The 54431-nt window shown below is 69.3% G+C and carries 55 protein-coding genes (1 of these 55 running past the window's edge); 31 read left to right on the top strand and 24 right to left on the bottom strand.

Annotated features, from left to right (window positions below; genetic code table 11):
* Together AB4Z01_RS16165 and AB4Z01_RS16160 are read right to left on the bottom strand one after the other, a co-directional pair.
* A protein-coding gene (locus AB4Z01_RS16165) for a PhoX family protein (protein ID WP_441695341.1) crosses the window boundary here: on the bottom strand, window positions 1-1534 show its 5' portion. Its footprint begins 434 nt before the window's first position; only the first 1534 of its 1968 coding nucleotides appear in the window; the start codon lies at window positions 1532-1534; its stop codon lies off the left edge, out of view.
* Window positions 1535-1630: 96 nt separating this feature from the next.
* On the bottom strand, window positions 1631-2365 hold the full coding sequence (locus AB4Z01_RS16160; protein WP_441695338.1) for an NAD-dependent deacylase: 735 nt from the start codon (window positions 2363-2365) through the stop codon (window positions 1631-1633).
* A gap of 75 nt (window positions 2366-2440) precedes the next feature.
* Here AB4Z01_RS16160 and AB4Z01_RS16155 point away from each other — a divergent pair, with 75 nt between their 5' ends.
* Genes AB4Z01_RS16155 through AB4Z01_RS16145 form a run of 3 tightly spaced genes read left to right on the top strand, consistent with a single transcriptional unit; the run spans window position 2441 to window position 5256 of the window.
* Window positions 2441-3322 (top strand): EcsC family protein, encoded by an 882-nt coding sequence (locus tag AB4Z01_RS16155; protein ID WP_441695335.1) that lies wholly within the window; start codon window positions 2441-2443, stop codon window positions 3320-3322.
* A 51-nt stretch (window positions 3323-3373) separates the two neighbouring features.
* Complete coding sequence (locus tag AB4Z01_RS16150; protein WP_441695334.1) at window positions 3374-4405, top strand: isopenicillin N synthase family dioxygenase; 1032 nt, start codon at window positions 3374-3376, stop codon at window positions 4403-4405.
* A gap of 32 nt (window positions 4406-4437) precedes the next feature.
* Window positions 4438-5256: a MetQ/NlpA family ABC transporter substrate-binding protein gene (locus AB4Z01_RS16145; RefSeq protein WP_441695331.1), complete on the top strand. Its 819-nt coding sequence runs from the start codon at window positions 4438-4440 to the stop codon at window positions 5254-5256.
* Here AB4Z01_RS16145 and AB4Z01_RS16140 read toward each other — a convergent pair.
* Window positions 5237-6154, bottom strand: coding sequence for a LysR family transcriptional regulator (locus AB4Z01_RS16140; protein ID WP_441695329.1), 918 nt, complete (start codon window positions 6152-6154; stop codon window positions 5237-5239). The two genes, AB4Z01_RS16145 and AB4Z01_RS16140, sit on opposite strands and share 20 nt — an antisense overlap.
* 126 nt (window positions 6155-6280) lie before the next feature.
* Here AB4Z01_RS16140 and AB4Z01_RS16135 point away from each other — a divergent pair, with 126 nt between their 5' ends.
* Together AB4Z01_RS16135 and AB4Z01_RS16130 are read left to right on the top strand one after the other, a co-directional pair.
* Complete coding sequence (locus AB4Z01_RS16135; RefSeq protein WP_441695326.1) at window positions 6281-7270, top strand: aldo/keto reductase; 990 nt, start codon at window positions 6281-6283, stop codon at window positions 7268-7270.
* Window positions 7271-7318: 48 nt separating this feature from the next.
* Window positions 7319-7783 carry a low molecular weight protein-tyrosine-phosphatase gene (locus AB4Z01_RS16130; protein ID WP_441695324.1) on the top strand — a complete coding sequence of 155 codons (465 nt, stop codon included), beginning with the start codon at window positions 7319-7321 and terminating at the stop codon, window positions 7781-7783.
* Here the strand turns inward: AB4Z01_RS16130 and AB4Z01_RS16125 are convergent.
* On the bottom strand, window positions 7780-9339 hold the full coding sequence (locus AB4Z01_RS16125) for an MFS transporter (RefSeq protein ID WP_441695321.1): 1560 nt from the start codon (window positions 9337-9339) through the stop codon (window positions 7780-7782). The two genes, AB4Z01_RS16130 and AB4Z01_RS16125, sit on opposite strands and share 4 nt — an antisense overlap.
* A 173-nt stretch (window positions 9340-9512) precedes the next feature.
* Here AB4Z01_RS16125 and AB4Z01_RS16120 point away from each other — a divergent pair, with 173 nt between their 5' ends.
* Window positions 9513-10388: a LysR substrate-binding domain-containing protein gene (locus tag AB4Z01_RS16120; protein ID WP_441695318.1), complete on the top strand. Its 876-nt coding sequence runs from the start codon at window positions 9513-9515 to the stop codon at window positions 10386-10388.
* A gap of 9 nt (window positions 10389-10397) precedes the next feature.
* Here the strand turns inward: AB4Z01_RS16120 and AB4Z01_RS16115 are convergent, their stop codons facing one another.
* From AB4Z01_RS16115 to AB4Z01_RS16095, 5 genes are all read right to left on the bottom strand, one after another.
* Entirely contained in the window at window positions 10398-11273 is an 876-nt protein-coding gene (locus tag AB4Z01_RS16115; protein WP_441695316.1) for a carbohydrate ABC transporter permease, read from the bottom strand.
* Window positions 11270-12160 (bottom strand): carbohydrate ABC transporter permease, encoded by an 891-nt coding sequence (locus AB4Z01_RS16110; RefSeq protein WP_441695313.1) that lies wholly within the window; start codon window positions 12158-12160, stop codon window positions 11270-11272. The genes AB4Z01_RS16115 and AB4Z01_RS16110 overlap by 4 nt, the downstream gene beginning before the upstream one ends.
* Before the next feature lie 152 nt (window positions 12161-12312).
* A complete protein-coding gene (locus AB4Z01_RS16105; protein ID WP_441695310.1) occupies window positions 12313-13587 on the bottom strand; it encodes an ABC transporter substrate-binding protein in 1275 nt (424 codons plus the stop codon).
* A 61-nt stretch (window positions 13588-13648) separates the two neighbouring features.
* Window positions 13649-14581, bottom strand: coding sequence for a carbohydrate kinase family protein (locus AB4Z01_RS16100; protein WP_441695307.1), 933 nt, complete (start codon window positions 14579-14581; stop codon window positions 13649-13651).
* Window positions 14578-15963 carry a family 4 glycosyl hydrolase gene (locus AB4Z01_RS16095; RefSeq protein WP_441695305.1) on the bottom strand — a complete coding sequence of 462 codons (1386 nt, stop codon included), beginning with the start codon at window positions 15961-15963 and terminating at the stop codon, window positions 14578-14580. Before AB4Z01_RS16095 ends, AB4Z01_RS16100 begins: the two co-directional genes overlap by 4 nt.
* 129 nt (window positions 15964-16092) lie before the next feature.
* Here AB4Z01_RS16095 and AB4Z01_RS16090 point away from each other — a divergent pair, with 129 nt between their 5' ends.
* The 3 genes from AB4Z01_RS16090 to AB4Z01_RS16080 all read left to right on the top strand — a co-directional run bounded on the left by AB4Z01_RS16090 (window position 16093) and on the right by AB4Z01_RS16080 (window position 19318).
* On the top strand, window positions 16093-16863 hold the full coding sequence (locus AB4Z01_RS16090) for a GntR family transcriptional regulator (protein ID WP_441695303.1): 771 nt from the start codon (window positions 16093-16095) through the stop codon (window positions 16861-16863).
* Window positions 16864-16984: 121 nt separating this feature from the next.
* Complete coding sequence (locus tag AB4Z01_RS16085) at window positions 16985-18760, top strand: peroxidase family protein (protein ID WP_441695301.1); 1776 nt, start codon at window positions 16985-16987, stop codon at window positions 18758-18760.
* A 138-nt stretch (window positions 18761-18898) separates the two neighbouring features.
* Window positions 18899-19318 carry a hypothetical protein gene (locus tag AB4Z01_RS16080; RefSeq protein ID WP_441695298.1) on the top strand — a complete coding sequence of 140 codons (420 nt, stop codon included), beginning with the start codon at window positions 18899-18901 and terminating at the stop codon, window positions 19316-19318.
* On the opposite strand, the gene AB4Z01_RS16075 is transcribed toward AB4Z01_RS16080, so the two are convergent.
* Both AB4Z01_RS16075 and AB4Z01_RS16070 read right to left on the bottom strand, forming a co-directional pair.
* Window positions 19306-21294: a BTAD domain-containing putative transcriptional regulator gene (locus AB4Z01_RS16075; RefSeq protein ID WP_441695296.1), complete on the bottom strand. Its 1989-nt coding sequence runs from the start codon at window positions 21292-21294 to the stop codon at window positions 19306-19308. The two genes, AB4Z01_RS16080 and AB4Z01_RS16075, sit on opposite strands and share 13 nt — an antisense overlap.
* 128 nt (window positions 21295-21422) lie before the next feature.
* Entirely contained in the window at window positions 21423-22739 is a 1317-nt protein-coding gene (locus AB4Z01_RS16070; RefSeq protein ID WP_441695294.1) for a YcaO-like family protein, read from the bottom strand.
* A gap of 75 nt (window positions 22740-22814) precedes the next feature.
* On the opposite strand from AB4Z01_RS16070, the gene AB4Z01_RS16065 reads away from it, so the two are divergent.
* The 8 genes from AB4Z01_RS16065 to AB4Z01_RS16030 all read left to right on the top strand — a co-directional run bounded on the left by AB4Z01_RS16065 (window position 22815) and on the right by AB4Z01_RS16030 (window position 32107).
* Window positions 22815-23684, top strand: a complete 870-nt coding sequence (locus AB4Z01_RS16065; RefSeq protein ID WP_441695291.1) for a fructosamine kinase family protein — start codon at window positions 22815-22817, stop codon at window positions 23682-23684.
* A gap of 189 nt (window positions 23685-23873) precedes the next feature.
* Entirely contained in the window at window positions 23874-24794 is a 921-nt protein-coding gene (locus tag AB4Z01_RS16060; protein WP_429224528.1) for an ABC transporter permease subunit, read from the top strand.
* Between the two features lie 4 nt (window positions 24795-24798).
* Entirely contained in the window at window positions 24799-26319 is a 1521-nt protein-coding gene (gene livM, locus AB4Z01_RS16055) for a high-affinity branched-chain amino acid ABC transporter permease LivM (protein ID WP_441695287.1), read from the top strand.
* 29 nt (window positions 26320-26348) lie between these two features.
* Window positions 26349-27170, top strand: coding sequence for an ABC transporter ATP-binding protein (locus AB4Z01_RS16050; RefSeq protein WP_441695388.1), 822 nt, complete (start codon window positions 26349-26351; stop codon window positions 27168-27170).
* Complete coding sequence (locus AB4Z01_RS16045; protein WP_441695385.1) at window positions 27170-27880, top strand: ABC transporter ATP-binding protein; 711 nt, start codon at window positions 27170-27172, stop codon at window positions 27878-27880. Before AB4Z01_RS16050 ends, AB4Z01_RS16045 begins: the two co-directional genes overlap by 1 nt.
* Window positions 27881-27890: 10 nt before the next feature.
* Window positions 27891-28247 carry a DUF6867 family protein gene (locus tag AB4Z01_RS16040; RefSeq protein ID WP_441695284.1) on the top strand — a complete coding sequence of 119 codons (357 nt, stop codon included), beginning with the start codon at window positions 27891-27893 and terminating at the stop codon, window positions 28245-28247.
* 80 nt (window positions 28248-28327) lie between these two features.
* Window positions 28328-29464 carry a branched-chain amino acid ABC transporter substrate-binding protein gene (locus AB4Z01_RS16035; RefSeq protein ID WP_441695283.1) on the top strand — a complete coding sequence of 379 codons (1137 nt, stop codon included), beginning with the start codon at window positions 28328-28330 and terminating at the stop codon, window positions 29462-29464.
* A 162-nt stretch (window positions 29465-29626) separates the two neighbouring features.
* Window positions 29627-32107, top strand: a complete 2481-nt coding sequence (locus tag AB4Z01_RS16030) for a glycogen/starch/alpha-glucan phosphorylase (protein WP_441695280.1) — start codon at window positions 29627-29629, stop codon at window positions 32105-32107.
* A 261-nt stretch (window positions 32108-32368) separates the two neighbouring features.
* Here the strand turns inward: AB4Z01_RS16030 and AB4Z01_RS16025 are convergent, their stop codons facing one another.
* The 3 genes from AB4Z01_RS16025 to AB4Z01_RS16015 are packed head-to-tail and all read right to left on the bottom strand — an operon-like array spanning window position 32369 to window position 35908.
* Window positions 32369-33271 carry a carbohydrate ABC transporter permease gene (locus tag AB4Z01_RS16025; protein ID WP_441695277.1) on the bottom strand — a complete coding sequence of 301 codons (903 nt, stop codon included), beginning with the start codon at window positions 33269-33271 and terminating at the stop codon, window positions 32369-32371.
* Window positions 33258-34205, bottom strand: a complete 948-nt coding sequence (locus AB4Z01_RS16020) for a carbohydrate ABC transporter permease (RefSeq protein WP_441695275.1) — start codon at window positions 34203-34205, stop codon at window positions 33258-33260. Before AB4Z01_RS16020 ends, AB4Z01_RS16025 begins: the two co-directional genes overlap by 14 nt.
* A 50-nt stretch (window positions 34206-34255) precedes the next feature.
* Window positions 34256-35908 (bottom strand): extracellular solute-binding protein, encoded by a 1653-nt coding sequence (locus AB4Z01_RS16015; RefSeq protein WP_441695272.1) that lies wholly within the window; start codon window positions 35906-35908, stop codon window positions 34256-34258.
* A 212-nt stretch (window positions 35909-36120) separates the two neighbouring features.
* Here AB4Z01_RS16015 and AB4Z01_RS16010 point away from each other — a divergent pair, with 212 nt between their 5' ends.
* Together AB4Z01_RS16010 and AB4Z01_RS16005 are read left to right on the top strand one after the other, a co-directional pair.
* The gene (locus AB4Z01_RS16010) at window positions 36121-37938 is read left to right on the top strand and encodes an extracellular solute-binding protein (protein WP_441695269.1); all 1818 of its coding nucleotides are present in this window, start codon (window positions 36121-36123) and stop codon (window positions 37936-37938) included.
* A 134-nt stretch (window positions 37939-38072) separates the two neighbouring features.
* Window positions 38073-38390: a hypothetical protein gene (locus tag AB4Z01_RS16005; protein ID WP_441695266.1), complete on the top strand. Its 318-nt coding sequence runs from the start codon at window positions 38073-38075 to the stop codon at window positions 38388-38390.
* A 51-nt stretch (window positions 38391-38441) separates the two neighbouring features.
* Here AB4Z01_RS16005 and AB4Z01_RS16000 read toward each other — a convergent pair whose 3' ends face one another.
* Together AB4Z01_RS16000 and fumC are read right to left on the bottom strand one after the other, a co-directional pair.
* A complete protein-coding gene (locus AB4Z01_RS16000; protein WP_186002796.1) occupies window positions 38442-38663 on the bottom strand; it encodes a ribbon-helix-helix domain-containing protein in 222 nt (73 codons plus the stop codon).
* 20 nt (window positions 38664-38683) lie between these two features.
* On the bottom strand, window positions 38684-40087 hold the full coding sequence (gene fumC / locus AB4Z01_RS15995) for a class II fumarate hydratase (RefSeq protein WP_441695263.1): 1404 nt from the start codon (window positions 40085-40087) through the stop codon (window positions 38684-38686).
* Between the two features lie 176 nt (window positions 40088-40263).
* On the opposite strand from fumC, the gene AB4Z01_RS15990 reads away from it, so the two are divergent.
* The 5 genes from AB4Z01_RS15990 (at window position 40264) to AB4Z01_RS15970 (ending at window position 43505) form a co-directional block, all read left to right on the top strand.
* Window positions 40264-41325: an SDR family oxidoreductase gene (locus tag AB4Z01_RS15990; RefSeq protein ID WP_441695260.1), complete on the top strand. Its 1062-nt coding sequence runs from the start codon at window positions 40264-40266 to the stop codon at window positions 41323-41325.
* Between the two features lie 110 nt (window positions 41326-41435).
* Window positions 41436-42071, top strand: a complete 636-nt coding sequence (nthA, locus tag AB4Z01_RS15985; RefSeq protein WP_441695258.1) for a nitrile hydratase subunit alpha — start codon at window positions 41436-41438, stop codon at window positions 42069-42071.
* A complete protein-coding gene (gene nthB, locus AB4Z01_RS15980; protein WP_441695257.1) occupies window positions 42068-42727 on the top strand; it encodes a nitrile hydratase subunit beta in 660 nt (219 codons plus the stop codon). Before nthA ends, nthB begins: the two co-directional genes overlap by 4 nt.
* Window positions 42714-43097, top strand: coding sequence for a nitrile hydratase accessory protein (locus tag AB4Z01_RS15975; RefSeq protein ID WP_441695254.1), 384 nt, complete (start codon window positions 42714-42716; stop codon window positions 43095-43097). The genes nthB and AB4Z01_RS15975 overlap by 14 nt, the downstream gene beginning before the upstream one ends.
* 21 nt (window positions 43098-43118) lie before the next feature.
* On the top strand, window positions 43119-43505 hold the full coding sequence (locus AB4Z01_RS15970) for a RidA family protein (RefSeq protein WP_441695251.1): 387 nt from the start codon (window positions 43119-43121) through the stop codon (window positions 43503-43505).
* Here AB4Z01_RS15970 and AB4Z01_RS15965 read toward each other — a convergent pair.
* A complete protein-coding gene (locus tag AB4Z01_RS15965) occupies window positions 43502-44050 on the bottom strand; it encodes an HD domain-containing protein (protein ID WP_441695249.1) in 549 nt (182 codons plus the stop codon). The genes AB4Z01_RS15970 and AB4Z01_RS15965 overlap by 4 nt on opposite strands.
* Window positions 44047-45201 (bottom strand): 2-trimethylaminoethylphosphonate dioxygenase, encoded by a 1155-nt coding sequence (gene tmpA, locus AB4Z01_RS15960; protein WP_441695247.1) that lies wholly within the window; start codon window positions 45199-45201, stop codon window positions 44047-44049. The genes AB4Z01_RS15965 and tmpA overlap by 4 nt, the downstream gene beginning before the upstream one ends.
* Window positions 45202-45294: 93 nt before the next feature.
* On the opposite strand from tmpA, the gene AB4Z01_RS15955 reads away from it, so the two are divergent.
* The 4 genes from AB4Z01_RS15955 (at window position 45295) to AB4Z01_RS15940 (ending at window position 47511) form a co-directional block, all read left to right on the top strand.
* Entirely contained in the window at window positions 45295-46161 is an 867-nt protein-coding gene (locus AB4Z01_RS15955) for a LysR substrate-binding domain-containing protein (RefSeq protein WP_441695246.1), read from the top strand.
* 16 nt (window positions 46162-46177) lie between these two features.
* Window positions 46178-46735 carry a dihydrofolate reductase family protein gene (locus tag AB4Z01_RS15950; protein WP_441695243.1) on the top strand — a complete coding sequence of 186 codons (558 nt, stop codon included), beginning with the start codon at window positions 46178-46180 and terminating at the stop codon, window positions 46733-46735.
* Between the two features lie 114 nt (window positions 46736-46849).
* On the top strand, window positions 46850-47221 hold the full coding sequence (locus AB4Z01_RS15945; RefSeq protein ID WP_441695240.1) for a type II toxin-antitoxin system RelE/ParE family toxin: 372 nt from the start codon (window positions 46850-46852) through the stop codon (window positions 47219-47221).
* Window positions 47221-47511, top strand: a complete 291-nt coding sequence (locus AB4Z01_RS15940) for a helix-turn-helix domain-containing protein (RefSeq protein ID WP_441695237.1) — start codon at window positions 47221-47223, stop codon at window positions 47509-47511. Before AB4Z01_RS15945 ends, AB4Z01_RS15940 begins: the two co-directional genes overlap by 1 nt.
* A 12-nt stretch (window positions 47512-47523) precedes the next feature.
* Here the strand turns inward: AB4Z01_RS15940 and AB4Z01_RS15935 are convergent, their stop codons facing one another.
* Genes AB4Z01_RS15935 through AB4Z01_RS15925 form a run of 3 tightly spaced genes read right to left on the bottom strand, consistent with a single transcriptional unit; the run spans window position 47524 to window position 49346 of the window.
* On the bottom strand, window positions 47524-48627 hold the full coding sequence (locus AB4Z01_RS15935; protein ID WP_441695234.1) for a 5-(carboxyamino)imidazole ribonucleotide synthase: 1104 nt from the start codon (window positions 48625-48627) through the stop codon (window positions 47524-47526).
* Window positions 48624-49124 (bottom strand): 5-(carboxyamino)imidazole ribonucleotide mutase, encoded by a 501-nt coding sequence (gene purE / locus AB4Z01_RS15930; RefSeq protein WP_441695231.1) that lies wholly within the window; start codon window positions 49122-49124, stop codon window positions 48624-48626. The genes AB4Z01_RS15935 and purE overlap by 4 nt, the downstream gene beginning before the upstream one ends.
* A 21-nt stretch (window positions 49125-49145) precedes the next feature.
* The gene (locus AB4Z01_RS15925) at window positions 49146-49346 is read right to left on the bottom strand and encodes a YdcH family protein (RefSeq protein WP_342241837.1); all 201 of its coding nucleotides are present in this window, start codon (window positions 49344-49346) and stop codon (window positions 49146-49148) included.
* A gap of 185 nt (window positions 49347-49531) precedes the next feature.
* Here AB4Z01_RS15925 and AB4Z01_RS15920 point away from each other — a divergent pair, with 185 nt between their 5' ends.
* Window positions 49532-50614, top strand: a complete 1083-nt coding sequence (locus tag AB4Z01_RS15920) for an ATP-dependent 6-phosphofructokinase (protein ID WP_441695228.1) — start codon at window positions 49532-49534, stop codon at window positions 50612-50614.
* On the opposite strand, the gene AB4Z01_RS15915 is transcribed toward AB4Z01_RS15920, so the two are convergent.
* Window positions 50574-51545 (bottom strand): LysR family transcriptional regulator, encoded by a 972-nt coding sequence (locus AB4Z01_RS15915; protein ID WP_441695226.1) that lies wholly within the window; start codon window positions 51543-51545, stop codon window positions 50574-50576. The two genes, AB4Z01_RS15920 and AB4Z01_RS15915, sit on opposite strands and share 41 nt — an antisense overlap.
* Before the next feature lie 92 nt (window positions 51546-51637).
* Here AB4Z01_RS15915 and AB4Z01_RS15910 point away from each other — a divergent pair, with 92 nt between their 5' ends.
* The gene (locus AB4Z01_RS15910; RefSeq protein ID WP_441695223.1) at window positions 51638-52294 is read left to right on the top strand and encodes a DsbA family protein; all 657 of its coding nucleotides are present in this window, start codon (window positions 51638-51640) and stop codon (window positions 52292-52294) included.
* Window positions 52295-52327: 33 nt separating this feature from the next.
* The gene (locus AB4Z01_RS15905) at window positions 52328-53224 is read left to right on the top strand and encodes an MBL fold metallo-hydrolase (RefSeq protein ID WP_441695220.1); all 897 of its coding nucleotides are present in this window, start codon (window positions 52328-52330) and stop codon (window positions 53222-53224) included.
* Window positions 53225-53240: 16 nt separating this feature from the next.
* On the opposite strand, the gene AB4Z01_RS15900 is transcribed toward AB4Z01_RS15905, so the two are convergent.
* Both AB4Z01_RS15900 and AB4Z01_RS15895 read right to left on the bottom strand, forming a co-directional pair.
* A complete protein-coding gene (locus AB4Z01_RS15900; RefSeq protein ID WP_441695217.1) occupies window positions 53241-53969 on the bottom strand; it encodes an MOSC domain-containing protein in 729 nt (242 codons plus the stop codon).
* Between the two features lie 45 nt (window positions 53970-54014).
* Window positions 54015-54431: DUF3734 domain-containing protein (locus AB4Z01_RS15895; RefSeq protein ID WP_441695214.1), on the bottom strand; the 417-nt coding region annotated here is incomplete at its 5' end.

Below are 54431 nucleotides of genomic sequence, written 5' to 3'. Positions count from 1 at the left end.
CGTAGCGGGCCGCGGCATGGTCGACCCGGCCGGAGGCCTCGGGCGGCACCAGCTCCAGCACATGGCCCTCGGGATTCGGCGCCCGCGGGTTGGCCACGTTGATCTGCCCCACCTCGCTATCCTCGTTCTCGGTCAGGGCGACGTAGATCTTCCCGGTGACCGGGTTGACGGTGAAGCCCTCCGGCGAATCCATCGGCGTGGCCCCGGCCAGGTCGGCGGCCAGGCGGGTCTTGATGGCCACGTCGCCCTGGCTGGCGAAGCCGTTCTCGGCGGTCAGCTTGCCCTCACCCTGCACCAGCGGCAGCCAGTCCAGCGTGTGGTCGGGGTTGAACCGGGCGACATACAGCGTGCCCTCGTCCAGCAGGTCGCGGTTGGCGGCGCGGTCCTGCGGGTTCCAGGGCTTGGCGGTGACGAATTTGTACAGGTAGTCGAAGTCGTGGTCGTCGGCCATGTAGACCACCACGCGGCCGTCCGGCGCGACGACGCAGCCGGCATTCTCATGCGCCATGCGGCCCAGCGCGGTGCGCTTCACCGGCTGCGCCCCGGGGTCGTAGGGGTCGATCTCCACCACCCAGTCGAAGCGGTGTGCCTCGTTCGGCTCGCGCTCATAGTGGAAGCGGTCATGGAACCGGCCCCAGCCATAGCCGTCCTCGGCCTCGTCGGCGCCGTAGCGGGCCAGCAGCGCCGCATGCTCGCTCTTGGCCGGGTCGCCGCCGAACCAGCCGTCGAAGCCCTCCTCGCAGGACAGCACGGTGCCCCAGGGCGTCATGCCGCCATTGCAGTTGTCGAAGGTGCCCAGGACCGTGCGCCCCTCCGGGTCCGCGGCGGTGCGCATCAGCGGATGCCTCGCGGCGGGGCCGGAGATGCGAATCGGTGTCGCCGGCGTGATCCGGCGGGCGTAGCGGCTGCCGGGCACCACCTGCCAGCCCGCGCCGTCGTCCCGCACCTCGATCACCGAGCATCCGATCGCGGCCATGGTGACCGCCACCTGGGCCTCGGTCAGCTTGCCGCCAGCGTCGTCCTCGGTCAGGCCGGGCCACATCAGCTGCGGGTTCGGGTACTCGTGGTTGACGAACAGCAGCCCGTGGTCGGCCCCCCCCGACCCGATCGGCAGCGGCAAATAGACCAGCAGGTCGTTGTTCATGCCGAACTGCCGCTCCGCCGCCGCCGCGGTCATGGCGGCGGGGTCGAATTCCGGCGCGTCCGGCAGCAGCTTGTCGCCCCAGCGGATCAGAACCTTGCGGTCGTAGCCCGCGGCGATGTGGTCGCGGTCGTCCATCACCCGTGCCAGCTCGGGGAAGCTCGCGGTGCTTTCGGCCGCTTCGGCGCGCCCGCCGGGCAGGGCCAGGGCGGCGACCGCGGCCGCGGAGCCGAACAGCAGGCCGCGGCGCGACAGGCTGGCCCGCAYCAGGGCGGACAGCGGCGGCGCCTCGACCGCGGCGGTGCGCCGGACGACCCGGCCCTTGTCGGTCGTGGCATAGCGGCCGGCGGGCAGGCCGGCGAGGCGGCGCCGGGCGCGGAGGCGCTTGGTCATGGCAGGATCCTGGCTGGAGCGGACGCGGGATCCTCCGCCGGCTCGGCGATGGCCGGGTGACGGCGCGATGAAGTTTTGGTGACGGCGCGGTGTCCGTCAGCGCTTCGGGAACTCGCCCGCCAGCAGCGCCTCGACCAGCTCCGGCACCAGCCGCGTCGCCGGGTCCTGGCGGCGGATGTGGAACAGTCCGGAGGCCTCGCCCGGCTCCAGGTTCAGCTCGACCGTCAGGGCCCCGGCGTCCAGCGCCTGGTGGACGAAGGCGGCGGCCGGGTAGACGGTGCCGGAGGTGCCGATCGACACGAACAGCCGGCAGCCGGCCAGCGCCGCCTCGATCTCCTCCATCGCCAGCGGCATCTCACCGAACCAGACCACATCGGGCCGCATGCCGCCGGCCTCGCCGCAGCCGGGGCAGGGGGTGTCGACCGCCAGGTCGCCGGGCCAGGCGTGGCCGGCGCCGCAGGACAGGCAGCGGGCGCGGTTCAGCTGGCCATGCATGTGGATCAGCCGGCGGCTGCCGCCGCGCTCGTGCAGATCGTCGACATTCTGGGTGACCAGCAGCACCGGGCCCGGCCAGTCGCGCTCCAGCCGGGCCAGCGCCGCATGCGCCGCATTGGGCTGCACCGCCGGGTCGGCCAGGGTGCGGCGGCGCGCGTTGTAGAAGCCGTGCACCCGGTCCGGGTCGCGCTCGAACGCCTCGGGCGTGGCCACATCCTCGAGCCGTACGCGGGTCCACACCCCGCCGGCGTCGCGGAAGGTGTCGAGGCCGCTCTCCTTCGAGATGCCGGCCCCGGTCAGGATCACGATCGGATCGCCGGGCTCGATTCGCTGCATATGGGGATGATGATGGCGGAGGCGCCATGGCTCAACGGCCCTTGTCGACGCGCCGCGACCCCCAATGTCTTGGGTATGACCGACGCTGCGGCACTGCCCGTCCCGCTGTTCCTGCCGCCGGGCGCCATGGCCGAGCTGGCCGCGGCGAAGGCGGTGCTCGACCATGAGTCGCTGGTGGCCCGTCTGTCGGCCTTGGCGGGGACGCCGGTCGAAGCGCTGAAGCGCAACCTGCCGGCCGAGGTGCAATCCGTGCTGGACGGCGCCATCCGCCGCGCCCTCGCCGTCGCTCTGAGGGCGGCGCTGCGCAGCGGCCGCCGGGTGCGGCGCCGGCGGGAGACCTGGCTGCATCGCGGCCTGGCCGCTGCCAGCGGCGCCGCGGGCGGCAGCTTCGGCCTGCCGAGCACGCTGGCGGAGCTGCCGGTCTCCACGGCTCTGCTGCTGCGCCAGATCGCGGCCGAGGCGAAGGCGGCGGGGGAGGACCCGGCGGCGCCGGAGACCGCGATCGAATGCCTGAAGGTCTTCGCCATGGGCCGGCCCGACCCGGCCGATGATGCGGTCGAGACCGGCTATCTCGCCACCCGGATCGCGCTGGCCCGGGTGGTGCCGGACGCGGCCGCCAAGGTGGTGCCGCGGCTGGTCGCCGCGGTCGCCGCCCGGTTCAGCGGGACGGTGCTGCTGAAGCTGTCGGCCCAGGCGGCCCCGGTGCTGGGCGCGGCCGCCGGCGCCGCGGTCAACCTGACCTTCCTGGAGCATTTCCGGCGTCTGGCGCGGGCCCATTTCACCGTCCGGCGGCTGGAACGAACCCATGGCGCCGCCGCGGTGCGGCTGGCCTATGAGAGCCTCCGGCCGATGCCGCCCCCGGACCTGCCGGAGAGGCGCAGCCTCCGCCTGATCCGACGAGCCAATAACAGCATTGAAAAATTGTTATATAAATCTAGACGCAACAAAGATATGTGAATTATCAGGTCGCGCGCGATCGCGCGCCGTTCTTTTTTGCCCGAGGCTGCCATGACCACCGCCACCCTCGCCTTGCCGCTGCTCGACCTGTCCCGGCTCGATGCCGGCCAAGCGGCGCGTCAGGACTTCCTGGACCAACTGCGTGCGGCGGCGCGGGACGTCGGCTTCTTCTATCTCAGCGGGCATGGCGTGCCGGAATCGCTGGTGGCGCAGGTAAAGGTCGAGGCGCGCCGCTTCTTTGCGCTGCCGGAGGCCGACAAGCTGGCGATCGAGATGGTGCATTCGCCGCACTTCCGCGGCTATACCCGGGCGGCGTGGGAGCGGACTCGCGGCGAGCCGGACTGGCGCGAGCAGTTCGACATCGGGGCCGAGCGGGCGGTGATTCCGCAGGGGCCGGGCGTGCCGCCCTGGCTGCGGCTGCAGGGCCCGAATCAGTGGCCGGCGGCACAGCCGGAGCTGAAGACCACGCTGCTGCGCTGGCAGGCGGAGCTGACCCGGGTGGCGATCCGCCTGCTCGGGGCCTTCGCCGCGTCGCTCGGGCAGCCCGAGGGCGCGCTGGAGCCGATCTATGGCGACACGCCGAACCAGCACATCAAGATCATCCGCTACCCCGGCCGCGAGGCCACCGGCAGCAGCCAGGGCGTCGGCGCGCACAAGGATTCGGGGTTCCTGACCCTGCTGCTGCAGGACACCCAGCGCGGCCTGCAGGTCGAGGGCGAGGACGGGCGCTGGATCGACGCCGAGCCGGTGCCCGGCACCTTCGTGGTCAATATCGGCGAGCTGCTGGAGCTGGCGACCAACGGCTATCTCCGCGCCACGGTGCACCGAGTGATCACGCCGCCGGCCGGCACCGACCGGCTGTCGGTCGCCTTCTTCCTCGGCGCCCGGCTCGACGCCACGGTGCCGCTGCTCGACCTGCCGCCGGCCCTGGCGGCGGAGGCGCGCGGCCCGGCCAGCGACCCGCAGAACCCGCTGTTCCACGATGTCGGCCCGAACTACCTGAAGGGCCGGCTGCGCTCGCACCCCGACGTGGCGCAGCGCCATTACGCCGACGTCCTGGCGGCCCAAGCCGCCACCGCCTGAACACGCCGCGCCACCTAACCCACAGGTCCATCATGATCCGTATCTTGACCGCCCGCCTGGCGCGGGCGGCGATCGCTGCCGCCTTGCCCTTCRCCTTCGCCGGCGCCGCTTTGGCGCAGGACGCGCCGCTGAAGGTCGCGGCCGACGCCGTGCCGCATGCCGAAATCCTGGCCTTCGTGCAGAGCCAGGCGCCCGACCTGAAGCTCGACATCGTCGAGCTGTCGACCGCGGTGAACCCGAACGAGCTGCTGGCGCATGGCGATGTCGACGCCAACTACTTCCAGCACCTGCCCTATCTGCGCTCGCAGGAGCAGGCGCTGGGCCAGACCTTCGCCGTCGCCGCCACCGTGCATATCGAGCCGCTGGGCGTCTATTCGCGCAAGGTGAAGAGCTTCGCCGAGGTGCAGGACGGCGGCACCGTGGCGGTGCCGAACAACGTCACCAATCTCAGCCGCGCCCTCTACCTGCTGCAGGACCAGAAGCTGATTCGGCTGAAGGATGGCTTCGCCGAGCCGGACAAGCAGCTGGCGACGCCGAACGACATCGCCGAGAATCCGAAGCACCTGAAGGTGCTGGAGGTCGAATCGGCGCTGCTGCCGCGGGCCCTGGACGACGTCGACCTGGCGGTGATCAACGGCAATTACGCGCTCGAGGCCGGCCTCACCCCGGCGAAGGACGCGCTGGGGCTGGAGAAGGCCGAGAACAACCCCTATGCCAACATCCTGGTGACCACGCCGAAGCTGGCGGACGATCCGCGGATCAAGCGGCTGGCCGAAATCCTGACCTCGCCGGCGGTCGCGAAGTTCATCCGCGAGCGTTACCAGGGGTCGGTCATTCCGGTGAACGGCTGACGGTCAGGTTGTCGGCGCGAACGAAATCGACGAAGGCGCGCAGCGTCGCAGGCATCTGGCGCTGGCGCGGATAGTACAGGAAGAAGCCCGGAAAGGGCGGCGACCAGTCCTGCAGCAGCGGGACCAGCCGCCCCTCCGCCAGCTCGGCCGTGACCATCCCCTCGAACACATAGGCCAAGCCGGTGCCGTCCAGCGCCGAGCGGATCAGGAGCCGCTGGTCGTTGTTGACGATCAGCGGCCCGTTCGGGCTGACCGTCAGCTCCCGGCCGTCCTTCTCGAACTCCCACGCATAGACCACGCCGCTCGGAAAGCGGTAGCCGAGGCAGGCATGCTCGGTCAGGTCGCGCGGCGTCTCCGGCCGCGGCCGCCGCGCCAGATAGGAGGGGGCGGCGACCAGGACCAGCCGCTGCTCGCCGCCGAAGCGCACCGCCACCATGTCGCGCTCCAACTGCTCGCCCAGGCGGACGCCGGCATCGAAGCCGCCGGCGACGATGTCGATCAGGGCGCTGGTGACGGCGACCTCCAGCCGGATCTCGGAATAGGTCTCTAGGAACCGCGCCACCATCGGCGCCAGGATCAGCTCCGCCGCCGGAATCGAGGCGGTGATCTTCAGCGAGCCGGCGGGCTGGTGCCGGAACTGGTCGATCTCCCCGACGGCGCCTTCGATGTCGCGGAAGGCGGGCTCCAGTCTTGCCAGCAGCCGCTCGCCCGCCTCGGTCGGGGTGACGCTGCGGGTGGTGCGGTTCAAGAGGCGTACGCCCAACCGCTCCTCCAGCCCCCGGATGGCATGGCTGAGGGCGGAGGCCGACAGGGCCAGCTCGATCGCCGCCTTGCGGAAGCTGCGATGCCGCGCCACCGCGGCGAACGCGGCCAGATCGGGGAGGTCGGGGCGAAGCATTGCTGAACCCGATTCATCAGCTCGTGCGCATATCTACGGCTTATCGCATGATCTCCCAACCCCCATTCTCCTGGCGTGCCGCAGCGGTCCGCGCGACCGGCGGCTTCGGAAGCCAAGGAGAAGACCATGGACAGACGCTCTCTCGGCCAGGACGGCACCACCGTCTCCGCCATCGGCCTCGGCTGCATGGGCATGTCCGAATTCTACGGCCCGCGCGACGATGCGCAGTCGCTCGACACCCTCGCCGCGGCGCTGGAGCATGGCATCGACTTCCTCGACACCGCCGACATGTACGGCTCTGGCCATAATGAGGAGTTGGTCGGCCGCTTCCTCAAGGGCCGGCGCGACCAGGTGGTGCTGGCCACCAAATTCGGCATCGTGCGGGAGCCCGGCGTCGCCGGGCGGCGGGTCGACAACTCGCCGGCCTATATCCGGGCCGCGGCCGAGGCCTCGCTGCGGCGCCTCGGCACCGAAATCATCGACCTCTACTACATGCACCGCCGCAACCCCGACGTGCCGGTCGAGGAGTCGGTCGGCGCCATGGCSGGGCTGGTGCAGGCCGGCAAGGTSCGGCAGATCGGCTTGTCCGAGGTGTCGGCCGAGACTTTGCGCCGGGCCCATGCGGTGCATCCGATCGCGGCGGTGCAGAGCGAGTATTCGCTGTGGACCCGCGATCCGGAGCGGAACGGGGTGCTCGAGGCCTGCCGCGAACTGGGGGCCACTTTTGTCCCCTATTCGCCGCTCGGCCGCGCCTTCCTGGCCGGTGCGGTGACCGACACCTCGTCTCTGGCTGCGGACGATTACCGCCGCGTCAATCCGCGCTTCGCTGAAGACGCGCTGGCGCAGAACCGGCGCCTGGCCGAGGCGCTGGGCGACTTCGCCTCGGATCTGGGCGCCAAGCCGGCCCAGGTGGCGCTGGCCTGGCTGCTGGCCAGGCAGGACAATATCGTGCCGATCCCGGGCACCAAACGCCGCGCCTATCTGGCCGAGAATGCGGCGGCCGCATCGATCCGGCTGACGGCGGAACAGGTGGCGGCGCTGGACGCCCTGTTTGCACCCGACGCCATCGCCGGCGCGCGCTACAGCGAAGAGGGGATGAAGGACGTCGCTCTCTGAACCATCGGACGCCTTGCCGCCTGGGTGCGTCCCGACTATCCAGGCGGCATGCGCATCCTGTTCGTCTGCACCGGCAACATCTGCCGCTCGCCGACCGCCGAGGCGGTGATGCGGGCCAGGCTCGCTGCCGCGGGGCTCGATCACGCGGTCGATAGCGCCGGCACCCAGGGCTTCCATGCCGGCGAACCGCCGCACGCCCCGGCGATCCGGGCCGCCGCTGCGCGAGGCTACGACCTGCTGCCGCTGCGCGCCCGCAAGCTGGAGCGGGCGGATTTCCGCCGCTTCGACCTGCTGCTGGCGATGGATCGCGGCCATCTCGACCGGATGCGGCGCCTGGCCGTCGCCGGCCCCGGCCGGATCGGCCTGTTCCTCGACCACGCGCCGGGGCTGCAGGGCCGGGACGTGCCCGACCCTTATTACGGTGGCAGCGCCGATTTCGAGCATGTGCTGGACCTGGTCGAGGCCGGCTGCGACGGTCTGCTCGCGGCACTGCGCGACGGAAGGTTGGGCTAATCCGCCACGGCGCAGGCCGCCGACCGGCCGGCCTGCACCGCAACGGTCCGGCCCGGGCCGAAGATCGCGAAGCTAACCACGGCCAGCACCCAGGCGCCGACGCCGCCGTAGAGCATGACCCAGCCGAAACCCTCGACCAGCGCCGTGTGGACGGCCACCCCCGAAGGATCCAGCGTCGCCAGTGCCGGATAGGTCTGCGGCAGCGCGGCGAGGTTGCCGGCGGCGACGGACGCGGCCAGCGCCTGAATCTGCGCCGCGCCGAAGGCGCCGGACAGGGCGTCCGGCAGGGACCAGCGGATGCCCTCAACCAGGATCAGCCCCATCACCGCGATGTTGATCGCCAGCGTGATCAGCCGGGCGCTGATGTCGATGCCCGACGCCATGCCTGCCCGGTTGGCCGGGACCGAGCCGGTGGTGGTGTTGGTCACCGACGTGTTGGTCAGGCCGAGCCCGATCCCGGCCAGCAGCGCACCGGGCAGCACCGTCAGCCAGCCGGCGTGCTCGACCCCAGCGCCCAGCCGCATCAGCAGGAAGCCCGTCCCCATCACCGCCATGCCGAGCGGGATCACCAGGCGCGGGCCGCCGCGCTGCAGCAGCCGGTCGGCCAGCGGCGGCATCACCAGGAACGGGATGGTGTAGGCCAGCAGCAGGAACCCGACCGTCCGGCTGTCGAGGCCCAGCCCGCCCTGGAAGTAGATCGGCAGGTAGATCATGAACGGCCAATAGCACCAGTTCATGCCGATGCAGCCGATGATCGCGCCGCTGAACCGGCGGATCCGGAACACCGAGAAGTCGAACATCGGATGCGGGTTGACCCGCTCCGCCACCACGAAGCCGGCGGAGGCGGCGACGGTCAGGACCGCCAGGCCGATCGCGGTCGCGCGGTCCAGCTCTGCCCCCTGGGTGATCAGGAAGGCCAGGCCGAACACCGCCAGCGTCAGGGTGACGATGCCGGCGACGTCCAGCCTCTGGGCGTGCGGGTCGCGCGATTCGCGGATGCCGATCAGGGCCGGGATCAGCGCCAGCACGGTCAGCGGCACATGAATCAGGAACACCCAGTGCCAGCTCGCCCAGTTGGCGATCAGCCCGCCGATGATCGGGCCGAAGCCGAGGCCGATGCCGCTGATCACGCCCCAGGCGGTGAAGGCGCGGCCGCGCTCGCGCTCGTCCTGGAACTGGTGCGAGATGATCGCGATCACGCAGGTGAACATGGCGCCGCCGGCCAAGCCCTGCAGGAAGCGGACGGCGATCAGCAACGACACGTCGTCGGCCAGGCCGCACATCAGCGAGGTGGCGCCGAAGGCGACGGTGGTGACGGTGAAGACGCGCTTGCGGCCATAGCGGTCGGCCAGGGTGCCGGTGGCCATCAGAACCGTGGTGCAGGCGATGGTGTAGGCGTTCATGATCCATTGCAGCCCGCGGAAATCGGCGGGCAGCGCCGTTTCCAGCGTCGGCAGGATCACCGGCACGCTGGAGATCTCGAGGCCGAACATCAGCGACGCCAGGCAGACGCCGACCAGCGCGGCCAGGTTCCGGGCAGATGGTGAAAGAGCCATGATCCTTCTTTCGAAGCGACAGGCCGCGCCGCCGCGCAAGGCTTGCGCGGACCGCGGCGCGGCGGGAGTCGGTGGGGTGCTCGATCGGGCTGCCTGACTCTGGCCAATCCGCTTTCATGATGGAAATGATTTAATTTTGTGGCGTCCATTTTCCGCCATCATATATTGGGCCTATGGACTTCGACCCCGCCCTGCTGCGTGCCTTCGTTGCCGTTCATGAGTCCGGCGGCTTCACCCGTGCGGCCGAACGGCTGCACCTGACCCAGTCGGCGGTCAGCCACCAGATCCGGCGGCTGGAGGAGCAGGTGGGCCGGCCGCTGCTGCTCCGGACCACGCGCAAGCTGCTGCTGACCGAGGACGGCCAGGAGTTCCTGCGCCATGCCGAGCAGATCCTGCAGGCGCAGGACATGCTGACCCGGCGCTTCCTGCCCTCATCGGTCTCCGGCGTCGTCCGCTTCGGCGTGCCGGAGAATTTTTTAGGCGACCGGTTGCCAGTGCTGCTGCGCCGCTATGCCCGTGATTACCCACAGGTGCGGCTCGAAGTGGCGGTCAGCGTCTGCCTCGACCTGCGGGCCAAGGTCGAGGCCGGCGAGCTCGACCTCGCCGTGGTGATGTCCCTGCCGGGCGAAACCGGCGGTACGGTGCTGCGGCGGACGCAATTCGTCTGGGCCGCGGCCGAGGGCTTCGACTGGACGCCGGGGACATCGCTGCCGCTCGCCCTCGCCCCGCCGCCCTGTCCGTGCCGCGCCATCGCCGTCGACGCCATCAGCGCGTCGGATGTCGAATGGCATGTCGGCTTCACCTCGGGCAACCAGCACGGGCTGCGGGCGGCGGTGCTGGCGGGGCTGGCCGTCTCGATGATCGCCCGCGACGAGATCGAGCCGGGGATGAAGATCCTCGATGGCCGCCACGGCCTGCCGCCGCTGCCGGAGGTGGAGTTCGCCCTGATCTGGCGGCCCGGCACCACCTTGCCCTGCGCCCGCGAGCTCGGCCGGCTGATCGTGGAATCGGCGGAGGCTGCTCCGGCGCTCCTCGCCCGGGCGGTCTAGGCGCGCTCCCTAACCCTTGATCGCCCCCGCGGTCAGGCCGGCGACGATCTTGCGCTGGAACACCAGCACCAGGACGATCAGCGGCAGGGTCACCACCACCGAGGCCGCCATGATCGGGCCGAAGGGGTATTCGTAGCGGCTGCCGCCGGAGATGGTGGCGATCGCCACCGGCACGGTGCGGTTCTCGTCCGACAGGATGAAGGTCAAAGCGAACAGGAACTCGTTCCAGGCCTGGATGAAGGCCAGCAGGCCGGTCGAGGCCAGGGCCGGGCCCATCAGCGGCAGCAGCACGCTGACCAGCACACGGCCGCGGCTGGCGCCGTCCATCAGCGCCGCCTCCTCCAGCTCGCGCGGGATGTCCTGGATGAAGCCGGTCAGCACCCAGACGGTGAAGGGCAGGGTGAAGATCAGATAGGCGAAGGTCAGCGATCCGATTCGGTTGTACAGGCCGAACCAGCGCACCAGCTCGAACATCCCGGACAGCACCACGATCTGCGGGAAGATCGAGATCATCAGGATCACCAGCAGCACCGTCCGCCGCAGCGGGAAGTCCAGCCGGCCGAGCGCATAAGCGGCGCCGATGGCGAGCAGCAGCGAGATCCCGGTGGCCGAGCCGGCGACGATCAGCGAGTTGACGATCGACCCCAGGAACACCGGGTCGTGCAGCAGCGCCTTGTAGTAGATCAGGTCGAAGGCCGGCAGCAGCGTCGCCTCGAACAGCGACGCCCCGGTCTTCAGCGAGGACACGATCGCCCAGTAGTAGGGGAACAGGGTGTAGACCAGCACCAGGATGACGGCGACGCCCAGCCCGATGGTCTTCAGCAGCCGGCGCCGGCGGTACCGGGCGGCGGTCCGAGCCAGGGTTGGGGCGGCCGCGACGGTCATCGGATGCTCGTCCGGTCCAGCCGGATCGCACCGATGATGACGATGGCGATCAAGGCGATCAGCAGGAACACCCAGGTCGACGCGGCTGAGCCGTAGCCAAGCTCCTGGAAGCTGACCAGCTGGTTGCGGGCATAGATCGTCATGGTCATGGTCGGGTCGCCATTGCCGCCGAGGACGTAGCTCAGGTCGAACATGCGCAGCGCGTCGAGGGTGCGGAACAGCACGGCGACGCCGATCGGCACCCGCAGCATCGGCAGGGTGATCGAGGTCAGGCGTCTCCACCACGACACGCCGTCGACCCGCGCCGCCTCATGAATCTCGGCCGGGATCAGCTGCAGCCCGGCCAGGATCAGCAGCACCATGAAGGGCGTGGTGATCCAGACATCGATGAAGATGACGACGCCCAGCGCCAGCGACGGATCGGCGGTCCAGGCCACGCCCTTGTCGATCAGATGCAGGTCGATCAGCAAGCGGTTGATGATGCCGAACTGGTCGTGCAGCAGCCATTCCCAGATCTTGGCCGAGACCACGACCGGGATCGACCACGGCACCAGGATGGCGGCGCGCAGCACGCCGCGGCCAGGGATCGTCTCGTTCAGCAGCAGGGCGATGGCGAGGCCCAGCAGCGTCTCCAGCGCCACCGAGACGATGGTGAAGACCAGCGTGTTCTCGACCGCCCGCCACCATTGCGGGTCGCGGGCGACGTCGATGAAGTTGTCGAGCCAGACGAAGCCGTAGTTGGTCGGATCGTCCAGGGTGGCGTCGGTGATCGAGAAGAACAGGGTGCGCAGCAGCGGCCACAGCGCCACCAGCGCCAGCGCCGCCAGCGTCGGCGCCAGGAACAGCCACCCGGCCCGGCGATGCGATCGGGCGACGCGGCCGGTCATCGGGTCCCTCTCACGCGTTCCCTTCTTGTCATGCCCGGGCTTGACCCGGGCATCAAGGGGCCGCCAGAGCGGTTCTTCGTGGCCCTGGATTGCCGGGTCAAGCCCGGCAATGACAAGAAAAGGGAAACGCGCATGGCCTCAGGAACGGCTTGTCACCACTTCGCCCGCTGGCGCAGGCGGTCCAGCTCCTTGGCCAGGGCGGCCACCGCGGCGTCGGGCTGCTCGTCGCCGGTCAGCACCGCGTGCACCGACTTGGAGAAGGCCTGCGACACCCGGTTGTAGCTGGCGCCGGTGGCGGCGGAAGGGCGGGCGATGCTGTCGGCGAAGGCGGCTTGCGTGTCCTTCAGGAAGGGCAGCTTGGCCAGCACCTCAGGGTCCTCGTACAGGGCAGAGACGGTCGGGTTGTAGGCGCCCTGGATCGCCCGGCGCTTCTGGTCGGCGGCGCCGGTCATGTAGCGGATCAGGCTGACCGCCGCCTCCTTGTTCTCGGAATATTTCGACACGCCGAGATAGGCCGGGCCCAGGCAGCCGCTCGACTTCTCGCCGGCGGCGCCGACCGGCAGCGCCGCCACCCCGACCTTGCCGACCAGGGCGCCGCCCGCGGCCTGCGAGGTGCCCCAGACATAGGGCCAGTTGCGCAGGAACACCGCCTTGCCGCTCTCGAACACGGCGCGGGAGCTTTCCTCGTCATAGCCCAGCACGCCCTGCGGGCTGATCGTGTCGATCCAGCCATGCGCCAGGGCCAGCGCCTGAGCCGCCTTCGGGTTGTCGATGGTGACGTCGCCCTTGGCGTCGATGATGGTGCCGCCGCCGGTGCTGGCGACCCATTCGATGGCGTCGCAGGTCAGCCCCTCATAGGACTTCCCCTGCCAGACGAAGCCCCACATGTCGGCGTCGCCGGCCTTGCGCTCGCCATCCTGCACCGCCTTGGCGGTCTCGGTCAGCTCGGCCCAGGTCTTCGGCACCGCCTTGCCGTACTTCTCCAACAGGTCCTTGCGGTAGAAGATCAGCCCGGTGTCCATGTACCAGGGCAGGGCCAGCAGCTGGCCGTCGATGGTCGCGGCGTCGATCGTGGTCGGGAAATGCGCCGCCACCTCCTCCTTCGGCACCAGCGTGCCGAGGTCGAGCAGATGGTTCTTCAGCATGCCCATCCAGATCACGTCGATCACCAGCACGTCGACATCGGTCGACTTGGCCGCAAGCATCTGCTGGTACAGCGGCACGGCGTCGTCCCAGGACGCCGGCATCTTGTTGATCGAGACGGCGTTGCCGCTCTGCTTGGCCCAGGCCTCGGCGGCGCTGCTGCACAGGTCGTAGTCGGTGGCGCCGCAGAACAGCTTCACCGTCGCGGCCTCGGCGCCGGCCTCGGTCCCGGCGGCGGCGAAAACGGCCAGCGCGGCGGTCAGGGATAGGGTGGCAATCTTCACGGGTCCCTCCGTTCAAGCCCCTGTTTGAGATGTATTGTCGTTTTTGGCGGGTTGACCCCGCTCAGGTGGAGGCCGGGGCCTCTTGTCGGATCAGCGCCAGCAGCTCGGCCTCGCGCGGCAGAGCCCGGCCGCCGTAATCGGTGGTGGCCAGTGCGCCGCAGCACGCGGCCAGGGAAAGGCTGTCGCGGAAATCGAAGCCGCGCAGCCGGCCGTACAGAAAGCCGGCGTTGAAGCTGTCCCCGGCGCCGGTGGTGTCCACAACCGTCACTTCCGGGGCCGGCACGGCGCAGCGCTCGCCCCGGCTGACGCCGATGGCGCCGGCGGCCCCGCGCTTGACCAGGACGGTCGGCACCATCTGCGACAGCCGCTCCAGCGCCGTGCTGACGTCCGGCGCGCCGGTGAAGGCCAGGGCCTCGGATTCGTTCGGCGCGAAGATGTCGATCTCGTGGAACAGCTCGGCCACGCCCGGAGTATCGATCCGGTGCGGCACATGCTGGCAGTCGAGATAGACCAGCACCCCTTGCCGCTTCGCCGCCCGGGCCAGGTCCAGCAGCTCCGGCTGCAGCCGGAAGCTCTGCAGCAGCAGCGCCTTCGGTGCGACCGCGGCCAGCGCCTCCGGCGTCGGCGGCAGGTCGTCGCGCACGGCGTAGCTGACGAAGCCGCGGTCATGCGCGAAGGAGAAAGCGGTGCTGACCCGTTCCAGCTTCTGGTCCAGCCGGCGGAACAGCCGGTCGTCCAGCCCCTCCTTCCGGGCCGCATCCAGCGCCAGCTGGCTGAACAAATCGGTGCCGAAATCGGCCGCCCAGGCGGTGCGCAGCCCCAGCCGGTGCAGCGCCGTGGCGGTGGTGAAGCTGGCGCCGGGCAGGGTGGCGAAGTCGCGGGCGAACAGGTCGGCGCCCAGCCGCGGCACCTCCGGCAGGCCGGTGAAGATCAGGTCCCAGTAGTATTCGCCGACCACGACGACGTCGCAGCCGCTGGGGCGGGGGCCGGTCACGGCCAGTTGCCGACATAGGGGGCGTGGGCGGCGAGGTATTCGTCGACCAGCGCCTCGGCCCGGGAATAGGACAGCACCAGCGGATGCGCCACCAGCGCCTCGACCGCCAGGTCGCGGTCGCGCTCGCGGATCGCCTGCACCGCCAGCCGCTCATAGCGCTTGATGGCGTGCACCAGTTGGGCCTGCGCCTCCGGCATCGGCCCGATCGGCAGCGGACGCACCCCGTCGCGGTCGACGACGCAGCTGACCTCGACCACATCCTCGTCGCGCAAGCCCTCGATGGCGCCCTGGTTCGGCACGTTCAGCCCGCTGTACAGCGCTTTGCCGGTCTCCAGCGCATCCACAAGGTCCAGGGCGACGCCGGCATAGCCCTCGCCCTCGTCGCCCAGCGGCGCATGGGCGCCGGCGGCCAGCGCCCGGTCGGCCTCCTCCATGCTCGGCGCCCCTTCCTGGGCATAGTGCATGTAGGTGGCGTTGCGGCGGTGGGCATAGGCGTAATAGGCCTCCAGCGCCCGCTCCGGGTTGCGGCGCCAGTCCAGCGCCGTCAGCTGCTCGATCAGCCCGTGGTTCAGGTCGCGCACCTCCTCGCCCCGCGTGCGGACGTCCGACCGGATCGCCTCCACCGCCTTCTCGGCATAGTAGAAGTAGTAGAGGTACTCGTTGATCCACATGCCGTGGCGGCGGACGACGCGCGGGCTGAACACCTTCTGGGCCGAGGCGGCCAGGAAGGCATCGTCGGCCAGCAGGCGCGGCAGCACGTCCTCGCCGCCGATCTCGGCGCGGCGGGTGAAGGACAGGTGGTTCAGGCCGAACACCTCGGTGCGCACCGCCTTCTCCGGCACGTCGAACCAGCGCGCCACGGCCGACTGGGCGGCGTTGGCGCCGTCGCAGATGCCGATGGTGCGGTCGTGGCCGGCATCGCGCAGCGCCTGGGTCACCAGCCCGGCCGGGTTGGTGAAGTTGAACAGCCAGGCGCCGGGGCTGACCCGCTGCAAGAGGTCGGCATAGCCCAGGATGGTCGGGATGCTGCGCAGCGCCATGGCGAAGCCGCCCGGCCCGGTCGTCTCCTGCCCAAGCACGCCATGTGCCAGGGCGATCCGCTCGTCCTTGATCCGGCCTTCCTCCAGCCCCGGCCGGACCGTGGTCACGACATAGGCGGCGCCGTCCAGGGCGCGCTCCGGGTCCAGGCTGGTGGTGATCTTGACGGGAGAGCTGGTCCGCCGGGCGATCTCGGCGCCCAGCCCGCCGAACAGCTCCAGCCGCGGCTCGTCGATATCGAGCAGGCACAGCTCGGTCAGGTTGCTCCACTCCGCCCGGCGCAGCGCCGATTCGATGAACAGAGGGGCGCGGACGCCGCCGCCGCCGACCAGGGTCAGTTTCATGGTGCCTCCCGCGAACCGGCAAAGTTATGACTGGTTATAACCAGTCATGTCAATTGTGGCCGGGGCCCCATTTTGCGTGTATGCAGCCTGGGTGATCTCCGCCCTGCCCGAGAGGCCTCTCCCGACGCCATGACCGACGGCACCCTCAGCGACGGACCCGCCGGCGACGGGCTGCGGCGCGACGATCCTCAGCCCCTGTACCGCCAGATCAAGCAGCGGCTGCGCGAGCAGATCGAGCAGGGCCGGCTCGGCGCCGATGCCAAGCTGGCATCGGAGCGTGAGCTGGAGAAGCAATACGGCGTCAGCCGCATCACCGTGCGCCAGGCGGTGCGCGAGCTGGTGCAGGAGGGCTGGCTGCACAGCCATCCCGGCCGCGGCTTCTTCGTGGCGCGGCGCGAGGAGACCTATGAGCTGCACCTGCTGCGCAGCTTCACCGCCATCGCCGAGGCGCATGGTCGGACGCCGGCGAGCCGGCTGGTCGAGGGCTATGTCTGCCGCGCGCCGGCGGAGGTGGCACGGCCGCTGTTCCTGCCGCCCGGCGCCGATGTGGTGATGCTGAAGCGGCTGCGCTGCCTGGACGGCCAGCCGGTGGTGCTGACCCAGGACTGGTTCGCCGCCCGGCTGGTGCCGGGGATCCTCGACCTCGACTGGTCGACCGGCAACCGCTCGCTCTATGCCGAGGTGCGGGACCGCTACCGGCTGCGTCCCGACCGCGGCCGCACCACGATGAGCGCCCGGCTGGCCAATGCGGAAGAGGCGGATCTCCTGGAGCTGGTGCCGCCCGCCGCGGTGCTGACGATCGAGCAGATCGCCTACGATCCGCAGGGCCAGCCGGTGAACATGACCTTTTCCAGCCACCATCCGCTGCGCTATCCGCTGAGCCTCGACCAGAGGGGCTGATGCGGGCGGCAGCCTGCCTCGGAAATGCCATGGTGGGAATCACGATCCGATCACGATCCGGCTTCTAAATGCTGCGGCGACAAAGACGGATCGCGGTGCACCGAGCAGGGGAGGAACGGCCGTGCATGGCTCAGGGTTCACAGGGGCCGGCCAGCGTAGCGCCGCGCTGACGCAAGGGCTGGAACGGCCCGAGACCTATTTCGAGGGCGGCCCGCCGCCGCCCGACGGCATCTTCGGCTGGCGCCTGGCGCAGGAGGCCGCGCGCCAGGGCCTGCATCCCCAGGCCCTGGTGATGAACGTGCTGCAGCGCCTGGCCCGCAAGATGTATCTGGACGGGCTGGTCGCCGGGTCGGAGACGTTCAATCCGGACGTCCCCGCCGGCTACACCTATCTCGGCCAGCTGATCGCGCACGACCTGACCTTCAGCGATCTCGGCACCCTCTCGCGCACGGCGACCGCCGGGCCGCTCTGGGCCAGCCCGGCGCTCGATCTCGACTGCCTGTATCGCGGCGGTCCGTTCCGGTCGCCGATGCTGTACCAGCAGCGCACCGGCGGGCCCGACGCGTTGCGGATGAAGCTGCGGGTCGGCTACACCGGCGGCCGGACCTGGGACAAGGACGCGCCGGAGGTGCCCGGCGACCCGGTGACGGCCAAGGCGCCGCAGCCCTGCGACCTGGCGATGATCGCCTGCCTCGACGCGGCTTCGAACGCGACCGACCTGCGCACCCTGTCGCCGACGGCGCAGGCGGTGCCGCGGCAGTGCCCGGTCGAACCGCTGATCGGTGACATCCGCAACGACAACAATTTGGTCCTGTCGCAGATCACGGTCCTGTTTCACCGCTTCCACAACCGCATCGTCGACGCCATCCTGGCGTCGCCGCACTGCCCGTCGGACTACGAGGTGTTCGAGATCGCCCGGGCGCTGGTGATCGCGACCTACCGGTCGGTGGTGCGCAACGACTATCTCGGCCACCTGCTCGACCCGCAGGTCTGGGGCGACTATGCGCCACGCGAGACTCTGCAGGACCTGGGCGGCTTCGGCCGGCGCCTGGCCGCCGATGCTGACACGCCGCTGCCGGCCGAGTTCATCATGGCCGCCTTCCGCTTCGGTCATGCCATGGTGCGGCCGTCCTACACGCTGAACCGGGCCCTGGCGCTGACCGAGACCAGCCTCAAGGGGCTGATGACCTTCCGGCGCGGCATGCTGGTCGGGGATGGCGGCATCCCGGGCAGCCCGATCCCGAACGACTGGATCGTGGAGTGGGATCTGTTCTTCCCGGAGAAACCGGGCGGCGACGAGAACCAGTCGCACCTGATCGGCCCCTGGATGACCTCCCAGTTCTACACCATGGCGGCCATGGCGCATGACGACATGCGTCGCATGGTCGGCGGCGACCCGATCTATGAGAACTATGGCGGTCTGCCGTTCCGGGACCTGGCGCGGGCCTATCTGTCCAGCCTGCCGAATGCCCAATACCTGGCGGACCGGCTGGGCATCCCGAAGCTGACGCGGGAGGAACTGCTGGGCGATGGTCATGGCGGCCTGGCCGGCATGAACGCGCGCACCCAGCGCAACCCCCTGGCCGACGCGCCGGACGGGGCGATCGAAGCCCTCGCCGAGGATACGCCGCTGTTCTACTACATCCTGCGCGAGGCGGAGGTCCGCCACCAGGGCCGGCGCCTCGGGCCGCTGGGATCGGCGATCGTGGCCCAGGTCGTCTTGGCCGCATCCATGGCCGAGTCGACGACCGTCGAGCCCGGCGTGATCCGGCGCTGGAGCCGAGTCCTGTTCAAGGGCGGCGCCGTTCCGGACGGCATGCGCGACATCATCGGCTTCGTCGAATCGCCGCCGCAGCCGGCGGCGCCATCGCGGCCGATCACACAAGCCAGCGTCTGACGGCGCCGGCACGGAGGTGGTGGGGGCCTCCGCCTCCGTCGCCCTTCGGGGCGCGGGGGCGGAGGGTTAAAGCGCCGGCGGGTCAGCCGTCGCCATACAGCAAGGCAACAGCGCCTTGCGAACAAGGAGGAGCAAGCTATGACGGACCATAACAAGCACGATCCGAAGCACGCACCGACGCCTGCGCCGGTCGAGATGACCATGTATGACCGCGAGGCCGCTGGCCGGCTGATCGTCGGCATGGCGATCGGCGATATCCCGAAGCCGACGACGACGGCGGAGGCGCTGCAACTGCTGAAGGATCACGGCATCACGCTGTCGAACTTCGCCGAATCCGGGAAGGAGATCCGGGTCGTCAGCCGTGACGACGCGCTCTACGTCGTGCTGCCGCCCGCCAACCTGATGCGCCAGCGGATCGAGGAGTATTCGAAGTATCCCGGCCCGTATCCGCTGCCGGACGAGTACGCCCTGCAGGTACGGCGCGACCCGAATGCGCTCGACGCCCTCGACATGTTCTACTTCCGCGTCGGCGACTACAGCTTCGGTCAGTGCCGGTGAGGCCAGTAGAGCTGCTCCTCGCCGACATCGGTCGCGGGAAGGCCGGCCTGGATCAGGCCTTCCCGCAGCTCGCGCCAGCGGGCGACGTTGCGGATCGGGAAGCTGCTCAGGAACCACTCGACGATGGCGGCGTCGGTGCACTCGAACGTGGCGTGCCACGCTTCGCGGGCGTTGCGCAGGAAGAGGCGCGCCTCCTCCTGTGCCCGCCGGGTGTCGCCGAGCAGGCTGAGGGCGGCGGCCTTCCAGGCCGGGATGTTGAAGATCGACTGCCCGGCCCGGTCGGCGGCCTCGACGCAGCCGGCGATGTCGCCGTGCAGGAAGCGAATGCCGGCGAGATAGGCCCAGTGATGCGGCGGGATCAGGGGATTGAGCTCGAAGGCATTGGCCACGAGGTCGAGCGCGACGTCGGTGCGGTCGACGAAGGCGAAGCCCTGCGCCGCCGACATCAGCACCGACGGGTTGCTCGGGTTCAGGTCGCGCGCCAGCTCCAGATGCAGATCCGCCTGCGGGTAACGCGTCGTCATCATGTAGGACCAGGCGAGGGTCAGGTGCCCGCGCGCGTCCAGCGGGTCCAGCTCCGCCGCCCGCCGCGCCAGCGTCAGCGCCTCCTCGGCCATCGCCCGGTCGCGGCGCACCCCCGGCAGGATGATGTGCCGGGAATTGTAGATGTTGGCGAGGCCGCTATAGGCTGGGGCGAAGCTGGGCCAGTCGCGGATCACGTCCTTGAACAGCGCCTCGGCCTCGAACTCCGCCTGCGGCTCCCAGAAGTTCAGCAGATACTGGGCGCGCAGCCAGCGGATATAGGGCCCGTGGGCGAAGTCGCGGTCGCCGATCTGCCGCGACAGCGCGTTCGCCGAGATGTGGATGTCGAGTGTCGCCGACACGCGGCGGGCGATCTGGCGCTGCTGGTCCATCCAGGATTGCAGCGCCAGCGAGAAGGTCTCCGACCACAGCGACCGCTTGCGGGTCAGCTCGGTCAGCGAGACGACGATCAGCAGATCGTCGGCCTTCTGCCGGAAATCGGTGGACAGGCGGTAATCGGCCTGCTGCGGCGCCCCGGACGCGGGAGCGGACTCCGGCGGCTCGACCACGATCCACTCCCGGAACCGCACCAGATTGGCGATCAGCTCGCTGCGGAAGCCGTGGACGACATAGTCGTCGATGCCCTCGGGCAGGCCGGGCCTCAGGCGGTCGACCTCGATGATCGGCAGCCGGGATTGCTCCTCGGCCGGCGCCGAAGCCGGCGGGGCGGTGCCGTCGAACGAGCCTTTCTTGATGTCGACGATCAGGCGCTGCGTCTCGTCCGACGGCTCCATGTCGTAGTCGTTCTGCAGCAGGTCCCACAGCGTGCTGTACAACTTCAGCGCCGCCGCGATGTTGCCGCGCAGCGCCTGCTGCAGGATCAGGACGCGATAGGCCTCTTCATGCGTCGGGTCGATGTCGAGCAGCGCATGGGCCGCCTCGGCGGCGATCTTCTCGCCCGAGGCCGGGTCGCGCAGGATCCGCTCGAGGCCGCCGATGAAGGTCTTGCGCCATTGCTGCCGGCAGACGGTGAGCCAGGAGGCGAACTCCCGGTCGAGATCCTCGAACCCGGTCAGGATGCGGTCGGGATTGGCCTGGCCGAGCGCCAGGATCGACGACAGCATGCCCTTCGACAGATCGGCTGCGACCAACTCGAGATCGATCTCGATGGATTCGCGCCGGATGCGGATGTCCTGCCGCCCGATCTCGACAATACCGGGGCGGACGGCGTCGAGATTGTCGCGCAGCTGCTTCAGGCATTGCCGCAGCGAGCCGCGGGCGTGATCGCCGTCGCTCTCGCTCCAGAACACCCCGGCGACGCGCTCGCGGCTCTCGATCGCCGTGCCGCTCAGCGCGACGAAGGCGAAGATCGCCTGGGACTTGCGGCTGCCGAGCTCGATCCGCTCCCCATTGCCGAGGCGGAGATCGAAACCGTTGCCCAGCGACAGCCGCATACGCTCTACACCAGCTTTCTCCGGCGCGGGTATGTCTTCCCGATCCGGAGTCCTCACGCTCCGTAGTGCCGGAACCGCCATCCGCGGTCTCCCTTCCCCCAACCAATCGGAACCGCAGCGGACTGGGCTCACAAACTATTAAATATCGCCGGGCGATCGATCAAACACTTCAGCGGACGCCCGAACTGTGAGGCCGTCTGGCGCAGCCCCTCCGTCACCGCGGCGGACGAGGAGGGTTGTAGCTCCGGCGATAGCAGCTTCACGACGGGAATCCCAGCCCTGCCGGTCAGATCGACCCGGAACACCGCGATGTTTCGCCCGGCCAGTGCGGCCAGGAGGTCGGGCAGGAAGTCCGGCCCCTCGGCGCCGTTGCCCGTCGCGTCGCCGTCCACCATGGCCAGCAGCGCCTCGGGCCGCAGCGCGTGCTTCGCCGCAAGCCGCTCCTGGTCCACCGGGTCCGGCGCCGCCCCGGCGCGGCGCAGCCGGAGGAACAGCAGGTCGTTGGCGATCTCGGACTGGATCATCTCCAGGACGGCCGCCTCCAGCGCGGCGGCCCGGCCGGGGCGGGCGGCGAAGCCCAGGGCGACCAGGCCATGGATGGGGCTGACCGAGGTCGCGGCGACGACGGCGAGCGGCAGGCCGCCGGCGTCCAGTTCCAGCGCGAAGCCCTGGCGCGGCCACGGCGTCCCGGTCCGGGGGCGCAGCCGGTCGATCGCGGCGGCCAGCAGCGCCGGCGGCAACCGGCGGGCGGGGCGGCCGCCATGCCACCAATGCGCCACCACATGCCGCTCGATCAGTTCGAACAGGGCCGATCGGGCGGCGTCGTCGGGGGTCGGGCCGGCGGCGCAGCCTTCGCTGACCGGGACGGCGGCCCGCAGCCCGCCCGATCGCCCGAAGACCAGCGGGCGCGGCACCAGCACGGGACGGCCGGTCGCCAGCTCGACCCCGGCGACGGCCGGGGCCGCCGCGAGCGCGGCGTCCGAGGCCAGGCCGGTCCGCGCCTCGACTTGGTCGGCGAAGCGGGCGGCGACGGCCCCGGCCGCGCCGTCCGGGGCGGCATCGCCGATCTCGGGCGCGGCCAGGGCCAGGGTCTCCGCGGCCTCGCCGATGCATTTCTGGAAGGCCCGCCACGGGCTCGGGTCGCATCCGATCACGCCATCGACGGCGATCGCCGCGCCGCCGTCGCCAGCAGGCCGGCGCAGCCGGGCGCCGAGGACAGTCAGGCCGGGATAATCCATCGCCGGCACCGCGAAACTGGCCTCCAGCGTCGCGGCCAGCCGGAACAGCCGGGCGGTCCGCGCGTCCTCGTCGCTGCTGTCCGGCGCCACCCCGAACGCCGCCAGGAGCCGCCGGGCCTCTTCCACCGCCTGGCCGGCTGCGCCAGAATCGGGGGCTTGCTCGAACAGCCGGGCACAGCTGTCGTAGACGGAGGGCGGTGCGAGCATGATGCTCCGGATCAAGGGCGGGGCCTGCGCCCATATCACCATGGCAGCCGCGAAACGCGTGGAGATTTTTGCCGGATGCCGCTCCTGACCGCCCTCGATCCCTTGCTCGCCGACCGGATCGCCGCGACGCTCGGTGTGCGGCCGGTGGCGGCCGAGCCGCTGCCGGGCGGGTCGACCGTCGCGGTGCTGCGGGTCGACCTCGCCGATGGCGGCCGGGTGGTGGCCAAGGCCGGGGCGGGGCCGTTGCTGCTGGAGGCCTGGATGCTGGGCGAGCTGGCCCGGCATTCCGCCCTGCCGCTGCCGGCGGTGCTGCACGCCGCCGAAGACCTGCTGCTGCTGGAGCATGTCGAGCACGAGCCCGGGCCGCCCCCGGCGTCGGCGCAGCTGCACGCCGCCGAGCTGCTGGCGGCGCTGCATGCACCGGCCTGGCCGCGCTTCGGCTACGACCGCGACACCACCATCGGCAAGCTGCCGCAGCCGAACCCGCCCGCCGACCGCTGGGTGCCGTTCTTCCGCGACCACCGCCTGCTGCACATGGCCCGCGCCGGCCATGCCGAGGGCACGGTCGACGCCGATCTGCTGCGCCGGCTGGAGGTGCTGGCCGGCCAGCTCGACGGCCTGCTGTCGGAGCCGCGCCATCCGGCGCTGCTGCATGGCGACATCTGGACCGGCAACCTGCTGCATCGGGGTGGGCGAATCACGGCCGTCATCGATCCCGCCATTTCCTGCGGCCATCCTGAGATGGAGCTGACCTACCCGACCCTGTTCGGCACCTTCGATGATATTTTTTTCCGCCGCTATGCCGAGCTGGCGCCGCTCGATCCCGGCTTCTGGAACGACCGCCGACCGATCTACCTGCTGTATCCGCTGCTGGTGCATGTCCGGTACTGGGACCCGGCCTATGCCGAGCCGATCCGCCGGATTCTCGACCGCTATGGCGCCTGATCCATAGCCTAAGCCCCCGAAACGTCTTATGATTCATTGAGATTGTAACGGTCCATTTTCTTCGCCATAGTCGCGCCAATCCGACGTTGACGCGGAGCTTGAACAGAGAAACGCCCTCGGTTTAAACGGCGAGTGAACAGACGAGGTCGACCATCCGCGGATGGTCTGTGGAGGCAATTCGGCGCGAGCATGGAATATTTCCTGCAGCAGCTCATCAATGGGCTGACGCTGGGCGCGATCTACGGTCTGATCGCGATCGGCTATACGATGGTGTACGGCATCATCGGCATGATCAATTTCGCCCATGGCGAGATCTATATGATCGGCGCGTTCATCGCGGTGATCGGCTTCGTCGTGCTCGGCGCCTTCGGCGTGCCAGGCGTGTCGGTGGCCCTGGCCCTGGCGATCGTGCTGATCGTCAGCGTGGTGGTGACCGCCGCCTATGGCTGGACCGTCGAACGGCTGGCGTACCGGCCGCTGCGCGGCTCGACCCGCCTGGCGCCGCTTATCTCCGCGATCGGCATGTCGATCTTCCTGCAGAACTACATCCAGCTGCTGCAGGGCGCCCGGCGCAAGCCGGTGCCGCCGCAGATCCCGGGCGGCTTCCAGCTGACCTCCGGCGGCGGCTTCGATGTCAGCCTGTCGTATCTGCAGATCGTCATCGTGCTGCTCACCCTCAGCCTGATGATCGGGCTGACCTGGGTGATCAACCGCACCTCGCTCGGCCGGCAGCAGCGCGCCTGCGCCCAGGACCGCACCATGGCGGCGCTGATCGGCGTCGATGTCGGCCGCACCATCTCGACGACCTTCGTCATCGGCGCCGCGCTGGCCGCGGTGGCCGGCGTGATGGTGACGCTGTACTACGGCGTGATCGACTTCTACATCGGCTTCCTGGCCGGCATCAAAGCCTTCACCGCGGCGGTCCTGGGCGGCATCGGATCGCTGCCCGGGGCGATGCTGGGCGGTATCCTGATCGGGCTGATCGAGGCCTTCTGGTCGGGCTATTTCTCGTCGGAGTACAAGGACGTCGCCGCCTTCACCATCCTGGTGCTGGTGCTGATCTTCCGCCCGTCCGGCCTGCTCGGCCGTCCCGACATCGAGAAGGTCTGAAGCGATGGCGACGATCGCGCATTCCGACGCGGCCGCCGGGCGCCGCCTCGATCTCGTGGCCATGGTCAAGGAGGCCGGGGTCACCGCCCTGGTCGCCCTGGTCCTCACCGCCCCCCTGGTCGGCATCCGCACGGTGGAGCAGAGCGGCGCGCTGGGCTACCAGACCGACTTCACCGCCGTCGCCATCGCCGTCGCGCTGGTCTTCCTCGGCCGCATCGGCATCATCCTGAACCGCGAGGGCATGCCCCGGCCGGTGTTCTGGATCAGCCTGCTGTTCCTCGTCGTCTTCGCCCTGCCGCCGGTCTACCAGTATCTGCGGCCGATGATCTCCGACACGCTGCCGCCGCTGCCGGTGCAGGATCTGCACTCGGTGCCGCTGCTGCTGATCGGGGCGTTCGGCGCGCTGTGGCTGCTGCTCCAGTCAATCCTGGTGCAGCGCCGCAGCCGCGCCAGCCTGTCGCGGCAGGAGCGCGACCGGGCGATGGACCGGGTCGGCGCCCGGGTGCAGCGGCTCAGCGTCTATGTCGGGCCGATCCTGGTGGTGCTGGCGGTGATCTTCCCGTTCACCGACCTTGCCAGCCGCAGCACGCTCGGCGTCGCCACCATCGTGCTGATCTACATCATGCTCGGTTGGGGCCTGAACATCATCGTCGGCCTGGCCGGCCTCCTGGACCTCGGTTACGTCGCCTTCTATGCCGTCGGGGCCTATTCCTACGCGCTGCTGGCGACCACCTTCGGCTTCAGCTTCTGGCTGTGCCTGCCGCTGGCCGGGGTGCTGGCCGCCGGCTTCGGCCTGATCCTGGGCTATCCGGTGCTGCGGCTGCGCGGCGACTATTTCGCCATCGTCACCCTCGGCTTCGGCGAGATCATCCGCATCATCCTGATCAACTGGGCGCCGGTGACCGGCGGGCCGAACGGCATCAACAACATCCCGCGGCCCAGCTTCTTCGGCTTCCCCTTCGACCGCAGCCCGCCCGAGGGCGTCACCGCCTTCCACCAGCTGTTCGGCCTGGAATACAACCCGACGCATCGGATCATTTTCCTCTATCTGCTGATCCTGGCCCTGGCGCTGCTGGTCAATTTCATCAGCGTGCGGCTGCGCCGTCTGCCGGTCGGCCGCGGCTGGGAGGCGATCCGCGAGGACGACATCGCCTGCCAGTCGCTCGGCATCAACCGCACCAACCTGAAGCTGGCGGCCTTCGCCACCTCGGCGATGTGCGGCGGCTTCGCCGGCAGCTTCTTCGCCACCTATCAGGGCTTCATCAGCCCGGAGAGCTTCTCCTTCATCGAATCCGCGATCGTGCTGGCGATCGTGGTGCTCGGCGGTATGGGCAGCCAGCTCGGCATCGTCGTCGCCGCCTGCCTGATCATCGGCCTGCCGGAGGCGTTCCGCGGCCTCGACCTCTACCGCATGCTGGTGTTCGGCCTGTGCATGGTCGGCATCATGGTGTGGCGCCCGCGCGGCCTCTTGGCCCATCGTGACCCGACCATCCTGCTGCACGGCAAGAAGGGAACCTCTTCGTGACCGCCCTTCTGACCATCGAGCACGTCTCGATGCGCTTCGGCGGCCTCGTCGCCATCGACGACGCCACCTTCGACATCCGCGCCGGCGACATCACCGCCGTGATCGGGCCGAATGGCGCCGGCAAGACCACGCTGTTCAACTGCATCACCGGCTTCTACCGGCCGACCTCCGGCCGGATGACGCTGCGGGTCGACGGCAGCGAATTCCTGCTGGAGCAGATCCCGGGCTACCGCATCGCCCAGCAGGCGCGGGTCGCCCGCACCTTCCAGAACATCCGGCTGTTCGCCGGGATGAGCGTGCTGGAGAACCTGATGGTGGCCCAGCACAACAAGCTGATGAAGGCCTCGGCCTTCTCGATCGCCGGGCTGTTCGGCCTGCCCAGCTATCGCCGGGCCGAGCGCGAGGCGGTGGAGAAGGCGAAGTTCTGGCTCGACCGGGTCGGGCTGACCGCCCAGGCCGATGATTCCGCCGGCAGCCTGCCCTATGGCGGCCAGCGCCGGCTGGAGATCGCGCGGGCGATGTGCATCGACCCGGTGATCCTGTGCCTGGACGAGCCGGCCGCCGGCCTCAACCCGCGCGAATCGCAGGAGCTGAACGGGCTGTTGCGCGCTATCCGCGACGAGCACGACACCAGCGTGCTGCTGATCGAGCACGACATGAGCGTCGTCATGCAGATCTCCGACCACATCATCGTGCTCGACCACGGCAAGAAGATCGCCGACGGCACCCCGGCCGAGATCCGCAGCGACGAGGCGGTGATCCGGGCCTATCTCGGCGAGCCCGAGGAGGACGACCTGCCGCCGGAAATCGCCGCCGATGTCGCCGCCGTGACCGGGGAGGCCCGCCCGTGATGCTGTCGCTGCAGGGCGTGCACACCTTCTACGGCGCGATCGAGGCGCTGCGCGGCGTCGACGTCGAGGTCAAGGAAGGCGAGATCGTCACCCTGATCGGCGCCAACGGCGCCGGCAAATCGACCCTGCTGATGACGATCTGCGGCAACCCGCAGGCGCGCCAGGGGGCGGTGGTGTTCGACGGCAAGGAGATCACCCGGCTGCCGACCTTCGAGATCGTGCGCCGCGGCGTCGCCATCTCGCCGGAAGGCCGCCGCATCTTCCCACGGATGACGGTGATGGAAAACCTGCAGATGGGGGCGCTGACCGCCGATCCGGCGGAGTTCGGGCGCGACATCGAGCAGATCTTCACCCTGTTCCCGCGGCTGAAGGAGCGGCAGGTCCAGCGCGGCGGCACCCTGTCGGGCGGCGAGCAGCAGATGCTGGCGATCGGCCGGGCGCTGATGAGCCGGCCGCGCCTCTTGCTGCTGGACGAGCCGTCGCTGGGCCTGGCGCCGCTGGTGGTGAAGCAGATCTTCGAGGCGATCAAGGTGATCAACCGGGAAAAGGGCATGACCGTATTCCTGGTCGAGCAGAACGCCTTCCACGCGCTGAAGCTGGCCCATCGCGGCTATGTCATGGTCAACGGCCGGGTGACGATGAGCGGCAGCGGGCGCGAGCTGTTGGCGAATCCGGAGGTCCGGGCCGCCTATCTCGAAGGCGGGCATTGAGGGGCGGGTGATGGAACAGATCCTCGGAACCTCGTCGATCGGCGACTTCATCTTCGTCAGCGTGATCCTGGGCGGCGGCGCCGGCCTCCTGACCGGGCAGGGCCAGGCCCAGGGCTGGGCGCCGATGCGCAAGGTGATCCCCTTCGTGGTGCTGATCACCTGTGCGACCCGGTTCCTGCACTTCGCGCTGTTCGGCGGAACGCTCTTGTCGCCGACCGGCTTCGTCATCGATCTTGTCTGGATCGGCCTGTGCGCCACGGTCGCCTATCGGATGACGCGGGCGGCGAAGATGGTGCGGCAGTATCCGTGGCTGTACGAGCGCGCCGGCCTGTTCGCCTGGCGCGACCGGCGGCCGGCCGCACGGTAAGACGCCGGTCCTTTCGGATCGGCGGGAAGCAAAGGCCGGCGGGGTCGTCCCGCCGGGCGATGAACTGGGAGAGCGATTTGATGACGAAATTCAACCGAGTGCTCCTGGCCGGCGTAGCCCTGGCCGCGATGGCGTCGGCTCCGGCCTGGGCCGATGTGAAGATCGGTCTCGGCGCGCCGCTGACCGGCCCGAACGCTTCGTTCGGCGAGCAGATGAAGCGCGGCACCGACGCCGCGGTGAAGGCCCTGAACGACGCCGGCGGCGTCAACGGCGAGAAGATCTCCGTGGTCTATGGCGACGACGCCTCCGACCCGCGCCAGGGCGTGGCGGCGGCGAACGAGCTGGTGGGCCAGGGCGTGGTGGCGGTGATCGGCCACTTCAACTCCTCGGTCTCGATCCCGGCCTCGGCGATCTATGCCGAGGAAGGCGTCGTCCAGATCACCCCGGCCTCGACCAACCCGCAGCTGACCGAGCAGGGGCAGAAGACCACCTTCCGCACCTGCGGCCGCGACGACCAGCAGGGCGATGTCGCCGGCGCCTTCATCGCCGAGAAGTTCAAGGGCCGCAACGTCGCCGTCATCCACGACCAGACCACCTATGGCAAGGGCCTGGCCGACGCCACCAAGGCGGCGATGAACAAGGCCGGCGTGACCGAGAAGATGTATGAGGGCATCACCGTCGGCGAGCGTGACTTCTCGGCCGTCGTCTCGAAGATGAAGCAGGCCGGCGTCGACGTGATCTATTTCGGCGGCCTGCACAACGAGGCCGGGCTGATCCTGCGCCAGGCGCGTGAGCAGGGGCTGAACGCTCAGTTCATCTCCGGCGACGGCATCGTCACTCAGGAGTTCTGGGGCATCACCGGCGACGCCGGCAAGGGGGTGCTTATGACCTTCGGTGCCGACCAGCGCAGCAGCGAGGCCGCCAAGGACGTCGTGGCCAAGTTCAAGGCCGAGAACTACGACCCCGAGGGCTACACCCTGTACAGCTATGCCGCGGTCCAGGCCTGGGCCGAGGCGGCGACCAAGGCCAAGAGCTTCGACGGCCCGAAGGTTGCCGAAGCGCTGCATGACGGCTCCGACTACAAGACCGTGATGGGCCCGCTGGCCTTCGACGCCAAGGGCGACCGGAAGACGACCGACTACGTGTTCTACATCTGGAACAGCGGCAACTACGCCGAGGCGACCCCGGGCGAGCTGGCCAAGATCGGCGCCAAGTAAGCGGTCTCTAACACCAAAGGCCAGTGGCGCATGCCACTGGCCATGGACATTGTCGACCCGGCGGGAACCCTCGCCGGGTCTTTTTTGTCATATGATTGATCGCGGAGCCGATCCGTGGTGTAACGGACGGTCTATATCGCAGTGCAGCATGGGGGTCAGCCAATGGAGCTGCCAGCCACCCCGATCACCATCGAGCCGCGGGGGCTCGACCGGGAGTCGTTGAAGCGCGACATCCTGGAATGGCTGGTCTACGCCGTCGGGCGCGAGATCCATCGCGCCACCCGGCACGATTGGTTCGCCGCCACGGCGCTGGCCGTGCGCGACCGCCTGGTCGACCGCTGGATGGCGGCGCAGCACCGCGAGGAGGCAACCGACGGCAAGCGGGTCTACTATCTCAGCCTGGAGTTCCTGATCGGCCGGCTGATGGCCAATGCGCTGACCAATCTCGGCGTCTACGACACCTGCCGCGACGCGCTGGCCGATTTCGGCGTCGACCTCGGCGCGGTGCTGGAGGTCGAGCCCGACGCGGCGCTCGGCAATGGCGGCCTCGGCCGTCTCGCCGCCTGCTTCCTCGACAGCATGGCCACGCTCGGCATCGCCGGCACCGGCTATGGCATCCGCTACGAATACGGGCTGTTCGAGCAGCAGTTCGACCGCGGCTGGCAGGTCGAGTATCCCGAGGACTGGCTGAAATTCGGCAACCCGTGGGAGTTCGAGCGGCCGGAGGTCGCGTTCCCGATCGACTTCTACGGCAAGATCGAGCCGGGCGAGCCCGGGCCGGACGGCCGGCCGAAACCGATCTGGAAGGGCAGCCAGAGGGTGCTGGCCGTCGCCTACGACACGCCGGTGGTCGGCTGGGGCGGCAATACGGTCAACACGCTGCGGCTGTGGTCGGCCAAGCCGGTGCGGCAGTTCGACCTCGCCCCCTTCAACTCCGGCGACTACATGAAGGCGGTCGAGGACAAGATCCTGTCCGAGACCCTGTCGCGCGTCCTGTACCCGAACGACAACACCCCGGCGGGGCAGGAACTGCGGCTCAAGCAGGAATACTTCTTCACCTCGGCCTCGCTGCAGGACGTGCTGCGCCGGCATCGGATGCATCACGACGGCTATGACGACCTGCCGGAAAAGGCGGCGATGCAGCTGAACGACACCCATCCGGCGATCGCGGTGCCGGAGCTGATGCGCCTGCTGATCGACCGGCACCGGCTGGACTGGGACCGCGCCTGGAAGATCACCACCGGCTGCATCAGCTACACCAACCACACGCTGATGCCGGAGGCGCTGGAGACCTGGCCGGTGGCGCTGCTGGAGCGGGTGCTGCCGCGCCATCTGCAGATCATCTACGAGATCAACGACCGGTTCCTGAAGACCTCCAAGGTGGTGGCGAAGGACCCCAGCCGCCTGTCCACCCTGTCGCTGATCCAGGAAGGCTGGGACCGCCGGGTGCGGATGGGGCCACTGGCCTTCCTCGGCAGCCACCGGGTCAACGGCGTCTCGGCGCTGCACACCCAGCTGATGCGCGAGACCGTGTTCCGCGACCTGAACGAGGAGTTTCCGGGCCGGATCACCAACAAGACCAACGGCATCACCCCGCGCCGCTGGCTGGTGCAGGCCAACCCGAACCTGGCGCAGCTGATCCACAACATGATCGGCACCGGCTGGGAGGATGATCTGGAGCGGCTGTCGGCGCTGGCCGGCAAGACCGAGGACAGCGCCTTCCGCGAGGCGTTCTGGGCGGTGAAGCGCCGCAACAAGGCGCTGCTGGCGCATCATATCGGCGAGATCGCGGATCTCCGCGTCTCCGGCGACGCGATGTTCGACGTCCAGGTCAAGCGCATCCACGAATACAAGCGCCAGCTGCTGAACATCCTGCACGCGGTGGCGCTGTGGCAGGAGATGCGCGACACGCCGGACGCGGCCTGGACGCCGCGGGTCAAGATCTTCGCCGGCAAGGCCGCCCCGGGCTACGCCACGGCCAAGCTGATCATCAAGCTGGCCAATGACGTCGCCAAGGTGATCAACACCGACGCCGAGATCCGCGACCAGCTGAAGATGGTGTTCCTGCCGAACTACAACGTCACGCTGGCGGAGCGCATCATCCCGGCCGCCGACCTGTCGGAGCAGATCTCGACCGCCGGCATGGAGGCCTCGGGCACCGGCAACATGAAGTTCGCGCTGAACGGCGCGATCACCATCGGCACGCTGGACGGCGCCAATGTCGAGATCGCCGAGCGGGTGGGCGCCGACAACATCCTGATCTTCGGCCTGACCGCGGCCGAGGTGGCGGCGAAGCGGACCCAGGGCTACGACCCGGCGGCGGTGATCGCGGCCGATCCGCGCCTGGCCCGCGCCGTGGCGGCGATCGAGGACGGCACCTTCTCGCCCGACGATCCGGGCCGGTTCCGGCCGCTCACCGACGCGCTGCGGCACAGCGACTGGTTCCTGGTGGCGGCCGATTTCGCCGCCTATTGGGATGCCCAGGCCCGCGCCGCCGCCCTCTACCGCGACCGCGCCGGCTGGACCCGCATGGCGATCCAGAACACCGCCCATGTCGGCTGGTTCTCCTCCGACCGCACAGTGCAGGACTACGCAGAGGAAATCTGGGACGTCTGGCCGCCGCTGGCCCGGGCGGCGGAATAGGGCCGGCGCGATCCGATTGCCTCTCCCGCAAGTGAGACCTTTTCAGAATAGCTGAAGTCCATTCCTTTTTAGTCCCCCCTCCCCTTGCGGGAAGGGGGGCAGGGGGAGGGGTCTGCGCGCGTCCGCGCGCGAATGCGTAAGGCACTGGTTTCGCCGTCGGGGCCGGATCGCCTGAACCCAGGCCAGCGGCAACCCCCTCCCCCTATCCCCCTCCCGCGAGGGGAGGGGGGACTCGTTTTGCTCTTGTCGGGAGTCTCCGCCTCACCCCTTCACCGCCCCCAGGGTCAGGCCGCGCACGATGTAGCGCTGGGCCAGCAGCGCCAGCAGCACCGGCGGGATCATCGCGATCAGCGCCCGGGTCGCCATGAACCAGAACTGCACGCCACGGGTGTCGACCGCGCCGGCCATGTGGGCGGGCATCATCTTGGTCTCGGTGATGCCCAGCGACGACGAGAACAGGAACTCGTTCCAGGCGAAGGCGAAGATGATCATGGCGGTGGCCGCCACCGCCGGCGCCGCCAGGGGCAGGGCGATGCGCAGGAAGGCCTGCCAGTGCGACGCGCCGTCGACCAGCGCCGCCTCCTCCAGCTCGACCGGCAGGTCGAGGAAGGTCTGGCGCAGGATGACGACCACGAAGGGCAGGATGAAGGTGGCGTTGCACAGGATCAGCGCGGTCTTGCTGTCCAGCATGTCGAGCGAGCGGAACACGATGTAGAACGGCAGCAGCGTCGCCACCGGCGGCAGCACCCGCTGCGACAGGAACCAGATGGTGATGTCGCTGTTGCTCCAGAACCGGAACCGGGCCAGCGCATAGGCCGCCGGCAGCCCGAGGGCCAGGGCCAGGGCGACGGCGCTGAGCGACACGATCAGGCTGGTCTGCAGCGCGCGCCAGCCCTCCGGCGTGCTCAGCTCCACCGCGAAGTTGTTCAGGGTCGGCTGGAAGTCGAGCCAGGGGATGCCGAGCCCGGCCACGGTGAAGGTGTCGGCCGGGTTGCGCAGCGCGGTCGAGATCGCCCAGTACAGCGGGAAGAAGAACACGACCGTGGCCGCGATCGCCACCAGCGACCACAGCGAATCGGCCATGCTGCTGCGCCGCCCCATCGGCTTGACCCGGTCGACGGGAGCCTCGTGGATCGGCGGCGCGGTGACCTCAGGCGTAGACATTGCGCACCCGCTTGAAGAACAGGGTGACGATCGTCATCACCACGGCCAGCAGGGTCAGCGCCAGGGCCGAGGCATAGCCGACGTCGAAGAAGCGCAGCCCGGTGCGGAAGGCGAGATAGGAGACCGACTGGGTGGCGTTGCCGGGCCCGCCGACGGTCAGCGAGGCGACGACGTCGAACACCTTCATCGCCTCGGCCAGGCGCAGCAGCAGCACGATCACGATCACCGGCGTCATCAGCGGCAGCACCACCCCGGTCCAGATCCGGAAGCTGGAATTGGTCTCCAGCCGCGCCGCCTCGATCAGGTCGTCGGGCACGCCCTGCAGCCCGGCCAGCAGCACCAGGAAGCAGAACGGCGTCCACTGCCAGATGTCGACGATCATGATCGACACCAGGGCCCAGCCCGGGTTCGACAGCCAGGGGATGCCGGTCCAGCCCAGGGGGCCGCCGGCCTCGTAGAAGATGGTGAAGAACAGGTATCCGGCCGCCACCGGGGTGGCGAAGATCGGCAGGATCATGATCGTGCGCAGGATGCCGCGGCCCGGGATGCTGCGGTTGAACAGGAAGGCCAGCAGCAGCCCGAGCCCCATCTCGACGCTGACCGAGACCACCACGAAGATCGCCGTCACCCGCGCCGCCTCGCGCACCTGGGGGTCGGTGAAGACGCGGGCAAAATTGCCCAGGCCCACAAAGTCCCAGGTGTTGACGGTCTGGCGTTGCACCTCGGTCTTGGTGCGCGGCGTGCCGTCCGGCTTCAGCATCGGGTTGCCGCTGGCGTCCAGCCGCGGCACCTCGGCCCGGGTGGTCACGGTCTCGGTCTTCACCGTGTGGAAGGCGGCGTAGACGGTGTAGAGCGTCGGGAAGATGGTGAAGGCCAGCACCCAGGCCACCGCCGGGGTCAGGAACAGCAGGCGGATTCGTCCGGTCCAGCGCATCGTGCCGTCTCGTCCCCCTTCCCGTTACGCGTCAGGCGCGGATCGTGCCGCTATTCGCCCTTCCAGCCGATCGCCGCCTGGTAGTTCTTCAACTGCTGGTCGCGGCCCAGGCGGTCGGTGATCTGGTCCCAGGCCACCGCGGTGTCGTCCAGCGCCTGCTGCGGCGTCTTCGATCCGCTCATCGCCGCCGACAGGTTGCTGTCCAGCGCGTCGTAATATTCCTGCGTGCCGGTGATCCGCATATACGGCAGCATGGTCTTGGCGTTGTAGTTGCTGTGATAGGCGTCCAGGTATTCCTTTACGTCCTCGGGGTCCCACTTCAGGGCGGATTCGGTATAGTCGGTCAGCTTCGCCTCACCGGTCGGCTCCAGCCACTGGTAGGAATAGCCGGGGTCGACGCCGTCCCAGCCGATCGTGGCCAGGAACTTCTGCGACGGCTTGATCGCCATCAGCGACAGCAGGCTGTAGGCGGCCTCGGGATGCTGGCCGAGCGACGAGACCACGCCGTGCCAGGACCCGCCGGTGACGTTGCCGACCTGCCGCGGCTCCTTCACCGTGACGAAGGCCTTCTTCTCCATGTCCCAATAGGTGTCGGAAGCCGGCAGGGCCGCGGAGCCGAGCTTGCCGCGGATCTTCGACCGCTCCGGGTCCTGCGCCAGCGCGCCGACATCGCCATAGGAGAAGTTGAACACCGCCTTGCCGCGCAGGAAGAAGTCCCAGGCTTCGCCCAGGCTCCAGCTCACCTGCGCCGGCGGGCCGAAGGCGGCCAGCTCCTTCAGGAACTCCAGCGCCTTGACGTGGCCCGGGCTGTTGATCAGCGGCTTCATGTCGACCGGGTCGAACCAGTAGACGTTATGGGTCCGGTCCAGCTTGTCGCCCGGGGTCATGGCGAAGGAGGTGGCCAGCGTGGTGAAGTGGTACAGCCCCTGCTCGCGCACCTTCAGGTGCAGCACCACGCCGCTGTCCGGCTCCGGGTCGTTGCTGTCGAAGTTCTTGCCGTTGAAGTACTTGGCGATGTCGCGCAGCTGCTGCAGCGTCTTCGGCGGCGCCGGCATGTCGTAGCCGTACTCCGCCTTGAACGCCGCCTGGTGCGTCGGGTCGGTCAGCAGGTCGCGGCGATAATACAGGATCTGCCCGTCGGCATCGCTGAGCACGCCGTAGCCGACATTGTCCCAGGTGTAGATATTGCGCAGCGCCGGCGGCATCACGTCATAGTCCCATTTCGGGTACTCGCCGCTCTTCCGCCACTCATCGACCGGCAGGATGTATTTGCCGGCGATCAGGTCGCCGTAGAAGAAGGCCCCGACGACGATGGCGTCGTACTGGCCCGTGCCGTTGCGCAGGTCGAGGAAGGTCTTGGTGTACAGCTCCGAGATCGGGGTCAGCGCGATGTTCAGCTTGGCCCCGGTCAGCTCCTCCCAGATCGGGCGGAACATGTAGATCGGGCCGGAGATGCCGCCCTTGGGGCCGGAATCGAGGCTGAGGATGGTGACCGTCTCGCCCTCGAAAGGCTTCTGGCCGGGGCCGAAGAGGGAGCCCAGCTCCGCCTTCGTCGTGGTGATCTCCATCCCGTATTCGGGATCGGATTTGAGCGTCACCGTGCCGTCGTCGTGCCAGGTGACATGCGGCGTGTTCTGCGCGACGGCCGGTCCGCTCAGGACGACCAGCATCGTCGACAGCAGCAGTGCCCTGCTGATGGCCATGGTTTCCTCCCCCTGTGACATCGCCGGACATTGTCCGGTCAGCTTCGATCCGTGGACCCGCGCTGAACGCAATTCGCATTCATTATGTCAGGCGAAATCGTGCGATGATTGCGCAGCGCTTGTCAAGCGACCCCTCCGGCGTATCGGCCTTGCGCCGCGGCCCATCGGCGGGAAGACTGCGCCCCATCGATTCCCCGCCCCGGACAAGCCGCATGCGCGCCGCCCGCCTCCTGCTCCGACTCGCCTTCGCCGTCCTGCTGCCGCTCGGCGCTCTGCCGGCGGTTGCCCAGACGCAGGCGCCGGGCGGCGGCCTCGCCATGCATGGCGAACCGAAATACCCGGCGGATTTCAGCCACTTCGCCTATGCCAACCCGGACGCGCCGAAGGGCGGCGAGCTGCGCCAAGCTATGATCGGCAGCTTCGACACGCTGAATCCCTTCATCATCGGCGGCCAGACCGATCAGGTCCGGCTGATCGTGCCGCCCTACAACTTCGCCAGCCTGATGACGCGCGGCTGGGACGAGCCCTTCACGCTGTACCCTTATGTCGCCGAACGGGCGGAGATGTCGGAGGACCGGCGCACGGTCACCTTCTGGCTCAACCCCAAGGCGGTGTTCCACGACGGCGCGCCGGTCACCGCGGACGACGTGATCTTCACTTGGGCGACCCAGGGCACCAAGGGGCTGCCCAACACCCGCGCGCTCTATGAATCGATGGACGGGATCGACCGCATCGACGACCGCACTGTGCGCTTCCGCTTCAAGGAGGGCGGGGCGCGCGAGAATCCGCTGGTCGTCGCGATGCAGCCGATCCTGAGCAAGGCCTGGTACACCAGCCACCCGTTCGACCAGCCCAGCCTCGACCCGCCGCTCGGCGCCGGCCCCTATGCGATCGGCGCCGTCGATGCCGGGCGCAGCATCACGCTGGACCGGGTCAAGGACTGGTGGGGGGCGGACCTGCCGGCGCTGCGCGGGCTGTACAATTTCGACACGCTGCGCTTCGACTTCTACCTCGACGCCGACACGGCGCTGGAGGCGTTCAAGGCCGGCGCCTACACCCTGCGGCGGGAACGCGACGCCGAGAAATGGGTCAGCGGCGCCTACGACTTTCCGGCGGTCCAGGACGGCCGCGTCACCATGCTGACCCTGCCGCATTTCCGGCCGGTCGGGATGATGGGCTTCGCCATGAACACCCGGCGACCGCAATTCGCCGATCCTCGGGTGCGCCGGGCGCTGATTCTGGCCTTCGACTTCGAATGGATCAACAAGACCCTGCTGGGCGGCCAGTACAAGCGTGACGACAGCTACTTCGCCAATTCGGCTCTGGCCGCGACCGACACGCCGCAGGGGGCCGAGCTGCAGCTGCTGGAGCCGTTCCGCGACCAGCTGCCGCCGCAGCTGTTCACCGAGCCCTACACCCTGCCGCCGAGCGACGGCAGCGGCCGCAGCCGCGAGAATCTGCGGGCGGCGCAGGCGCTCCTGGCCGAGGCCGGCTGGACCATCAAGGACAATGTGCTGGTCGACGCCAGCGGCACGCCGTTTCGCTTCGAGATCCTGCTGCAGAACAAAGGCTTCCAGCGGATCGCCCTGGCCTATGCCGACCAGCTGCGCCGGCTGGGCATCCAGGCGACGATCCGGCTGGTCGAATCCGCGCAATACGCCAACCGCACCGAGGGCTACGATTTCGACGTGATCCTGAACACCTGGATCTCCACCCTGTCGCCCGGCGTGGAGCAGTCGCGCTACTGGGGCAGCGGCTCGGCCGACGTGCCCGGCACCCGCAACTATCCGGGGGTGAAGAGCCCGGTGGTCGACGCCATGATCAAGGCCGTCAACGCGGCCCGCAGCCAGGAGGAGCTGCAGGCCGCGGTGCACGCGCTCGACCGGGTGCTGCTGTGGGGCAACTACGTCGTGCCGCTCTACTATCTCGACCGCGACTACGTCGCCTATTGGGGCAATCTCGGCCGGGTCACCAGCGTCAACCCGACCTATGGCACGGTGCTGGAGGCCTGGTGGGCGAACGACAAGTAGCAGCGTCCTATCGCCGGCGCGGGTTCGCGCAATTCTTCACAATTGCTGGGAACCCGGTCCGCGGCTATGGGTTTCCCGGACACCGCTCCGGCTCGGTCCGGAGCGGCTCGTCCAGAAAGCCCAAGGAGTTTTTCGTGAAGCGCATTGTTCTCGCCGCCGCCATTGTCACCCTCGCGGCCTCGCCCGCCTTTGCCGGGTGCACCGAAGACGCCCAGGCCCAGGCCCAGAAGGTCACCACGCTGAGCCAGGGCCTGATGGCCAAGCTGCAGGCCCAGGCCCCGCAGTCCGAGCAGTGCCCGGCCATGAAAGAGGTCATGGACGAGACCCAGAAGCTCGTCGGCATGTACAAGGGATGCCAGGCCGATCTGAAGCTGACCGACGCACAGCTCCAGCAGCTCGACCAGCAGGTCGCCACTGGTCAGCAAGGTTATTCCGCGMAGTGCGGCGGCTGATCCCGCCCGCCCGATGAGGAAAAGCCCCGGCCGATCGGCCGGGGCCTTTTTTCAGATCTCCCGCGCCAGCGCTGCCTGAAGGACCGCGGTCCTCAGCGCGCTGGACAGGTTGCCGTCCGGGTCGCGGGCGGCGTCGACCGCCTCGACCAGGCGGTTGACCGGCAGGCCGCGCGCGGCGGCCAGGCGGGTGAGGGCGTCCCAGAAGGCCGGCTCCAGCGACACGCTGGTGGCGTGGCCGGCGATGCTGACCGACCGCTTGCGGACGCCGCTCACCCCCGTCTCAACGACGTCGGTCAGGCGCTCGGGCCGACCATGGTTTCCGGCCGCACCCACTGGTCGAACTGCTCGGCGGTCAGCAGGCCCAGCGCGATCGCCGCCTGCTTCAGCGTGGTGTTCTCGGCATGCGCCTTCTTCGCCACCTTGGCGGCGTTGTCGTAGCCGATATGCGGGTTCAGCGCCGTCACCAGCATCAGCGATTCGTGCAGCAGCTGCTCGATCCGGTCGGTGCGGGCCTCGATGCCGACGACGCAGTTGTCGGTGAAGCTGCGGCAGGCATCGGCCAAGAGGCGGATCGACTGCAGCAGGTTGTAGATGATCACCGGCTTGAACACGTTCAGCTCGAAATGGCCGTTCGAGCCGGCGATGGTGATGGTGACGTGGTTGCCCATGACCTGGGTGCAGACCATGGTCATCGCCTCGGACTGGGTCGGGTTGACCTTGCCCGGCATGATCGACGACCCGGGCTCGTTCTCCGGCAGATGGATCTCGCCGATGCCGCAGCGCGGGCCGGAGCCGAGCATGCGGATGTCGTTGGCGATCTTCATCAGCGACACGGCCAGGGTGTTCATCACGCCCGAGGCCTCGACGCAGGCATCATGCGCGGCCAGCGCCTCGAACTTGTTCGGCGCCGTCTTGAACGGGAAGCCGGTGATGCTGGCGACATGCGCCGCGAAGGCCTCGGCGAAGCCCTCCTTGGCGTTCAGCCCGCTGCCGACGGCGGTACCGCCCTGGGCGAGGTCCAGCAGATGCGGCAGGCAGCCCTTGACCCGGGCGATGCCCAGCTCGATCTGGCGGGCATAGCCGGAGAACTCCTGGCCCAGCGTCAGCGGCGTCGCATCCTGCAGATGGGTGCGGCCGATCTTGACGATGTCCTTGAACTCGGCCGACTTGGCGGCCAGCGCGCGGTGCAGATGCTCCAGGCTTGGCAGCAGTTCGTGGCCGATCTGCTCGACCGCGGCGATGTGCATCACCGTCGGGAAGCTGTCATTCGAGGACTGGCCGCGATTGACGTGGTCGTTCGGATGCACCGGCTTCTTCGAGCCGATCTCGCCGCCCAGGATCTCGATGGCGCGGTTCGAGATCACCTCATTGGCGTTCATGTTGGTCTGGGTGCCGGACCCGGTCTGCCACACCACCAGCGGGAAATGGTCGGCCAGGGTGCCGTCGATCACCTCCTCCGCCGCGGCGACAATGGCGTTGCCGACCGTCGCGTCGAGCTCGCCGAGCGCGACATTGGCCAGGGCCGAGGCCTTCTTCTGGATGCCCAGCGCCCGCACCAGCGGGTCCGGCATGCGCTCGCCGCCGATCTTGAAGTTCTGCAGGCTACGCTGGGTCTGCGCGCCCCAGTAGCGGTCGGCCGGCACCTCGACGGCGCCCAGGCTGTCGGTCTCGGTGCGGAATGCGGTTTCGGCGGCCATCGAAAGGCTCCGGTTGCTGTCAGTTTTCGGCTGGCCGGTTTGCTAGCACGAATGTGCCGGAGGCGGTAGCGCCCGGCGGCCGTTCGCCACCCGCCCCGCGGGTGCGTCATTCCGGGGTGCGGTCTGGATCGGGACAGGCGGCATGCCCAGATCATCTCGGCAACCCGAGGACTCGCATGACCCAATCCGCCCTGATCGTCGGCGCCGGCGGCATCGTCGGCAGCGCCACCGCTGCCCTGCTGGCCGAGGGGGGCTGGGGCGTCGCCGGCCTCGCGCGCCGGCCACCCGACCTGCCCGGCGTCACGCCCGTGGCCGCCGACCTGCTGGACCCGGCCTCGCTGTCGCAGGCCCTGCACGACGCGGCGCCCTCCGTCGTCGTCATCGCCAGCTGGCTGCGGCAGCCGACCGAGGCGGAGAACATCCGTGTCAACGCCGCCATGGTCCGCAACCTGCTGGACGCGCTGCGGCCCGCCGGCTCGGTCCGCCATGTCGCGCTGGTCACCGGCCTCAAGCACTATCTCGGGCCGTTCGAGGCTTATGGGAAAGGCGCCCTGCCGCAGACCCCGTTCCGCGAGGAGCAGGGCCGGCTCGACATCGAGAACTTCTATTACGCGCAGGAGGATGAGGTGTTCGCCGCCGCCGCGCGCGACGGCTTCCGCTGGAGCGTGCACCGCCCGCACACCGTCATCGGCAAGGCGGTCGGCAACGCCATGAACATGGGAACGACCCTGGCCGTCTACGCGACCCTGTGCCGCGAGACCGGGCGGCCGTTCCGCTTCCCCGGCGTGGCGGCGCAGTGGGACGGGCTGACCGACATGACCGATGCGCGGCTGCTGGCCCGGCACCTGCTGTGGGCGGCGACCACCCCGGCCGCGGCCGACCAGGCGTTCAACGTGGTCAATGGCGACATTTTCCGCTGGAGCTGGATGTGGGGCCGGATCGCCGGCTGGTTCGGCCTCGACGCCGAGCCCTTCGACGGCGTGGTGCGGCCGCTGGAGCAGCAGATGGCCGATGATGCGGCTGCGTGGCGCGACATCGCGGAACGCCACGGCCTGGCCGAGCCCGAGATCGGGCGGCTGGTTTCGCCCTGGCACACCGATGCCGATCTCGGCCGGCCGATCGAGGTGGTGACCGACATGTCGAAGAGCCGCCGGCTCGGCTTCACCGCTTATCAGCCGACCGACGACGCCTTCTTCGACCTGTTCGAGCAGCTGCGGCGCGACCGGCTGATTCCCTGAGGAGGGCGGGCCGCGCGGATCAACCGCTCGACCGCGCGGCCCGAACCCGGCATTGTGGCGCATCCGGCCCCCGCCGGCCTTCGGCGGATCCGATGCAGCGGAACACGCCCATGTCCGACCATCATCATCACGACCATGACCATGACCACGAGGGTAGCGCGCTGCCCGAGATCGCGCTGCGGGTGAAGGCGCTGGAATCGATCCTGGTCGAGAAGGGCTATGTCGACCCCGCCGCGCTCGACGTGCTGATCGAGACCTACGAGACCAAGATCGGCCCGCGCAACGGCGCCCGGGTGGTGGCCAAGGCCTGGGCCGACCCGGCCTATCGCGAGCGCCTTCAGGCCGATGCCAGCGCCGCGATCGCCGAGTTCGGCTTCGTCGGCCGCCAGGGCGAGCACATGATCGCGGTCGAGAACACGCCCGACACCCATAACCTCGTCGTCTGCACCCTGTGCTCCTGCTATCCCTGGCCGGTGCTGGGGCTGCCGCCGGTCTGGTACAAATCGGCGCCCTACCGCTCGCGCGCGGTGATCGACCCGCGCGGCGTGCTGGCCGATTTCGGCGTCACCCTGCCGGCCGAGACCCGGATCCGGGTCTGGGACTCGACCGCCGAGACCCGCTACCTGGTGATCCCGATGCGCCCGGCCGGCACCGAGGGTTGGGACGAGGAGGCGCTGGCTGATCTCGTCACCCGCGACAGCATGATCGGCGCCGGGCTGGCCCGCGAGCCCGGAGACGCCCGATGAACGGCGCCCAGGATCTCGGCGGCATGATGGGCTTCGGTCCGGTGGTGCCGGAGCCGGAGGATCTCCGCTTCCATGCCGACTGGGAGAAGCGGGCGCTCGCCCTCACCTTGGCGGCGGGTGGCCTGGGCCGCTGGAACATCGATGTCAGCCGGCATGCGCGCGAGACGCTGCACCCGGCGGATTACCTGTCCTCGAGCTATTACGAGATCTGGACCAAGGGGCTGGAGAAGCTGCTGCAGGGCGCCGGCCTGGTCTCGGCGGCGGAGCTGAAGGCCGGCCGCGCGATCGACCCGCCGGTGCCGGGCCAGAAGGTTCTGCGGGCCGACCAAGTGGCCGCGACGCTGGCGCGCGGCAGCAACTACCAGCGGCCGGAGGCGGCGCCGGCACGTTTTGCCGTCGGCGAACTGGTGCTGACCCGCAACGAGCATCCCGCCGGCCACACCCGGCTGCCGCGCTACGCCCGCGGCAAGGCGGGCGAGATCGAGCGTGTGCACGGCGTCTTCGTGCTGCCGGACAGCAACGCCCATGGCCGCGGCGAGAGCCCGCAATGGCTCTACACCGTGCGCTTCGACGGGAGAGAGCTGTGGGGCGAGGCCGCCGACCCGACCCTGACCGTCTCGATCGACGCCTGGGAGGGCTATCTTGAGCCGGCATGAGGCGGTGATCGCGGCCCTGGACGGCGCCGCACCGCTGCCGCCGCACGACGCCGACGGGCCGGTCTTCGCCGAGCCCTGGCAGGCCCAGGCCTTCGCCATGGCGGTGGCGTTGCACCAGCGCGGCATCTTCACCTGGCCGGAATGGGCAGCGGCGCTGGCGGCGGAGATCGCCCAGGCCGCCGGCGACCCCGACGGCGGCAGCCGCTACTACGAGCACTGGATGGCGGCGCTGGAGCGCCTGGTGCTGGCCAAGGGCGTCGCCGATGCCGAGGCGCTGGGCCGGCGCAAGAATGCCTGGGACCGCGCCGCCCGGGCCACGCCTCATGGCGCCCCGATCCTGCTCGAGAACGATCCGCTGTCCGGCCACTGAACCGACACCAGGGGAAGACCCATGACCATCCAGCTGCACAACCCGGCCGGCGTCGCCGCGCCGTTCTCCCGCTACAGCCATGGTGCCTCGGCCCCGGCCGGCGCCCGCTGGCTGCACATCTCCGGCCAGGTCGGCGCCACGCCGGACGGCACCATCCCCGATGATGCCGAGCGCCAGTTCGAGCTGGCCTGGGACAACCTGTTCGCCGTGCTGGCGGATGCCGGCATGGCGGTGACCGACTTGGTCAAGGTCGACGGCTTCATCACCCGGCCTGACCTGGTGCCGCTGTACCGCACGGTGCGCGAGCGGCGCCTGGGCGGCTACGCCACGGCCTCGACCCTGGTGGTCGTCGCCGGCCTGGCGGTGCCCAGCCTGCTGGTCGAGATCCAGGCGGTCGCGGCGGCTTAACCCGCCTTCGCCACCTTGAGGATGCGGTCGCGGTAGTCGGCGACGGCGCTGACCTTCAGCCCGTCGACCTTGCCGCCATCGTCCCAGCGCCGCAGCCGCACCGCGGCCTCGACATGGGGGTGGCGGGCGAACTCGGCCACCTCCGCGGCGCTCATCGGACCGCCCTGCTTGCCGAGCGAGTGGACCGAGGCGGCGGACAGCACGTCCAGGTAGCTCGGCTCGACGGCGCAGAGATAGCGCTTGGCGGCGACGTGCAGGCGGACCGGCTCGCTGACCTCCGGGCCGAAGCGGGCGGCCAGCCAATCGCCGCCGGCGCCGTCATGCTTGTGATAGCCGAAGGCGTCGTCGGCCAGCTCCAGGAAATGGCCGACGTCGTGCAGCAGGGCGGCCACCACCAGCACGTCGGACGCGCCTTCGTGCTCGGCCAGGGCGGCGGCCTGCAGGCCATGCGCCTGCATGGTCACGCCTTCGCCATAGGTGTTGTGACCATGGGCGGCGAACAGGGCTTCGATCTCGGCCAGCAAGGGATGCAGAGTCTGGCTCATCTGGAAGCCTCCTCCAGGCTGAACAGGGTGCTGGTCAGGCCGTCCGTGTCGGTGTAGCAGCCCTGCAGCCAGCGGCGCCCGGCGGAAAAGCCGCGGCGGCCGTGCAGCACCCGCCGGTTGTCGACGATGAACAGGTCGCCCGGCGCCAGGCGGAAGCCGACCGTCAGCTCCGGGTCATGCAGCAGCCGGCCGAAGCGGCGATAGGCGTCGTAGTAGGCCTCGACCTCGTCCGGGTTCAGGTCGAAGGGCGCGATCGAGCGGTTGTTGTAGCGCACCGCCGCCACGTCGCCATCGGCATCCAGCTCGATCAGCGGCGCCTTGGCGCGCAGGTCGACCCGGCCGGGCTCGACATAGCGGAACGGCACGGCCCGCCGCGTCAGCAGGGCGAAGGCGTCCGGCGCCTCGCGCCGCAGCCTCTCGGCCGCCGCGAAGCCATCGACCACCACCGACTCGCCGCCCTCGGATGCCGCCTCCAGGCAATGCAGCAGCTGCAGTTGCGGCACCGGATCGCGATACGGGTTGTCGGTGTGGTTGCCCAGCGACAGGGCGGTGAAGGCCAGGTTCTGCGGCTTGTCCACCGCCACCACGTCGAACAGCCGGCCGTAATTGGTCTCGCGGACGAAGCCGAACAGCTCGACCACTGCGCACACCATGCCAGGCTCGGCCGGCACGCCGCGCAGCAGGGCGAAACCATGGTCATAAGCCTGGCGCAGCCAAGCGGCGCGGGCGGCGCCGTCGCTGGCGACCGCGGCATAGTCGCTGGTGGGTAGCGCGGTGGCGAGCGACGCGTCCCACAGCGTCGGGCGCCGCTGGCGTTCGGCACGGGAGGCCGGGTCCAGCGCATGGGCGCGCAGCCAGGCAGCCTCGAAGCGCGCCGGCGTCTCGAAGCCGGCGAGGTCGATCTCGACCGACCCGTCGACGAGGGCGGCTGCCCGGATGGCAATCCCGTCCGGCAGGTCGATGGCGTCGAACAGGCGCTGCCCGTCCGGCCGGTCGCGGCGGTCGGGACGGTTGTCGGCCAGCCAGATCGCGGGATAGGGGCTCTCGCGTCCATCCGACCAGCGGATCGTCAACCGGTCGGCGCTGTGGGCAAGCGCAACGATCCGGGCCGTGTCATCGATGGCGGGCGGGGCGGCGACGGCAGTTGGCATGGCGGCCTCGGCAGGGGTGGCTGAGATCGACGCTGCGCCGTCCTCGTGCATAAATCCAATACGCGTTCTCCATGCTATCTATAGGCCATGCCGATGAACTTGATGCAGCTGCGGGCCTTCCACGCGGTCGCCACTCAGGCCAGCTTCACCCTGGCGGCGCGCACGCTGGGGCTGACCCAGCCGACCCTGTCGCAATCGGTGAAGGCGCTGGAGGAGCGCTACGGCGTGCTGCTGTTCGAGCGCAGCTCGCGCCGGGTGCAGCCGACCGAGATGGGGCGGCGGCTGTTCCAGCTGACCACCCGGCTGTTCGACACTGAGCAGGAGGCGGCGACGCTGCTGGAGGGATCGGCCCAACTGGCCCGCGGCCTGCTGCAGCTCGGCGCCGACAGCCCGTACTACGTGATGCCGCTGATCGCCGAGTTCGACCGCCGCCATCCGCAGGTCGAGATCCGGCTGTCGATCGGCAATGCCGGGGCGGTGCTGGAGGATCTGTCGGAGGCGCGGCTGGATGTGGCGCTGCTGTCCAACCCGCCGGTCGATCCGCGCTTCCACATCGTGCCGCTGTACCGCGATCCGGTGCGACTGATGCTGCCGGCCGGCCATCGGCTGGCGGCGGGTGATGAGGTCTCGGTTATTGCGCTGGCCGGGCAGCGGCTGGTGATGCGCGAGGCCGGGTCGATGACCCGGCGCACGGTCGAGCGCGGCCTGGCCGAGGCGGAGATCGCGCCCGCCGCCGTGTTCGAGGTCACCGGCCGCGAGGCGGTGCAGGAGGCGGTGGCGCTGGGCCTCGGCCTCGGCTTCATCTCCGCCGGCGAGATCCGGCCCGATCCGCGCATCGCAGTCCGGCCACTGGCTAACTGCGCCTGGCACACCGACGAATATGTGCTTTGCCAGCGCGACCGCCGCCGCTTCCCGGCGATCCGCGCCTTCATCGAGCTGGCGGTGGCGGCCACCGCCTGAGACCAGGGAGGGTGAGATGAGGAAGGTCATCGTCACGGAGTTCATCAGCGCCGACGGCATCGCCGAGGTCGAAAGACTGACGGGCGTGCCCTGGAATGCCGAAATGGATCAGTTCAAGAACGACGAGCTCGCGGACAGCGGCGCCATGCTCCTGGGGCGTATGACCTACCAGATCTTCGCCGGCTCCTGGCCCAGCGAAACCGGAGACTTCGCCGACAGGTTCAACGCGCTGCCGAAATACGTTGCGTCGACGACGTTGCAAGACCTCGACTGGAAGCCGGCCGAGCTGCTGAAGGGCGCCTTACCGGACGCCGTCAGGACGCTGAAGCAAGGCGAGGGCGGCAACATCTATGTCCATGGCAGCATCAGCGTGGCGCAGGAGTTGCTGCGGCATGGCCTCGTCGACCGCATCCGGCTTCTCACGTATCCGTTGGCCCTCGGTCAGGGGAAGCCGTTTTTTCCGCCCGGTGAGCAGCACAGGCTCGAGCTGGTCTCGGCCGCGCGTTTCAGCAATGGCATCCTGGCCATCGAATATGCACCGGTCGCGAAGGCCACCGCGTTCGTACCTTCATGAGCAGGCGTGCCGGCGACTTGGCCGGGACAATGATCGGAAAGCTTCGGTCTCCGGACGCCGCGGACGGCATGAATTGAGTCGACGAAACTACTGCTCGGCCGTATCTTTAGAAGCATGCATGGCGTCCTGGCCACCCCGACTTTCGAGCGCCAGGCGGCAGCAGCAGGTCTGTCCGAGGAGGATATTCTCCAAATCGCCTCATGGCTCGCCCTCCACCCGACCGGCGGCTCGCTCATGGCGGGAACCGGAGGCGCCCGCAAAGTCCGCTTTGCCCGCCAAGGCGGGGGCAAGAGCGGGGGGTTCCGGACGATCCACTACTATGCCGGAGATGATGTGCCGCTGTTCCTGCTGGGCTTGGTCGACAAGTCGGAGCGGGCCAATCTGTCAAAGGCGGAACGGAACGAACTGGCGAAGATCCTGCCGCGAATCGCCGAAGCCTATCGGGCCGGCAGGCCGGCCAATGTTGCGAAGACGAGGAATCCGTGATGTCGAAATTCGGGCAGGACCTGGTCGAGAGCGCCAGGGAAGCGCTGGCGATTGCCGAAGGGCGCGCCGAAGCCGCCCGGACGATCGCTGTTCCCGATGTCGATGTCTCGGCGATCCGCAAGCGGCTGGGCCTGTCACAGTCCGCCTTCGCCGCCAAGTTCGGCTTTTCGGTCTCGGCCGTCCGCGACTGGGAACAGCATCGGAAAGTGCCGGAGCCGGCGACCCGCGCCTTCCTGAAGGTGATCGAGAAGGAACCGGAGGCGGTCGAACGTGCGCTGTCCGCGGCGTGAAGGCAGCCGGTCTCAGCCCTTCGGCACCAGCCGGTTGACATGGCCCATCTTGCGGCCGGGGCGCGGGGCGCCCTTGCCGTAGAGATGCAGCTTCGCGCCGGGCTCGGCCAGGAACTCCGGCCAGCGCAGCACGTCGTCGCCGATCAGGTTCTGCATCACCGCGTCGGAGTGGCGCCCGGTCGACCCCAGCTTCAGGCCGCAGACGGCGCGGACCAGCTGCTCGAACTGGTCGCAGGCGCAGGCATCCTGGGTCCAGTGACCGGAATTGTGCGGCCGCGGCGCCAGCTCGTTGACCAGCAGGCCGCCATCGCGCGCCTCGAACAGCTCCACCGCCAGCAGGCCGACCATGTCCAGCGCCGTGATCAGCGTGCGGGCGATCTCCTCCGCCTCGGCGGCGCGCTGCGGCGCCAGGCCGGGGGCCGGGGCGATCGTCTCCGACAGGATATGGTCGCGGTGCCGGTTCTCGACCGCGGGGTAGCAGACCACCGACCCGTCGACGCCGCGGGCGGCGATCACCGACAGCTCACGGGCGAAGTCGACGAAGCCCTCGAGGATGGCCGGCCGGCCGCCGAGCCTGTCCCAGGCCGCGGCGGCATCGGCGGGGTCGCGGATCACCGCCTGGCCCTTGCCGTCATAGCCCTCGCGCCGGGTCTTCAGCACCGACGGCGTGCCGATCGCAGCCACCGCCGCCGCCAGCTCCTCGGCCGAGCCCACGGCGCGCCAGGGCGCGGTGCCGATGCCGTGGCGGTTGGCGAAATCCTTCTCCGCCACCCGGTCCTGGCACACCGCCAGCCCGTCCGGCCCCGGCCGCACCGGCACGCGGGCGGCCAGGTGCAGCACGGTCTCGTAGGGGACGTTCTCGAACTCGTAGGTGACGACATCGACCTGGGCGGCGAAGGCGTCCAGAGCCGCGTGATCGGTGTAGGAAGACAGGGTCGACCGGTCGGTCACCTGGGCGCAGGGGCTGTCCGGGTCCGGGCACAGCACATGGGTGCGATAGCCGAGGCGGGCGGCCGCCAGGGCGGTCATGCGGCCGAGCTGACCGCCGCCGAGCATGCCGATGACGCTTCCAGGGGGCAGGGGGCCAGGCGGGAGGGGGGGAACGGTGCTGCTCATTCGTCCTTCGGGTGCTCGGCCACGGCCTCGGTCTGGCGCTTCCGCCAATCGTCGAGCGCATCGGCGACGGCGGGGTCGCTCAGCGCCAGGATCGCGGCGGCCAGCAGCGCCGCGTTGATCGCCCCGGCCCGCCCAATCGCCAGCGTGCCGACCGGGATGCCGCCCGGCATCTGCACGATCGACAGCAGGCTGTCCATGCCTTTCAGCGCCTTGCTCTCGACCGGCACGCCCAGCACCGGCAGCGGCGTCATCGCCGCCGCCATGCCCGGCAGATGGGCGGCGCCGCCGGCACCGGCGATGATCACCTTGACGCCGCGGCCGCGCGCCTCGCGGGCGAAATCGTAGAGCCGTTCCGGCGTGCGGTGGGCGGAGACGATCCGCGCCTCATGGCCGATGCCCAGCAGCGACAGGGTCTCGGCGGCGTGGTGCATGGTCTCCCAGTCGGACTGGCTGCCCATGATGATCGCCACAGGCGGCGCGGCGGCAGGTTCGGCCATCGGTCGGAAGGTCCTCGGGGTCTAGGCGATGATGTCGGGCAGCAGCCTGCTCTCGATCATCGTGATCTGATCCTTGAGCAGCAGCTTGCGTTTCTTCAAGCGCTGGATCTGAAGCTGGTTGACGGGACCATCCGCGGTCAGCCGGTCAATGATCTCGTCGAGGTCGCGGTGCTCGACCCGCAAAGCGGCCAGCTTCTCCTGCATCGACTCGATGTCGATCATTCCCTCAAACGGCCTTTCCTGCGGGTCCCGGGTTCAACGGCGCCCGATCATACCAAAGGGAGCAGCCCGACCGGAACGCGTTTGACGCGGGGGTGACGCCCCGGCGGCGCATCGGGCTCTTACAGCACCGGCCGCTTCCCGGTACAAGGAAGAACTGCAACCGGGGAGCGGGACCGAAGCACGGCATGGCGGGCGAGAAGCGCATCGGGATTCTGACCAGCGGCGGCGATTGCGCCGGGCTCAATGCGGTGATCCGCGCGGCGGTGTGCCGGGCCGACGGGCTCGGCTGGACCGTGATCGGGATCAAGGAGGGCACCTCCGGCCTGCTGTCCCGGCCGCTGCGCTACGAGGTGCTGACGCCGGACAAGATGACGACCGCGGTGATGCGCCAGGGCGGCACCATCCTCGGCACCACCAACAAGGGCGACCCCTTCGCCTTCCCGATGGCCGACGGCACGCTGAAGGACCGGTCGGTCGAGATCATCGGCGGCTATCACGAACTCGGCCTCGACGCGCTGATCGGCGTCGGCGGCGACGGCAGCCATCAGATCCTGCGGCGCCTGGCGCAGCAGGGCGGCTTCAACTATGTCGGCATCCCGAAGACGATCGACAACGATGTCGGCCTGACCGAGGTCTCCGTCGGCTTCGACACCGCGGTGGCGGTGGCGACCGAGGCGCTGGACCGGCTGCAGCCGACCGCCGCCAGCCACGCCCGGGTGATGGTGCTGGAGGTGATGGGCCGCGACGCCGGCCACATCGCACTGGCGGCCGGCATCGCCGGCGGCGCCGACGTCATCCTGATCCCGGAGATCCCGTTCTCGATCGATTCCGTGGCCCACAAGATCCGCGAGGTGCGCAAGTCCGGCCGCAACTTCGCGCTGGTGGTGGTGTCCGAGGCGGTGAAGACGGCCGACGGCACCAAGGTGCACAAGGACTACCACGGCGGCGAGAAGCGCTTCGGCGGCATCGGCGACTACGTCGCCTTCAAGATCGCCGACAGCACGGGGGCGGAGACGCGGGTGACGGTGCTGGGCCATGTCCAGCGCGGCTCGATGCCCAGCTGGCGCGACCGGCTGATCGCCTCGGCTTTCGGGGCGCATGCGGTCGACCTGATCGCCGAGGGCAAGTTCGACCGTCTGGTCGCCTGGTCCGACCGGCGGGTGATCGACGTGCCGCTGCAGGACGCGATCGCCGAATACCAGGACATCAAGCACGGCGACCCGCTGCTCAAGACCGCCCGGGCGCTGGGGATCTGCCTGGGGGACTAGCCGTCAGGCCGGAGCTCCGGGGTTCCGGTCGGCTTCGTGCCCGTTCCAACCGCTTCATGAGGTCGACGAACAGCCTGACCTTGGCCGGCCGGAAACGGGCGGCCGGATAGACGACATGGATGCCGCCGGCCGGCAGGGTCCAGTCGGGCAGGAGACGGACGAGGCGGCCCGCCGCGATGTTGCCCGCGACCAGGAAATCCGGAAGCACCGAGACCCCCGCGCCGGCGAGAACGCAGGCGTGCACCGTCGGCGTTTTGTCGGCCGAGACCGACGCCCGCGCCTCGATGGTCGTCTTCTCCCACTCGCCCCGTGAGAACAGCCAGCGCAGCGGCGTCTTCAGGGCATTGTTGGCGATCCATGGCAGGCCCTCGACCGTCTTCGGATCCAGCCGTGGCGGCAGGCGACGGGCGAATGCGGGGGAACAGACGAGGTGCTGTGCGAATGTGCCGAGTTGCTGCGCCTGATTGCCGGAATCGGTGAGCCAGCCGACGCGGATCGCGACATCGATCGGCTCCGCCAAGAGGTCGGCGACATCGTCATCGAAGGACGCCTCGACCCGCATATGGGAATAGCGCTCCATGAAGAGTGTGATGGCGGGGGCGACCACCGCCGCGCCATAGTCGACGGGGGCCGTGATGGTCAGCGTGCCCGTCGGGACAGCGGCGCTTCTGGATGTCTCCGCGAAGGCCGATTCGGCGTCCCGCAGGATCACGGCGCAGCGGTCGTAGAAGAAACGACCGGCTTCGGTCGCCCGGACCCGTCGGGTGGTCCGCATCAGCAGTGTCACGCCGAGTTCCTCCTCGAGCTTTCCAACCTGATGGCTGACGACGGCCTTGGCGACGCCCAGCCGGTCACCCGCGGCCGTGAAGGACCCGGCTTCGATCACGGCCGCGAAGAAGGCGAGGCGATTGAGATTCAGAAGCTCTGCCACAAGATTGTCTTATCAAATCGGACACTCTGTCTGATTGTTGAGGATTTTTTGACTGATGGCAAATYGGCATAGTCGCCGGCAAGGAGATCGCAATGCCGGAAGCCATTCGTTCCTTCGGGACCGTTGCCTATCTGTTCGATCCGCTCTGCGGCTGGTGCTATGGCGCTTCGCCGATGCTCGGGCACCTGCGCGACACCGGCATCTCGATCGAACTGATCCCCACCGGTCTGTTCTCGGGTGCCGGCGCAAGGCCGATGGACAAGGGCTTTGCCGCCTATGCCTGGTCGAACGACCAGCGGATCGCGCGGCTGACGGGGCAACCCTTCTCCGAAACCTATAAGCGAGAGGTGCTGGAGGCCTCCGGCGGGCTGCTCGATTCAGGCCCCGCGACTCTCGCTCTGACCGCCGTGTCGCTGGCGGAAGCCGATCGCGAATTCGACGCCCTGAAGGCCATCCAGCACGCCCGCTATGTCGACGGCCTCGACATCACCGCGCCCGCGTCCCTGGCAGGGATATTGGGGAAATCCGGCTTCGGCGCCGCGGTCGAACGCATCGCGGCGGCGCCCGACGACGAACTCGTCGCCGCCAATCGCATTCGCACCGACCGGGGTCGGGAATTGCTGGCCAGCTTCGATGCCCAAGGGGTTCCGGCGCTTCTCGTCGACGGTCGCCGCGGCGCTCGCCTGCTTGGATCCGCTGCCCTGTTCGGCAGCGTCGACAATCTTCTCTCCCATCTGCAGGCGGCGTGAACTCGCTCGGCCTCCACCCCGGAAGGGACCCACATGCTCGATAGACGCGACACCCTGAAGCTGGCCGCGACGCTCGGCGTGGCTGTGCTCGCGCCTCTCGGCGCCGCCAAGGCGGCCGACGGCAAGCTCTCCTGGCGCTTCTTTCAGGCGAATGCAGCCGGCTTCCGCCGCACGCCCGTGCTCCTGTCCGGGGCCAGGGACGCGATCCTGATCGATGGCGGCTTCAACCTATCAGACGGACGCAAGCTCGCCGAGGCGATCAAGGCGACGGGCAAGAGACTCACCACCGTCTTCGTCAGCTGCAGCGATCCGGACTATTATTTCAGCCTGCGCCCGATCGTGGACGCATTTCCGTCCGCGAAGGTGATCGCCAGGCCCGTGACGGTCGAGGCGATCCGGGCGAGTGTCGAAGCCAAGCTCAAGGTCTGGGGGCCCCAGCTTGGGGACAACGGCCCGCAGTCGCTGGCCGATGTCGTAGTCCCGGTGGCGTCCGATGCCGCTGCGCTCGATCTCGAAGGCCGCCGCATCGAGATCGTCGAGGTGCCTGGCATGCACGACCGGCGCTATCTGTGGGTCCCGGGCTTGCAGGCGGTGTTCGGCGGCGTGCTCGTCGGTTCCGGCATCCACGTCTGGGTGGCGGATACGGCAACACTCGAGTCCCGCATTGCCTGGATCGAGGCGCTCGACGCGATCGCGGCGCGCAAACCGAAGATTGTTGTGCCCGGGCATCAGGTCGAAGGCGCCCCGCAGGGTGTCGAGGCGGTGCGGTTCACGCGCGACTATCTCGTGACCTTCAACGAGGCGGCGGGGAAGGCCAAAGACAGCGCGGCGCTGGTCGCCGCCATGAAGGACCGCTTTCCGGACCTCGCGGACGTCTCCTCGCTCGAACTCGGCGCCAAGGTGGTCAAGGGCGAGATGCGGTGGGGCTGAGGCGCCTGCTTGACGATTAATCCAGTATCCGCGCCGGGTCGCCGACCCGGATCTCGCCCGGCGCCTCGACCGTGCACAATACGCCGAGATGGGTGGCGTTGCGCTTGGCCACCGCCATCAGCACCGCGGGGTCCAGCGGCAGGCCGCCCTGGGCCAGGGTGGTGAAGGCGCAGCGCACGCAGGGGTCGACGATGCGGATGCGCACCTCGCCGATCGCCACCAGCCGCCCGATCCAGCCGGTCTCGGCGAAGCCCTCGGCGTCGGGCAGGTCCAGCACCAGGTTCGGCCGGAACCGGCGCTCGTCAATCGCGCTGTCCGGCAGGATCGCCAGCAGCGCTGCCAGCGAGGCGGTGGTCAGGATGTGGATCGGGTGGCGCTCGTAGCGCGGCTTCAGCGGCCCGGCCATGGCGGTCTCGGCCGCATCAGGCGCATGCGGCCGCACCAGCACGGGAAAGCCGAAATGCGCGGCCAAGGCGTCGCCGGCGGCCTCGGCCGGCAGGCTGCTGCCGTCCGGGAAATCGAGCCATAGCCCGTCTTCGCCGTCGCGGGCCCGGATCTGCGGCGCCGGGCGCCAGCGGCGCTTGCTCTCCGGGAAGGCGGTCTCGCCGCTGTCGCGGTCGGCCAGGCCCCAGGCCCGGTCGCCGGCCAGGCCGGTGGCATCGACGGCGCAGGCCTCCAGCGGCTCGCCGCCGAGCGAGCTGACCGGATAGCGCCACAGCGCCGCGACCCGTCCGTCCATCATCATCCCCCTGCCATCCGCCGGCATTATCGCGGATGCGGTGGTGGACCGCTACCGGTCCTGCCGGTGCACGTCGTGGCTGACCACGCCGTCCTGCTCCGCCGACGGCCGGTCCAGCCGGCGTGGATCGGCCAGGGTGCGGCGGATGTCGTCGAGGCCGCTCTGCCAGTGCTCGCGCATCGCGTCCAGCCCGAACTCATAGTCCTTGGAATGGCCCTCATAGGTCTTCGTCTGATAGATCAGCTGGATGATGTTGTAGGCGCGCTCGCAGGCCAGCTCGGCGATCTCCTGCATCTCCGGGTCCGACCTGGCGTCCTCCGGCAGCCGGTCCATCACCCGCTGCAGCGCCCGGCGCATCTTCTGCATCTGCATCATGTAGGTGGTGATGGCGCGGGTCCGGCTGGAATACTGGATGTCCTTCTGCCGGCTCGACACCTCCATCAGGTCGTCCGGCATCCGGCCCTTGGC

Origin of the sequence: Inquilinus sp. YAF38 (genome assembly GCF_052113205.1) — a bacterium.
Taxonomy (GTDB): domain Bacteria; phylum Pseudomonadota; class Alphaproteobacteria; order DSM-16000; family Inquilinaceae; genus Inquilinus.
Note: the sequence above shows the minus strand (reverse complement) of the source record. Positions and strands in the feature narration are given on the sequence as shown.

Excerpts from the sequence above, each read along its gene's own strand:
- AB4Z01_RS16045 (WP_441695385.1), top strand. The coding sequence starts at position 27,170 with ATGCTGTCGCTGCAGGGCGTGCACACCTTCTACGGCGCGATCGAGGCG.
- AB4Z01_RS16050 (WP_441695388.1), top strand. The coding sequence starts at position 26,349 with ATGCGCTTCGGCGGCCTCGTCGCCATCGACGACGCCACCTTCGACATC.
- AB4Z01_RS16060 (WP_429224528.1), top strand. The coding sequence starts at position 23,874 with ATGGAATATTTCCTGCAGCAGCTCATCAATGGGCTGACGCTGGGCGCG.
- AB4Z01_RS15935 (WP_441695234.1), bottom strand. The coding sequence starts at position 48,627 with ATGAGCAGCACCGTTCCCCCCCTCCCGCCTGGCCCCCTGCCCCCTGGA.
- AB4Z01_RS15925 (WP_342241837.1), bottom strand. The coding sequence starts at position 49,346 with ATGATCGACATCGAGTCGATGCAGGAGAAGCTGGCCGCTTTGCGGGTC.
- AB4Z01_RS16110 (WP_441695313.1), bottom strand. The coding sequence starts at position 12,160 with ATGACCGGCCGCGTCGCCCGATCGCATCGCCGGGCCGGGTGGCTGTTC.
- AB4Z01_RS16015 (WP_441695272.1), bottom strand. The coding sequence starts at position 35,908 with ATGGCCATCAGCAGGGCACTGCTGCTGTCGACGATGCTGGTCGTCCTG.
- fumC (WP_441695263.1), bottom strand. The coding sequence starts at position 40,087 with ATGGCCGCCGAAACCGCATTCCGCACCGAGACCGACAGCCTGGGCGCC.
- purE (WP_441695231.1), bottom strand. The coding sequence starts at position 49,124 with ATGGCCGAACCTGCCGCCGCGCCGCCTGTGGCGATCATCATGGGCAGC.
- AB4Z01_RS16115 (WP_441695316.1), bottom strand. The coding sequence starts at position 11,273 with ATGACCGTCGCGGCCGCCCCAACCCTGGCTCGGACCGCCGCCCGGTAC.
- AB4Z01_RS15920 (WP_441695228.1), top strand. The coding sequence starts at position 49,532 with ATGGCGGGCGAGAAGCGCATCGGGATTCTGACCAGCGGCGGCGATTGC.
- AB4Z01_RS16040 (WP_441695284.1), top strand. The coding sequence starts at position 27,891 with ATGGAACAGATCCTCGGAACCTCGTCGATCGGCGACTTCATCTTCGTC.
- AB4Z01_RS16125 (WP_441695321.1), bottom strand. The coding sequence starts at position 9,339 with ATGGCTCTTTCACCATCTGCCCGGAACCTGGCCGCGCTGGTCGGCGTC.
- AB4Z01_RS15955 (WP_441695246.1), top strand. The coding sequence starts at position 45,295 with ATGAACTTGATGCAGCTGCGGGCCTTCCACGCGGTCGCCACTCAGGCC.
- AB4Z01_RS16020 (WP_441695275.1), bottom strand. The coding sequence starts at position 34,205 with ATGCGCTGGACCGGACGAATCCGCCTGCTGTTCCTGACCCCGGCGGTG.
- AB4Z01_RS16025 (WP_441695277.1), bottom strand. The coding sequence starts at position 33,271 with ATGTCTACGCCTGAGGTCACCGCGCCGCCGATCCACGAGGCTCCCGTC.
- AB4Z01_RS16075 (WP_441695296.1), bottom strand. The coding sequence starts at position 21,294 with ATGCGGCTGTCGCTGGGCAACGGTTTCGATCTCCGCCTCGGCAATGGG.
- AB4Z01_RS16150 (WP_441695334.1), top strand. The coding sequence starts at position 3,374 with ATGACCACCGCCACCCTCGCCTTGCCGCTGCTCGACCTGTCCCGGCTC.
- nthB (WP_441695257.1), top strand. The coding sequence starts at position 42,068 with ATGAACGGCGCCCAGGATCTCGGCGGCATGATGGGCTTCGGTCCGGTG.
- AB4Z01_RS15965 (WP_441695249.1), bottom strand. The coding sequence starts at position 44,050 with ATGAGCCAGACTCTGCATCCCTTGCTGGCCGAGATCGAAGCCCTGTTC.
- AB4Z01_RS15970 (WP_441695251.1), top strand. The coding sequence starts at position 43,119 with ATGACCATCCAGCTGCACAACCCGGCCGGCGTCGCCGCGCCGTTCTCC.
- AB4Z01_RS15990 (WP_441695260.1), top strand. The coding sequence starts at position 40,264 with ATGACCCAATCCGCCCTGATCGTCGGCGCCGGCGGCATCGTCGGCAGC.
- AB4Z01_RS16140 (WP_441695329.1), bottom strand. The coding sequence starts at position 6,154 with ATGCTTCGCCCCGACCTCCCCGATCTGGCCGCGTTCGCCGCGGTGGCG.
- AB4Z01_RS16035 (WP_441695283.1), top strand. The coding sequence starts at position 28,328 with ATGACGAAATTCAACCGAGTGCTCCTGGCCGGCGTAGCCCTGGCCGCG.
- AB4Z01_RS16130 (WP_441695324.1), top strand. The coding sequence starts at position 7,319 with ATGCGCATCCTGTTCGTCTGCACCGGCAACATCTGCCGCTCGCCGACC.
- AB4Z01_RS15905 (WP_441695220.1), top strand. The coding sequence starts at position 52,328 with ATGCTCGATAGACGCGACACCCTGAAGCTGGCCGCGACGCTCGGCGTG.
- AB4Z01_RS16120 (WP_441695318.1), top strand. The coding sequence starts at position 9,513 with ATGGACTTCGACCCCGCCCTGCTGCGTGCCTTCGTTGCCGTTCATGAG.
- AB4Z01_RS15910 (WP_441695223.1), top strand. The coding sequence starts at position 51,638 with ATGCCGGAAGCCATTCGTTCCTTCGGGACCGTTGCCTATCTGTTCGAT.
- AB4Z01_RS16010 (WP_441695269.1), top strand. The coding sequence starts at position 36,121 with ATGCGCGCCGCCCGCCTCCTGCTCCGACTCGCCTTCGCCGTCCTGCTG.
- AB4Z01_RS16160 (WP_441695338.1), bottom strand. The coding sequence starts at position 2,365 with ATGCAGCGAATCGAGCCCGGCGATCCGATCGTGATCCTGACCGGGGCC.
- AB4Z01_RS15950 (WP_441695243.1), top strand. The coding sequence starts at position 46,178 with ATGAGGAAGGTCATCGTCACGGAGTTCATCAGCGCCGACGGCATCGCC.
- AB4Z01_RS15900 (WP_441695217.1), bottom strand. The coding sequence starts at position 53,969 with ATGATGATGGACGGACGGGTCGCGGCGCTGTGGCGCTATCCGGTCAGC.
- AB4Z01_RS16065 (WP_441695291.1), top strand. The coding sequence starts at position 22,815 with ATGCCGCTCCTGACCGCCCTCGATCCCTTGCTCGCCGACCGGATCGCC.
- tmpA (WP_441695247.1), bottom strand. The coding sequence starts at position 45,201 with ATGCCAACTGCCGTCGCCGCCCCGCCCGCCATCGATGACACGGCCCGG.
- AB4Z01_RS15940 (WP_441695237.1), top strand. The coding sequence starts at position 47,221 with ATGTCGAAATTCGGGCAGGACCTGGTCGAGAGCGCCAGGGAAGCGCTG.
- AB4Z01_RS16095 (WP_441695305.1), bottom strand. The coding sequence starts at position 15,963 with ATGAAACTGACCCTGGTCGGCGGCGGCGGCGTCCGCGCCCCTCTGTTC.
- nthA (WP_441695258.1), top strand. The coding sequence starts at position 41,436 with ATGTCCGACCATCATCATCACGACCATGACCATGACCACGAGGGTAGC.
- AB4Z01_RS15945 (WP_441695240.1), top strand. The coding sequence starts at position 46,850 with ATGCATGGCGTCCTGGCCACCCCGACTTTCGAGCGCCAGGCGGCAGCA.
- AB4Z01_RS16090 (WP_441695303.1), top strand. The coding sequence starts at position 16,093 with ATGACCGACGGCACCCTCAGCGACGGACCCGCCGGCGACGGGCTGCGG.
- AB4Z01_RS16030 (WP_441695280.1), top strand. The coding sequence starts at position 29,627 with ATGGAGCTGCCAGCCACCCCGATCACCATCGAGCCGCGGGGGCTCGAC.
- AB4Z01_RS16080 (WP_441695298.1), top strand. The coding sequence starts at position 18,899 with ATGACGGACCATAACAAGCACGATCCGAAGCACGCACCGACGCCTGCG.
- AB4Z01_RS16070 (WP_441695294.1), bottom strand. The coding sequence starts at position 22,739 with ATGCTCGCACCGCCCTCCGTCTACGACAGCTGTGCCCGGCTGTTCGAG.
- AB4Z01_RS16155 (WP_441695335.1), top strand. The coding sequence starts at position 2,441 with ATGACCGACGCTGCGGCACTGCCCGTCCCGCTGTTCCTGCCGCCGGGC.
- livM (WP_441695287.1), top strand. The coding sequence starts at position 24,799 with ATGGCGACGATCGCGCATTCCGACGCGGCCGCCGGGCGCCGCCTCGAT.